This is a genomic window from Streptomyces sp. M-16 (genome assembly GCF_052114405.1).
Classification (GTDB): Bacteria; Actinomycetota; Actinomycetes; order Streptomycetales; family Streptomycetaceae; genus Streptomyces.
The window spans coordinates 57,672-114,584 of the sequence record NZ_JBFRER010000027.1 but is presented as its reverse complement, the minus strand read 5'-3'; the positions used below and the strand labels follow the sequence as shown (position 1 = coordinate 114,584).

At 69.6% G+C, this 56,913-nt stretch carries 51 protein-coding genes (1 of these 51 cut by a window edge); 16 read left to right on the top strand and 35 right to left on the bottom strand.

The features are described 5' to 3' along the window. Positions 1–119 precede the first annotated feature (119 nt). The 3 genes from AB4039_RS15095 (at position 120) to AB4039_RS15085 (ending at position 4,651) form a co-directional block, all read left to right on the top strand. The gene (locus AB4039_RS15095) at positions 120–1,517 is read left to right on the top strand and encodes an amino acid permease (RefSeq protein ID WP_442270939.1); all 1,398 of its coding nucleotides are present in this window, start codon (positions 120–122) and stop codon (positions 1,515–1,517) included. Between the two features lie 105 nt (positions 1,518–1,622). Next, positions 1,623–1,931 (top strand): hypothetical protein, encoded by a 309-nt coding sequence (locus AB4039_RS15090; protein WP_442270938.1) that lies wholly within the window; start codon positions 1,623–1,625, stop codon positions 1,929–1,931. A gap of 200 nt (positions 1,932–2,131) precedes the next feature. Beyond that, entirely contained in the window at positions 2,132–4,651 is a 2,520-nt protein-coding gene (locus AB4039_RS15085; protein ID WP_266843962.1) for a DUF4118 domain-containing protein, read from the top strand. A gap of 46 nt (positions 4,652–4,697) precedes the next feature. Here the strand turns inward: AB4039_RS15085 and AB4039_RS15080 are convergent, their stop codons facing one another. From AB4039_RS15080 to kdpF (AB4039_RS15045), 8 genes are all read right to left on the bottom strand, one after another. Further along, positions 4,698–5,255, bottom strand: a complete 558-nt coding sequence (locus AB4039_RS15080; RefSeq protein ID WP_266843963.1) for a hypothetical protein — start codon at positions 5,253–5,255, stop codon at positions 4,698–4,700. Positions 5,256–5,366: 111 nt separating this feature from the next. Continuing rightward, a complete protein-coding gene (locus tag AB4039_RS15075; protein WP_266843964.1) occupies positions 5,367–5,591 on the bottom strand; it encodes a hypothetical protein in 225 nt (74 codons plus the stop codon). Between the two features lie 45 nt (positions 5,592–5,636). Beyond that, positions 5,637–6,152: a hypothetical protein gene (locus AB4039_RS15070; protein ID WP_266843966.1), complete on the bottom strand. Its 516-nt coding sequence runs from the start codon at positions 6,150–6,152 to the stop codon at positions 5,637–5,639. Continuing rightward, complete coding sequence (locus tag AB4039_RS15065) at positions 6,149–8,212, bottom strand: hypothetical protein (RefSeq protein ID WP_442270937.1); 2,064 nt, start codon at positions 8,210–8,212, stop codon at positions 6,149–6,151. The genes AB4039_RS15070 and AB4039_RS15065 overlap by 4 nt, the downstream gene beginning before the upstream one ends. Then, complete coding sequence (locus AB4039_RS15060; protein WP_266843968.1) at positions 8,212–8,655, bottom strand: hypothetical protein; 444 nt, start codon at positions 8,653–8,655, stop codon at positions 8,212–8,214. The genes AB4039_RS15065 and AB4039_RS15060 overlap by 1 nt, the downstream gene beginning before the upstream one ends. A 55-nt stretch (positions 8,656–8,710) precedes the next feature. After that, entirely contained in the window at positions 8,711–10,636 is a 1,926-nt protein-coding gene (locus AB4039_RS15055) for an NAD-binding protein (protein ID WP_442270936.1), read from the bottom strand. Positions 10,637–10,640: 4 nt separating this feature from the next. Beyond that, complete coding sequence (locus tag AB4039_RS15050; RefSeq protein ID WP_442270935.1) at positions 10,641–13,190, bottom strand: ATP-binding protein; 2,550 nt, start codon at positions 13,188–13,190, stop codon at positions 10,641–10,643. A 2-nt stretch (positions 13,191–13,192) separates the two neighbouring features. After that, complete coding sequence (gene kdpF / locus AB4039_RS15045) at positions 13,193–13,282, bottom strand: K(+)-transporting ATPase subunit F (protein WP_107093322.1); 90 nt, start codon at positions 13,280–13,282, stop codon at positions 13,193–13,195. A 212-nt stretch (positions 13,283–13,494) separates the two neighbouring features. Between kdpF (AB4039_RS15045) and AB4039_RS15040 the strand changes: the two genes are divergently transcribed. The 3 genes from AB4039_RS15040 (at position 13,495) to AB4039_RS15030 (ending at position 16,479) form a co-directional block, all read left to right on the top strand. Next, positions 13,495–15,057, top strand: a complete 1,563-nt coding sequence (locus AB4039_RS15040; protein WP_442270934.1) for a Na+/H+ antiporter — start codon at positions 13,495–13,497, stop codon at positions 15,055–15,057. 85 nt (positions 15,058–15,142) lie between these two features. After that, the gene (locus tag AB4039_RS15035) at positions 15,143–15,490 is read left to right on the top strand and encodes a GntR family transcriptional regulator (protein WP_124289571.1); all 348 of its coding nucleotides are present in this window, start codon (positions 15,143–15,145) and stop codon (positions 15,488–15,490) included. Further along, positions 15,487–16,479: a DUF1648 domain-containing protein gene (locus AB4039_RS15030; protein ID WP_266843976.1), complete on the top strand. Its 993-nt coding sequence runs from the start codon at positions 15,487–15,489 to the stop codon at positions 16,477–16,479. The genes AB4039_RS15035 and AB4039_RS15030 overlap by 4 nt, the downstream gene beginning before the upstream one ends. Positions 16,480–16,505: 26 nt before the next feature. On the opposite strand, the gene AB4039_RS15025 is transcribed toward AB4039_RS15030, so the two are convergent. From AB4039_RS15025 to AB4039_RS15015, 3 genes are all read right to left on the bottom strand, one after another. Continuing rightward, complete coding sequence (locus AB4039_RS15025) at positions 16,506–17,336, bottom strand: GNAT family N-acetyltransferase (protein WP_442270933.1); 831 nt, start codon at positions 17,334–17,336, stop codon at positions 16,506–16,508. A 475-nt stretch (positions 17,337–17,811) separates the two neighbouring features. Then, positions 17,812–19,032: a hypothetical protein gene (locus AB4039_RS15020; RefSeq protein WP_442270932.1), complete on the bottom strand. Its 1,221-nt coding sequence runs from the start codon at positions 19,030–19,032 to the stop codon at positions 17,812–17,814. Further along, on the bottom strand, positions 19,029–20,105 hold the full coding sequence (locus tag AB4039_RS15015) for a hypothetical protein (protein ID WP_442270931.1): 1,077 nt from the start codon (positions 20,103–20,105) through the stop codon (positions 19,029–19,031). Before AB4039_RS15015 ends, AB4039_RS15020 begins: the two co-directional genes overlap by 4 nt. 472 nt (positions 20,106–20,577) lie before the next feature. Between AB4039_RS15015 and AB4039_RS15010 the strand changes: the two genes are divergently transcribed. After that, positions 20,578–21,264, top strand: coding sequence for a response regulator (locus tag AB4039_RS15010; protein WP_442270930.1), 687 nt, complete (start codon positions 20,578–20,580; stop codon positions 21,262–21,264). 319 nt (positions 21,265–21,583) lie between these two features. Further along, positions 21,584–23,008 (top strand): hypothetical protein, encoded by a 1,425-nt coding sequence (locus AB4039_RS15005; protein WP_442270929.1) that lies wholly within the window; start codon positions 21,584–21,586, stop codon positions 23,006–23,008. Positions 23,009–23,109: 101 nt separating this feature from the next. Here the strand turns inward: AB4039_RS15005 and AB4039_RS15000 are convergent, their stop codons facing one another. The 3 genes from AB4039_RS15000 to AB4039_RS14990 form a co-directional block, all read right to left on the bottom strand. Next, complete coding sequence (locus AB4039_RS15000; protein WP_442270928.1) at positions 23,110–23,898, bottom strand: alpha/beta hydrolase; 789 nt, start codon at positions 23,896–23,898, stop codon at positions 23,110–23,112. A 17-nt stretch (positions 23,899–23,915) separates the two neighbouring features. Beyond that, positions 23,916–24,551 (bottom strand): GNAT family N-acetyltransferase, encoded by a 636-nt coding sequence (locus tag AB4039_RS14995; protein ID WP_442270927.1) that lies wholly within the window; start codon positions 24,549–24,551, stop codon positions 23,916–23,918. Positions 24,552–24,852: 301 nt separating this feature from the next. After that, complete coding sequence (locus AB4039_RS14990; protein WP_266843990.1) at positions 24,853–25,659, bottom strand: SDR family NAD(P)-dependent oxidoreductase; 807 nt, start codon at positions 25,657–25,659, stop codon at positions 24,853–24,855. Between the two features lie 770 nt (positions 25,660–26,429). Between AB4039_RS14990 and AB4039_RS14985 the strand changes: the two genes are divergently transcribed. Together AB4039_RS14985 and AB4039_RS14980 are read left to right on the top strand one after the other, a co-directional pair. Further along, complete coding sequence (locus AB4039_RS14985) at positions 26,430–26,846, top strand: hypothetical protein (protein WP_442270926.1); 417 nt, start codon at positions 26,430–26,432, stop codon at positions 26,844–26,846. Positions 26,847–26,920: 74 nt separating this feature from the next. Then, on the top strand, positions 26,921–27,175 hold the full coding sequence (locus tag AB4039_RS14980; RefSeq protein WP_323139695.1) for a winged helix-turn-helix domain-containing protein: 255 nt from the start codon (positions 26,921–26,923) through the stop codon (positions 27,173–27,175). 66 nt (positions 27,176–27,241) lie between these two features. Here AB4039_RS14980 and AB4039_RS14975 read toward each other — a convergent pair whose 3' ends face one another. From AB4039_RS14975 to kdpF (AB4039_RS14940), 8 genes are all read right to left on the bottom strand, one after another. Beyond that, positions 27,242–29,785 carry a sensor histidine kinase gene (locus AB4039_RS14975; protein ID WP_266843994.1) on the bottom strand — a complete coding sequence of 848 codons (2,544 nt, stop codon included), beginning with the start codon at positions 29,783–29,785 and terminating at the stop codon, positions 27,242–27,244. Positions 29,786–29,824: 39 nt separating this feature from the next. Beyond that, positions 29,825–30,514: a response regulator gene (locus tag AB4039_RS14970; RefSeq protein WP_266843995.1), complete on the bottom strand. Its 690-nt coding sequence runs from the start codon at positions 30,512–30,514 to the stop codon at positions 29,825–29,827. A gap of 122 nt (positions 30,515–30,636) precedes the next feature. Continuing rightward, positions 30,637–31,353 (bottom strand): potassium-transporting ATPase subunit C, encoded by a 717-nt coding sequence (locus tag AB4039_RS14965; RefSeq protein WP_442270925.1) that lies wholly within the window; start codon positions 31,351–31,353, stop codon positions 30,637–30,639. Between the two features lie 6 nt (positions 31,354–31,359). After that, positions 31,360–33,465, bottom strand: coding sequence for a potassium-transporting ATPase subunit KdpB (gene kdpB / locus AB4039_RS14960; RefSeq protein WP_442270924.1), 2,106 nt, complete (start codon positions 33,463–33,465; stop codon positions 31,360–31,362). Beyond that, positions 33,462–35,126 (bottom strand): potassium-transporting ATPase subunit KdpA, encoded by a 1,665-nt coding sequence (kdpA, locus tag AB4039_RS14955; protein ID WP_266843998.1) that lies wholly within the window; start codon positions 35,124–35,126, stop codon positions 33,462–33,464. Before kdpA ends, kdpB (AB4039_RS14960) begins: the two co-directional genes overlap by 4 nt. 6 nt (positions 35,127–35,132) lie before the next feature. After that, positions 35,133–35,222: a K(+)-transporting ATPase subunit F gene (gene kdpF, locus AB4039_RS14950; protein ID WP_037789535.1), complete on the bottom strand. Its 90-nt coding sequence runs from the start codon at positions 35,220–35,222 to the stop codon at positions 35,133–35,135. A 239-nt stretch (positions 35,223–35,461) separates the two neighbouring features. Further along, entirely contained in the window at positions 35,462–36,214 is a 753-nt protein-coding gene (locus AB4039_RS14945; RefSeq protein ID WP_442270923.1) for a DUF4118 domain-containing protein, read from the bottom strand. Between the two features lie 34 nt (positions 36,215–36,248). Next, positions 36,249–36,338 carry a K(+)-transporting ATPase subunit F gene (gene kdpF / locus AB4039_RS14940; RefSeq protein ID WP_214346424.1) on the bottom strand — a complete coding sequence of 30 codons (90 nt, stop codon included), beginning with the start codon at positions 36,336–36,338 and terminating at the stop codon, positions 36,249–36,251. 241 nt (positions 36,339–36,579) lie between these two features. Here kdpF (AB4039_RS14940) and AB4039_RS14935 point away from each other — a divergent pair, with 241 nt between their 5' ends. From AB4039_RS14935 to AB4039_RS14920, 4 genes are all read left to right on the top strand, one after another. Beyond that, positions 36,580–38,466 carry an APC family permease gene (locus AB4039_RS14935; protein ID WP_442270922.1) on the top strand — a complete coding sequence of 629 codons (1,887 nt, stop codon included), beginning with the start codon at positions 36,580–36,582 and terminating at the stop codon, positions 38,464–38,466. A 260-nt stretch (positions 38,467–38,726) separates the two neighbouring features. Continuing rightward, positions 38,727–40,877: a potassium-transporting ATPase subunit KdpB gene (gene kdpB, locus AB4039_RS14930; protein WP_266845874.1), complete on the top strand. Its 2,151-nt coding sequence runs from the start codon at positions 38,727–38,729 to the stop codon at positions 40,875–40,877. A 390-nt stretch (positions 40,878–41,267) separates the two neighbouring features. Beyond that, positions 41,268–43,145, top strand: coding sequence for an amino acid transporter (locus AB4039_RS14925; RefSeq protein WP_442270921.1), 1,878 nt, complete (start codon positions 41,268–41,270; stop codon positions 43,143–43,145). A 1-nt stretch (position 43,146) separates the two neighbouring features. After that, positions 43,147–43,320 carry a hypothetical protein gene (locus AB4039_RS14920; protein WP_214346528.1) on the top strand — a complete coding sequence of 58 codons (174 nt, stop codon included), beginning with the start codon at positions 43,147–43,149 and terminating at the stop codon, positions 43,318–43,320. Positions 43,321–43,492: 172 nt separating this feature from the next. Here the strand turns inward: AB4039_RS14920 and AB4039_RS14915 are convergent, their stop codons facing one another. The 6 genes from AB4039_RS14915 to AB4039_RS14890 form a co-directional block, all read right to left on the bottom strand. Further along, on the bottom strand, positions 43,493–44,284 hold the full coding sequence (locus AB4039_RS14915) for an ABC transporter permease (RefSeq protein WP_266845872.1): 792 nt from the start codon (positions 44,282–44,284) through the stop codon (positions 43,493–43,495). Next, a complete protein-coding gene (locus tag AB4039_RS14910) occupies positions 44,281–45,267 on the bottom strand; it encodes an ATP-binding cassette domain-containing protein (RefSeq protein ID WP_442270920.1) in 987 nt (328 codons plus the stop codon). The genes AB4039_RS14915 and AB4039_RS14910 overlap by 4 nt, the downstream gene beginning before the upstream one ends. 329 nt (positions 45,268–45,596) lie before the next feature. After that, positions 45,597–45,923, bottom strand: coding sequence for a DUF1048 domain-containing protein (locus AB4039_RS14905; protein ID WP_266845870.1), 327 nt, complete (start codon positions 45,921–45,923; stop codon positions 45,597–45,599). Position 45,924: 1 nt separating this feature from the next. Next, positions 45,925–46,281 (bottom strand): DUF1048 domain-containing protein, encoded by a 357-nt coding sequence (locus AB4039_RS14900; protein WP_266845869.1) that lies wholly within the window; start codon positions 46,279–46,281, stop codon positions 45,925–45,927. Beyond that, positions 46,278–46,604 carry a PadR family transcriptional regulator gene (locus tag AB4039_RS14895; RefSeq protein ID WP_266674586.1) on the bottom strand — a complete coding sequence of 109 codons (327 nt, stop codon included), beginning with the start codon at positions 46,602–46,604 and terminating at the stop codon, positions 46,278–46,280. The genes AB4039_RS14900 and AB4039_RS14895 overlap by 4 nt, the downstream gene beginning before the upstream one ends. A gap of 194 nt (positions 46,605–46,798) precedes the next feature. After that, positions 46,799–48,019 carry a MerR family transcriptional regulator gene (locus AB4039_RS14890; RefSeq protein ID WP_442270919.1) on the bottom strand — a complete coding sequence of 407 codons (1,221 nt, stop codon included), beginning with the start codon at positions 48,017–48,019 and terminating at the stop codon, positions 46,799–46,801. Between the two features lie 55 nt (positions 48,020–48,074). Between AB4039_RS14890 and AB4039_RS14885 the strand changes: the two genes are divergently transcribed. Continuing rightward, the gene (locus tag AB4039_RS14885) at positions 48,075–48,359 is read left to right on the top strand and encodes a hypothetical protein (protein ID WP_266845868.1); all 285 of its coding nucleotides are present in this window, start codon (positions 48,075–48,077) and stop codon (positions 48,357–48,359) included. Positions 48,360–48,495: 136 nt separating this feature from the next. Here the strand turns inward: AB4039_RS14885 and lysA are convergent, their stop codons facing one another. Then, positions 48,496–49,830: a diaminopimelate decarboxylase gene (lysA, locus tag AB4039_RS14880; RefSeq protein ID WP_442270918.1), complete on the bottom strand. Its 1,335-nt coding sequence runs from the start codon at positions 49,828–49,830 to the stop codon at positions 48,496–48,498. Between the two features lie 11 nt (positions 49,831–49,841). Further along, positions 49,842–50,204: an SAV_915 family protein gene (locus AB4039_RS14875; protein ID WP_442270917.1), complete on the bottom strand. Its 363-nt coding sequence runs from the start codon at positions 50,202–50,204 to the stop codon at positions 49,842–49,844. A 292-nt stretch (positions 50,205–50,496) separates the two neighbouring features. On the opposite strand from AB4039_RS14875, the gene AB4039_RS14870 reads away from it, so the two are divergent. Further along, positions 50,497–51,009, top strand: a complete 513-nt coding sequence (locus AB4039_RS14870) for a universal stress protein (protein ID WP_442270916.1) — start codon at positions 50,497–50,499, stop codon at positions 51,007–51,009. Between the two features lie 99 nt (positions 51,010–51,108). On the opposite strand, the gene AB4039_RS14865 is transcribed toward AB4039_RS14870, so the two are convergent. The 5 genes from AB4039_RS14865 to AB4039_RS14845 form a co-directional block, all read right to left on the bottom strand. Further along, a complete protein-coding gene (locus AB4039_RS14865) occupies positions 51,109–51,294 on the bottom strand; it encodes a hypothetical protein (protein ID WP_442270915.1) in 186 nt (61 codons plus the stop codon). 192 nt (positions 51,295–51,486) lie between these two features. After that, positions 51,487–52,026, bottom strand: coding sequence for a tyrosine-type recombinase/integrase (locus tag AB4039_RS14860; protein ID WP_442270914.1), 540 nt, complete (start codon positions 52,024–52,026; stop codon positions 51,487–51,489). A gap of 411 nt (positions 52,027–52,437) precedes the next feature. Further along, the gene (locus AB4039_RS14855) at positions 52,438–53,523 is read right to left on the bottom strand and encodes a hypothetical protein (protein ID WP_442270913.1); all 1,086 of its coding nucleotides are present in this window, start codon (positions 53,521–53,523) and stop codon (positions 52,438–52,440) included. Then, positions 53,520–54,674, bottom strand: a complete 1,155-nt coding sequence (locus AB4039_RS14850) for a hypothetical protein (protein ID WP_266845864.1) — start codon at positions 54,672–54,674, stop codon at positions 53,520–53,522. Before AB4039_RS14850 ends, AB4039_RS14855 begins: the two co-directional genes overlap by 4 nt. Further along, positions 54,671–56,913, bottom strand: the 3' portion of a protein-coding gene (locus tag AB4039_RS14845; RefSeq protein WP_442270912.1) for a hypothetical protein. 1,498 nt of this gene lie beyond the right edge of the window; the window shows 2,243 of its 3,741 coding nt (coding positions 1,499–3,741); its start codon lies beyond the right edge, outside the window; its stop codon occupies positions 54,671–54,673. Before AB4039_RS14845 ends, AB4039_RS14850 begins: the two co-directional genes overlap by 4 nt.

Genomic DNA, 56,913 nt, shown 5'->3' with positions numbered 1-56,913 from the left:
TATTCCTTAACGGGCCGCTGACGTATTCTTGACGCCTGGTGTGCCGGGAAGTCTGGTCGGCGGTCAGGAGTCATGGGCTGTTCCATGAGCTCCGGCTCTCGCCTTGGAAGGCATCCCTCATGACCGCCATACAGCAGCCCGCTGCGCCTGCGCCCTTGCCAGGCGGGCCCGGCCGCCGCAGTCCGCGCCGCTCGGTCCTCTTCTTCGCGTTCGCCTTCGCCGTGATCGCAGATCCGGTCTCCTCCGTGGCGTACGCCATCGAGGCGGCGCTGCGCGCCCTGCACGGCGATCTCGCCCTACTGCTGCCGACGATGTCGCTGGTGGTGGGGCTGGTCGTGGTAGTCACCGCCAATTACTGGCAGCTGGTGCGCCGTTTCCCCAAGGGCGGTGGGGCGGCGGCCGCGGCCGGGCGGGCCTTCGGGCCGCGCTGGACGTTCGTACCCATCGGCGCGCTCGTCGTCGACTTCGTCCTCACCATCGGGATCTCCATCGCGGCCGCCGCCAGCGCCATGATCGCCCTCTTCCCCGCCGCCGCGCCCTTCCGTGTCCCGCTCGCCCTGCTCCTGCTGCTGGTGGTCGCGGGCCTGACCTGGTTCGGACACGGCGGGCGGCTGCTGTTCGCCGTCATGACCGTGCTCTTCGTGCTCGTCTGCGTCGCCGTGCTCGTACATGGCTTCGTCTCACCGCACACCATGGGTGAGGCCCCTGCCTCGACGGACCCGGGCCGCTCCGCCGCCCTCGCAGTCGTCCTCGCCTTCCCCGTCGCGATGGCCCTGGCCACCGGCATCGAGGCCCCGTCCACGGCCATCGCGCAGCTCGGCCAGCTCGACGACACCCACCGCCGCCGCTTCGGGCGGGGCACCCTCGCCCTGCTCCTGGTCATCGTCGGGGGCCTCACCCTGGCCCTGACCGCGCTCGCCGTGCGCCTCCGCATCGGCATCCCGGGCAAGGACTCCACCCAGATCGCCGACATCGCCCACGCCGCGGCCGGATCCGGCTGGCTCTACGGAGCCTTCCAGGTGACCAGCTCCCTCCTGCTCTTGGCCGCCGCCAGCTCCTCCTTCCAGGCAGGCCCGGGACTCCTCAAGGCTCTGGCCGGCACACCGGAGCGCCCGGGTGTGCTGCCCGAACTGCTGGGTCGGACCAACCGGCACCACACCCCGTACTGGTCCGTCGTCGTCTACCTGGCCGCGGCGGCGGTGATCATCGTGGCTGCCGCGGGGGAGGAGCAGGAGCTCGTCCTCTTCTACGCGGTCGCGGTCTTCGTCAGCTTCCTCGTCGGCCTGCTGGCCATGACCCGCTTCGCCCGTACCGAGCGCAAGCCCGCCCTCGCCTGGCTGAATGCCATGGCGGCCGTCGCGGTGGCTCTCACCCTCCTGGTGAACCTCCTCCGTGGCTGGCCCATCCTCTCCCTGGTCGCCACCCTCGCCATCGGCGGAGCCTTCTACCTCCGCTGGGTCCGAGCCGGACGTCCATCCGGCATCGAGGACGTGGAAGCCCGTGCCGAAGCTGACTGATCCGAAGCGGTCACCACATCGACCACGATCCGCAGGCCCGGTCAGCCGGGCCCTTGTACGGCCCACCACAATCACCCTGGCACACATCCACTGAAAGGAGCCCGCATGGGGATCCGCTACGGCATCGGCGCACTGACCGCTGTCACAGCGCTACTGCTCGCCGGCTCCGGCATCGCCACACTCAGCAGTGGCTGGCTGCTGCCCTGGCAGCGGCGGCACATCGTCCGTCTCCGGCTTTTCGGCTGGGCACAGCTCCTGATCGCGATCGCGCTGGGCATCCAGCTGATCGGTCTCCTGGCGGTCGATTCCGCCTACCGCACCATGTTCACCATGCCCGGCACCGTGGTGTTGCTGTTCGCCCTGGTGTTGATCACGCGTGCACAGCGTCCGAGAGGCACCGGCCAAGGAGGCTGAGTCCGGGGACGACGGTCCGATTCGCTGTCTCGTGGCCGTCCTCGACATCATGTGTGGGGAAGCCATGCCGCCCGAGAGCAGCCGTCGCATCAGGGCGTCTGACCTGCGATCCCGCGCGGATTGCGAGCGCGGGAGCGCGGTTGGGCGCACCATGGGATGCGGGGGCCGAGGGGGTGTGACGAGCGGGCAGGAGCCCGTCGATGGCGCGTGGGCGATTGCGGATCTACCTCGGGGCCGCCCCGGGGGTGGGAAAGACGTACGCGATGCTGGAGGAAGGGCAGCGGCTGGCCTCGGCCGGTGCCGATGTGGTCGTCGGGTTCGTCGAGCCGCACGGGCGGCGGCCCACCGCTGCCCTCGCCGAGGGGCTGGAGATCATTTCCCGGCGCGCCATGGAGTACCGGGAGGCGAGCTTCACCGAGATGGACCTCGACGGGGTGCTCGCCCGCCAGCCGCAGGTCGCCCTGGTCGACGAACTGGCCCACACCAATGTGCCCGGCTCCCGCCATGCCAAGCGATGGCAGGACGTCGAGGAACTCCTCGACGCGGGGATCGACGTAGTCACCACGCTCAACGTCCAGCACCTGGAGTCCCTGGGCGACGTGGTCCGGCAGATCACCGGTGTCCCGCAGCGTGAGACCCTGCCCGACGAGGTGGCACGCCGCGCGGACCAGATCGAACTGGTGGACCTGCCGCCCGAGCTGCTGCGCCGACGCATGCTGCACGGCGAGATCTATCCCTCGGACCGCATCGAGGCCGCCCTCACCCACTACTTCCGCGTCGGCAACCTCACGGCCCTGCGCGAACTCGCCCTGCTGTGGCTCGCCGACCGCGTCGAGGAAGGACTGCAGCGCTACCGCGCGGAACACGGCATCACCACCCCCTGGGAAACCCGCGAGCGCATCATGGTCGCCCTCACCGGCGGCCCCGAGGGAGAAACTCTGATCCGCCGCAGCACCCGGATCAGCGCCCGAGTCCCCGGCAGCGAGCTGCTGGCATTGCACGTCGTACCGAGCGACGGCCTCACCCACGGCGATCCGGCCACCCTCGCCGCCCAGCGGGCCCTGGTGGAGTCACTGGGCGGCAGCTACCACCAGACCACCGGCGACGACATCCCCGAGGCGCTGCTCCAGTTCGCGGAGGCCGAGAACGTCACGCAGATCGTGATCGGCGCGAGCCGCCACGGAAGGCTCTCCACGTTCCTCCGCGGCGGTGTGGGGCACCGGACGATCCGGCGCTCCGGCCCCATCGACGTACTCGTGATCACCCATGAGCACGCCGCCGGCTCGACTTCCCCGCTGCGACTGCCGCACCCGAGCCGCGCCACCGGCCCACGGCGCTTCTGGACGGCGATGCTGCTCGCGGCGATCACGCTCCCGGGCCTGACCGCCCTCCTGGTTCTCCTGGGCGAGCACGTGGACCTCTCCCTCGCCCTGGTGCTCTACCTGCTCGCCGTTGTCGTGGTCGCCCTGGTCGGTGGCCTCGTTCCCGCACTGGTGGCCGCTCTTGCCGCGGGACTGCTCGCCGACTATTACTTCACCCCGCCGATGCACTCGTTGCGCGTCCAGCACCTCGCCGACGTCATAGCGCTGGTGGTGTACGTCGTCACGGCCGTCATCGTCGGCATGGCCGCGGGTGCGGCCGCACGCAGCACGTACCGGGCCGTCCGCGCGAGTTCCGAGGCCCGGGCACTGAGTCGGCTGGCCACCGCCATGATCCACGGCCAGGACCTGCCGGCCTTGCTCGAACAGGTACGGGAGGACTTCGGCCTGGATGCGGTGAGTCTGTTGGAACGCGATACGGGGCATGCCGCCGAGCCCCGCTGGTACGTCGTCGCCAGCACCGGTGAGGATCCACCCGAGCGCCCGTACGACGCTGATGTGGACAGCCCCGTCGGCGACGACCTCACCCTGGCTGCCCGAGGGCGCCCGCTGAGCAGCGATGACCAGCGCGTACTGGGAGCGTGCGCGGCCCAGTTGGGCATGGCCTACTCGCACGGCCGGCTTGCTGCCCACGATGCCGAAACGGGCTTGCGTGCCGCAGCCGAGCACACCAGGGCCTCGCTCCTCCTCACCGCGAGCCGCGATCTGCGGGGCCCACTGCGCACAGCCGACGAAGCGCTGGATGGCCTAGGCGTCGGCACGGATTCGAAAGAGAGCCGGAACCTCGCCATAGCCCGGTCGTCGGTGCGGCGTGCGGTCCAGCTTCTCTCGGACCTCGACGAGTTGAGCCGCCTGCACGCCGGGGCACTGGATCTGTATCTGCGACCGGTCGATCTCGACGAGCTGCTGACCGCCGTTCTGGACGACCTGGGTCCCGGTGGCCATGCGATCCAATGCAGCCTGCCGGAGCTGCTGCCCGACGTGATCGCCGACGCGGCCGTGCTCACTCGCGTGCTGACCGCTTTGGCGGCCGAGGCCCAGCGCCACAGCCCGCCGGACCGGCCCGCGCGGCTGACAGGCAAGACCCGGGCTGGTCAGGTGGAGATCTACATGACGGACGGCACCAACGACGCAGTGCAGGGAGCGGAACGCGGCACACATGCGAGTCGCACGCCGGACAGTCTGACCCTGCGGATGTGCCGTGACCTCACGGAGACCATGGGGGGCGCCCTTGAAACCGCACCCGTCGGCCCCGGCTTTGCCGTGACGCTCACGCTTCCGGCAGCGGCCTCCCGACGGCCGATCACCCCGTCTGCGCCCTCCCCGACGGAGGATCAGTGACTCGCGTCAGCCACTGCCCGGGTGCACAGAAGTCACCGACCGTCGATCACTGCAGGCCTGAGACTTTGAAGACCGTGAGGGCCGTCTCGCGGTCGATACGCTCTGCCAGCCGGCGCAGGGCGCTCTCGCCGCACAGCAGAGTGCCGCGCTGGATCGATGTGCGGGTGTCCGTGTCGACCCGGCGCCACATCGCGGGATTGCGGACCAGGACGTTCGGATCGATCTCGACCTGGCTTCCCTCCGTGTCGCGGAGGATCATCCGCTGGGCCACCCCGTCGGACCACCTGACCGAGACGAGGGAGTCGGTGCGGACAGCATGTTCCACCAGCAGTCCTCGGGCGCTCAGCAGACCGGGACCTACGGAGACCCTGGATGGCAGCAAGATCACGAAGAGGAGGGCGGCCAGGCCGGTCCAGAGGGCGCCGCGGGTCGCGTCGAGCTCGCCGAAACCCGCGTCCATGGCGAGCAGGGCCGAGTACAGGAGGGACGCGACACCGACGGCCGACCGCCTCTCGCCGGCCCAGTGGATGTCGCGTGCGATAGGCCCTCGAGGCTCCGCGCCGGTGTGAATTCCGGTCGCGGACTGCGCGAAACGTCGTCCCATGGGGGTGACGTTAGGGCCGGTACGGGCCTCGACACCGGACCCTGACGCACCGCTGATGTGATGGCTACGGCATTTTGACGGCGCTCCGGTTCGAGACCAACCCCAAGCCGTTCAGTGGCCTGGCGGGCCGGTGGTGACCTGCGCGGGATTCCACGGTGCGGGGGCAGGCGGTGGCTCGAACGGTCCGGCCCGGTTGGCCATGAGGATGAGCAGCGTCCCGACGACGAGCACGGTGATGACGATGAGGGCGAGCCCGACGGGGTTGCGAGGGTTGTAGTAGTAGCGGTTCGTTCCCCACTTGCTCCGCTTGAAGACCGGTTCGTCGTCGTGATGCACAGCTGCGTCCTAAGTCGAAGGTTTTTGAGTGTCCGTGCTCCCCGGTCAGGAGGTGCAGCCCGCAGCCTTCTTGGCGGCGGGAAAGTAGGCCGTCATGAAGTGGGTGAGGGCCTCGCGGCGCTTCGCCGCGTCGTCGCGATTCGGGTAGAAGCGCTCGGCCTGGACGACGAACCTGCGGTTCGCGCCCTCGTAGACGCAGGGCGCGACCGCTACCACGTTGATGTCGCTGACGAGGGCGGCATCACCGACGTCGATCTTCGTGGCACCGTGCACCTGCCACTCCCTCCGCACGCTCGGGTCCGTCCCTGCCGGGATGACCTCCCCTTGCACACTCAAGACCGTCTCCTCGTCCACTTGCACGAAGCAGTGCGCGGCGCCCGGCCTGGAGAGGGCGGTCGACTGCTCCAGCTTCTCGCCCGGGAGGAGCAGCGGTTCGAGGGCAGAGGGAGGTACCGGGACCCCGCAGACATCGCCCGGCATCGCGTACTTCGAGGGATTCGAGCAGCCTGCCACGGCGAGGAGAGCAGCTGTGACGGTCACCGCGACGATGTGGCGCCTCACGGGGCACCCGCCAGGCCCTTGGCGCGCTTGTTCCCGTTCACTGCCGCCAAATTGATCTCGTTCTCCAGGGTGTAGGGGTCGTTGCCGTGACCGGGGTTGGCCTTGGCCCACTCCTCGGAGAGGGCCCTCAGCTGGTTCTCCCGGAGAAGGAACACGTCCTGGTTCTTCGCCTGGAAGCCCTGGTCGATACGTGCCTGCTCGTCGATCTGCCACTGATAGGCGAGCGCGTCGACACCTCGCTGCGCGATGTCGCCCACGACGGGAATGAAGTTCGCGGCGCCGCCGAAGCCGTGGTAGAGCCACTTGGCTTCCCAGGTGGGGTCATCCTTGTCGGCCTTCAGCGCTTGGTAGCGGGCCTCTTCGAGGAACCCGACTGTATTGCCAGCCCGTTGCAGGGTCTCCTTGGGGTCCCTGGGCTGGTCGCCGTAGATGTCCTTGATCATTTCACGGTTCATGGCTTCGTTGAGCACGCCGTAGGCGTTCTGGTCGCGCGAGAGCTGCTTGCTGACCTCCAGGAGCTGCTGGCGGTCGAGCAGTCGCGGGTCGTCGTGTGTGGCCGACAGGGTGCTGGCGGAGTGGTGGACGACGTCGCTGTGGGCCGAGAGGACCTTGGCCATGTCGTCGCGCATCTCGGAAGGGAAGTCGTCGCCGCGCTCGGAGAGGTACTTCAGTGAGCGGTCCAGGACTTGACGATGTTCGGGTGTGAGCTCTGCGGGAGGCGCCGTCGGGTCGTTGGGGTCGACTCCCGTGGCTGCAGAGACCAGGGCGGCTCCCGTGGCATCCCGCGCGGCGTTGCCGTCCTTGGTGTTGAGGGGTGTGTCGTCGAAGGTCTGCCGGTCGCCGAGGACGTACTGGGCGTTGTCGGTGGGCTGCGTCGCGTTGAAGAACTCCGTCGCGGCGTTCGGGCTGGCGGCCAGGGCGGTCATGAAGCCGGTCATGGGGTCGCGGCCGAAGTCCTCGCCGATGAAGTTCATCTTGGGCACTGGTGGCACGCCGCCGTTCCAGTAGTTGGCCGGGAGCTTCATCTTCTTCTCGGTGGCGACGAGCGCGTTGCCGTAGTCGTTCAGGAAGCGGTTGTCCCAGTCGCCGTTGCGCATGAGGTTGCTCATCACCTGGTAGCCGTAGACCTGGCTGCCGCGGGTCTGGATGCGCTCCTCGCCCAGCTTGACCATGTCGTTCTCCCAGGTGCGCATGGCCGGGCTGTCGGACTGGGTGGCGCCGGCCAGGGTGAGGGAGAGGTTGCGCTGGAAGTCGCCGAGCTGGTCGTGGCGGGAGCGCTGCAGGGTGCCGCCGTCGGAGGGGTCGGCAAGGTCCGCCCAGAAGTCGAGCAGGCCGCGCGGGCCGATGGTGGTGGCGAGCTGCTCCTGGAAGAGCCGGTCGTCCTTGTACTTGGCCAGGTCGGCATTGAGCTTGTCGAACTCCTCGGGGGACATGTCGTCGCCCTTGGTCTTCAGGAGCTTCGCGATCCGGTCGGCGTCCTTCATGGCGTCCGCGGCGCGGTCGCGGTCGTAGTAGGCGGCGTCGGAGAAGCCGTACGGGGTCTGGCTGACCAGCATGGTCAGCGCCTGGGCGGCCGTCGTGTCGCTCTCGGTGGCGCCCCCGAGGATCCGCTGTACCTCGTCGCGGAGGGCGGTCGCATCGGCCTCGGTGTGCTCGGGCACCGTCGTGCCCTTGGCGGCGCGGTCTGGGTGGATGTTCATCGTGACGGTGAAGCCGCCATTGCCCGCCGGCACCACGGTGAGGTCCTTCTCCAGTCCGCGCCGGATGGCCTCGTTCAGCCTGGCCTTGTAGTCGACGAGCTCACCGTGGGTGTCACGCAGGATGTTCCCGATACTGGTGGCCTCGGTGGCGGCGTCGGCGAACTCCTTGGCGGTCTTGCCGATGAACTCCCGGGTCACGGTCGCGTTCACCCCAGCCCAGTCGGCCTTCGCGGCTTTACCGCCGAGGTCGCCACGGGCATCCGACTCCAGCTCCCACAATTTCGTGGCCATGGCCGTCCAGTCCGCGACGGCGGTTGACAGCTTCGAGAAGTCCGCGAAACGCAGTGCGTCCAGGTCCATCAGTGGTGCGCCCTTTCCTCGAATCCTGTATTGAGCTGCGCGAACTTGAACTGGGTGGCGATCCAGTACTCGCCTTCGGCGTGCGCGTTCTGCGTGTAGTCGAGGTGGTTGGAAATGTGGGCGCAGGCGTCCAGCAGCGTTCCCACCTGGTCGTGCCACTTGTCCGCGAGCGTCGAGAGGGCGGTCCCCAGAGCGAAGTCCTTCTTCAAGGAGCCGGCCGCCTCGTGCGTACTGGCCTTGGCATGGTCCCCATCGGTGCCGAGCCTCTGCCGCAGCTTGAATGCGGCGTTTCCTACTGCCGCCAGGTCCTTCTGGGTGACCACCAGATCCCCCTGTGGCCCGGGCCCGCCGCCCCCTCCGGGATCGAGCTGATTGAGCCGCATTGCCGTCTGGTTCGCAGCAGCGGCTGACTTGAGCTCTGCCCATTCGGCATCGAATGACATAGGACCCCCGTGGTGAAAGTGACTTGATCGGTGAGCGAGTTCGGTCCAAGCGAGATCATTGGGCCGGATGAGGCCGGCGGCCTGCGGGACGGGGCTGGACACCGGTCATCAGAACGTCCAGACCGCGCCGTGTGGTGACCAGCACGACACGGTCGTCATGGCGCAGGACCCGACCGTGTGGTGGGCGCCAGTCGAAGGCGGCCCGGTCCACGCGGAATCCGCCGAGAGTGTCGGTCGACGAGGCCGAATGCCTGCTGGTCGTGGGGCCGACGGCGAGTACGCGCCACTCGTGTTCCTTGAAGGCCTCGTGTATGGAGTGCCCTTCGAGTTCCGGGTGGCCGGCGACGTCCACGACGGTGAAGAGCAGGGATCCGCGCTCCACCGGCATGACCCCCAGCACGTGGCGGCCCATCATCGCGGCGGCGAAGGAGGGCGCGGCCAGCGCCGAGACGCTGCGGCTGCGGGTGAGCGCGTTCGGGTAACCGGCGCGCATGGTGCGGGAGACGGTGGCGGCGAAGTCGTCGCCGTACAGGCGCATCACGGCGCGCACACGGGGGTTGCTCTCGCGTGCGGCCATCACGATGTCGAGGTTCTCGCCGTCGTCGTGCGTGAGGACGAGGAGCGACTTTCCGGTGCCGATGCGGGCGAGATCGAGGACCCCGGGAGCGGCGGCGTCCTCGAGCAGCAGGTGCACTCCGAGCTCGCGTGCCAGCGCGACCCCTCGGGCCTGCGGGTCCCGCTCGATGACCACGACCTTGTGGTCGGTCGTACACAGCTGCGCCAGGACGCGCGTGCCGATCTTGCCGAGGCCGACCAGGACGATGTGGTCGTGCAGACCCGTATCCGGTACGTGGTTGGCCGATGCCGTGCGGAAGGCCAGGGTGGCGTTCATGGCGGCGGCCACGACGAGAGGTAGTACGGCCAGGCCGACGAAACCCGCGATGAGCTGGAGGACCTGGCGGGCCGTGGACTCTTCGGTTGCCGGGTCGCCCATGGTGAAGATGTCCAGCAGGGGGAGGTACACCGACTTCCACAACGGTCCGTCCTCCACGACGGCCGTCGCGGTGGCCAGTAGCACCACAGCCGCGGCGAGCACCCCGAAGACGGCGGTCACTTCACGGGATACGAAGATCTTCCAGGGCAGGTGCCCGAGCCGGTCGCTCAGCCAGCCCCGGTAGGCCCGCCGCCTGGCGGGGGAGGCCGGCGCGTGGTGGTGGGTGACCTCTTCGAGCATGAGCCGGCCGTGCGTGAACTGCCGGTGATAGGCGGTAGCGGTGTCGGGCAGCAGCTGGGTGCCGGTGGCGCCCGGCGTTTCAGCGCTGTCCTCGCCCATCGGGTCGTCCATGTGTGTACCGGAGAGAACGGCGAGCGTGGCCAAGTCCGTCGCGTGGGGCGGAGTTCCGGCTGGGCGGACCACTCCGCGGAACACCTTGCCCTCGACCTGGAGGGTGGGCCCGTGCCCGACTGCCGCGGCGGCCACCAATTCGGGGACGGCCGTGTCGGCGTCGGAAAGCACCGTCGTGGACGCGTCGATGAACGCGTCGTCGCCCCCGGCGTGCGCGGCTGCCGCCCGGTCGAGGAGCAGTTCGAGATGACGACCGCGGTCCCGATTGAACATGCGGATGACCAGGCGTACGGACGGATTGATGCTGCGGGCGAGCAGGGCAGCGGTCATGTTGATCTGGTCGTCGCCGTAGGTGAGGGCAAGCGCCGCGGCACGCTCGACGCCGGCCTCCCGGAGGGTCTGCTCGTCGGGCCGCGCGGAGATGAGCAGCTCCACGGGGGAGTGCGGATCCCGGTGCAGGGCGACGACCTCGGCGCCGTGCCCCTCGCGGCGCGACGGCAGGACGACCGTGACGGCCTCGCCGCACACGGCGTCGAGTTCCTGTGCCAGGCGGTGTGCGAGGCCGTCGTCACCACAAATGATCATGTGTGCGGAGCGCTGCCCGACTCGCGCTCGGAGCTGGAGGGTTGCGGACATGCGGTCAGAGCCGCCCTGCTGTCACATCGGTGGCGACAGGCAGGGACAGGACCATGGTCAGTCCTCCGCCGGGGGTGTCCTCGGGTGTGAGCGTGCCGTCCATGGCCTCGGTGAGTCCCCTGGCCAGGGCGAGGCCGAGGCCGAGTCCGGCGGTGTTGTCGCGGTCGCCGAGGCGCTGGAACGGTTCGAAGGCGCGCTCGCGGTCGTCGGCGGCGATCCCGGGGCCGCGGTCAGCGATCCTGATGTCGACCCGCCCGGCCAGGGCGCTGGCTGTCACCAGCACCGGGCGCTCCGCAGGTGCGTGGCGAACCGCGTTGCCGACGAGGTTGGCCAGCACCCGTTCCAGCAGTGGCGGGTCGGCCTGAAGCGCCGGTACCGATTCGAGGTTCTGCACATCGACGGCGGGCCCGCCATCGGGCGTCAGGTCCAGCGAGTCCAGCGCGGCCGGCAGGACTTCCTCCAGTGTGGTGGCCCGCAGGTCGAGCGTGAGGGCTCCGGCTTGGAGGCGGCTGAGATCGAGCAGGTTCTCCACCAGGCGGTTGAGCCGGTTCAGGGACACCTCGGCGGAGGCCAGCAGTTCCGCGCGGTCCTCGGCGGAGAACTCGATCTCCTGGTTGCGCAGTGAGCTGACCGCGGCCAGCGCCCCTGCCAAGGGGGTCCGCAGGTCGTGGCTGACGGCCCGGAGCAGGGCGGTGCGGAGGCGGTCGGCGGCCTTGATGGGTTCGACCTCGGCGGCGGCCTCGGCCAGCCGGGCCCGCTCGACGGCCGCGCCGACGTGCGCGGAGAAGGCGGCCAGCACGCGGCGTTCGGAGGACGGGAGCGTACGGCCGCGCAGGACGAGGAAGGCCTCGGGGCCCGCCGCCACCACGAGGGCGGGGTCGGTCGCGCTGCCTGTGTCGCAGGCTTCGGGAGCCAGCTCGACGGTGTCCATGCCGAATGTTTCACGCGTACGTTCCAGCAGCGCCGGGATCGTCTGGTCGCCGCGGACGATGCTGCCGGCGAGGGACGACATCGTCTCCGCCTCCGCCGTGGCTCGAGCCGCACGGCGAGAGAGCCGCAGGGACCTGTCAGCCGCGGCGGCGACAGTGGCGGCGACGACGGCGAAGACCACCAGCGCCAGCACGCTGTCCGGGTCGCTCATGGTGAACTCGCCTAYGGGCGGCATGAACCAGTAGTTGAGGAGCAGTGCGGCGGTCAGCGCCGCGATCAGCGCGGATGCCACTCCGCCGATGCAAGCTACGCCCACGACGGTCACCAGGAAGAGCAGCACCTCGCTGGTGAGGTTCAGCGTGCCGCGCATGCGGTCGAGGCCGAGGGTGAGCAGCACCGGGAGCACCACGCCGGCCACGGGTCCGGCGATGAGCCGGGAGGTGGGGAGAGTGCGGCGCCGGGACGGGAGCAGCCGGCCGTGGCCCGCCCGCTCGTGCGTGACCATGTGGACGTCGATGTCCTCGGACAGCGCCACGACGGTCTCGCCGATCCCGCGTCCGGTGAGGAAACGTTCCAGCCGACGGCGGCGGCTCGTACCGAGGACGAGCTGGGTGGCGTTCTCCGCCATCGCGAAGTCCACCAGTGCGGTGGGTACTTCGTCGCCGACGACGGAATGGTAGGTGCCGCCCAGGTGCTCGACGAGGGCCCGCTGGCCGACCAGAGCCGCGTGCGAGACCCCGGCGGCGAGCCCGTCGCTGCGCGCGATGTGCACGGCGAGCAGTTCACCCCCGGCGGACCGGCCGGCGATGCGTGCCGCGCGACGGATGAGGGTCTCGCCCTCGGGACCGCCGGTGAGGGCGACCACGACGCGTTCCCGGGTCTCCCAGACATCTCCGATGCCGTGCTCGGTACGGTACTTGTGGAGGGCCTCGTCCACCCTCCCGGCCAGCCACAGCAGGGCCAGCTCCCGCAGCGCGATGAGATTGCCGGGGCGGAAGTAGTTGGCGAGCGAGGCGTCGATCCGCTCCGGGGGATAGATGTTGCCGTGTGCCATGCGGCGGCGAAGGCCCTCGGGCGGTATGTCGACCAGCTCGACCTCATGGGCGCGGCGCACGAACTCGTCGGGCACCGTCTCGCGCTGCGGGACTCCGGTTATCTTCTCGACGACGTCGCTCAGCGACTCAAGGTGCTGAATGTTGAGCGTGGTGACGACATCGATCCCGGCGGAGAGGATGTCCTCGACGTCCTGCCACCGCTTCGGGTGCCGGCCGCCCCCAGGGACATTGGTATGGGCGAGTTCGTCGATCAGCACCACCTGCGGCCGCCTCGCCAGCAGCGCTTCCCGGTCCAGCTCCGTGTACCGGCCGCCACGGTATTCCTGTTCGGCCGGCGTGAGGATCTCCAGGCCGTCGAGCTTCACCTCGGTGTGTCGGCGCCGGTGGCACTCCACGAAACCGGCCACCACATCCGCGCCGCGGGCGGCCCGGCGGTGTGCCTCGTCGAGCATCCGGTACGTCTTGCCGACGCCGGGGGCCGCACCCAGAAAGACCTTGAGCCTCCCCGGCCGTACGGCAGGGGGGTGTCCCGCGCCGGCCACCGGGCCCGCCTCGTGCGTGGTCGTCATGCTCAGAACTTCTCGGGGAAGAACAAGGCCAGGACCAGGTACCCGACCAGGCTGACCGCGACGATGATGCCTACGACAGTTTCCGTGCTCACCCGTACCCGACTCCTCCGCACGTCCTCAACTTCACCAGCGAACAGCAGCGATGACGCGAAGGGAACGGCCCTGACGCACTCCTGACGCGAGTCGACCGGGACTTTGATGGTGTATTGACGGCCGTTGCATCGATAGGGTGAAGGCGGTGTGCCGGGAAGCCTGGTCGGCGTCGCGTGACCGCATGGTCCGCGTCGACTCGGGTGGGGGCGGAATGCGCAGCGTCGGTACGGTCTTGTTCCTCGTGGTGCTGGCCACGGTCGTGGCCACAGGTGCCCGCCGCTGGCGAATCCCCGCACCCTCACTGCTCGTTGTCGCCGGTCTCGTCGTCGCGCTGATACCGGGCACTCCGGAGATCCGGGTCAGTCCGGAGGCCATCGGCCTCATCGTTCTGCCGCCGTTGCTGTACGCCAGCGCCGAGGAACTGTCCTGGCGCGAGCTGCGGCTGGTATGGAAGCCGGTCGGCGTGCTCGCGGTCGGTCTGGTCTTGGCCTCGGCGGCCGCGGTGGGTCTGGTCGCGTCGCTGCTCACCCCGCTGACCTGGCAGATGGCGCTGGTCCTGGGGGCCGTCCTCGCGAGTACGGACCCGGTGGCGGTCACCGCGCTCGGTCGGCGCCTCGCCCTGCCTCCCCGCGTCCAGGTCCTCGTGCAGGCCGAGAGCCTCTTCAACGACGCCACTTCGCTCGTCCTCTTCCGGGTCGCGATCGTCGTTGCCGCGGCCTCCGGCGGGGTGTCGTGGCAGGCGGCGGGCGCAGAGTTCGCGCTGCTCGCCGGCGGCGGCATCCTCATCGGAGGTGCAGTTGCCGGGGTCGTTGCGCTGATGCGCCGCAGGACCGAGGACCCCGTACTGGAGACCGTCATCGCCCTGGTGACCCCGTACGCCGCCTACGTGCTGGCCGAAGCGGTGCACGCGTCCGGCGTGACCTCCGTTGTCGTGGCGGGCGTGGTGCTCGGAGGCCGGGCGGACCGGTTCACCAATGCCCGCATACGGATCCAGCTGCACGCCGTCAACGGCACCGTGGTCTTCCTGCTGGAGAGCGTCGTCTTCAGCCTGATCGGCCTCACCCTGCCCGGCCAGGTCGCCGCGCTGACCGCTGCCGACGGGCTCTGGCCGCTGTACGCGCTTGCGGTCGCCGCGACCTTGATCACCGTTCGCCTGCTGTGGGTCCTGCCCCTCTCGGCCGTCGTCCAGCGGAACGCGGGCGTACGTCCCTCCTGGCGCGTCCCGGCCGTGCTGACCTGGGCGGGCACGCGTGGCGTTGTCCCACTGGCCGCGGCCCTCTCCATCCCGGTCGCGGAGGGCGACGGCAGCCTCCTGGGCCAGCGCCCGCTCGTGCTCGTCCTGACCACGTCGGTGGTGGTGGTCACCCTCGTCGCCCAGGGCTTCACCCTGGCCGACGTGGTCCGTCGCTCCGGAATCGCCCTCGAACCGGATCACACCGAACGCGAGGAGGCCTCCGCCCGGTGCGCCCTTGCCGCAGCCGGCATCCGGCGGCTGGACGAGGTGTCCGACCTCGAAGCGGTACCGGACGTCGTTGCCGACCGGCTCCGGCGCAGCCTCCAGGCCCGACTCGAACACGCCCGCGACCGCCTTGAGGAAGCCGACCTGACTGAATCCGCAGACCAGGTCTACCGGTTGCTGCGCCGTGACCTGATCCGGGTGGAGGCCGTGGAACTCCAGCGTCTCTACGACGAACACCACATCAGCGACACCACCCGCCGACGCCTTCAGCGCTCCCTGGACCTGGAGGAGGCGCGGCTGGACCTGGCGAGATGATGTCGAGCTGCGGCCCCACACGGGTTCTGCCCGGTGGATCCCCTGGAGCGTCCGTGGTGACGATGGTGATAGGTTCATTAACACCATGCTGTTGAAGCTGAACGTCGCGGACAACCGCCCTCTGCACGAGCAGGTCGCGGGTGCGATCAGACGTGCCATCGCCGAGGGCGAGTGCGCCCCGGGTGACCGCCTGCCATCGGCGCGCGATCTCTCCCAGGCATTGGGCGTGAACGTCAACACGGTCCTCCGCGGTCTTCGAGGGCTCCGCGACGAGGGACTGCTGGAGTTCCGCCGAGGTCGCGGTGTGACCGTGGCCGAGGGGGCGGACCAGCGCTCGGTGCTGCTCGACCGCGTGCGCGAACTGGTCGGGGACGCGGCACATCTGGGCTACAGCAAGGCAGATCTCATGGAAATGATCAGGGGGCTGGCATGAAAGACGGTACGGAGCGAAGGGGCGGAGAACGGTGGGGTGTTGCGATCTGGGCGGTGGCGGTCTTAGCCGCGCTCGTCGCACTTCCCTGGGCCGCCGGTGACCGGCTGCCGGAGCGGCTGGCGACTCACTGGGGCGCCGGCTCCGGCGGGCCGGACGGCTCGATGCCGCTGTGGGCAGCCGCGCTGTTTCCCGGGTTGATCTGGCTGGTCCTGGTGCTGCTGACCGTCGTGCTCGCGCGGTGGCGTGAGGGGGCGACCTCAAGTCCGGCGATGCGGGGCTGGCCCGTATCCACACTGCTGTCCAGCGGTGTCCTCCTCGTTGGCGCGCAGGCGTCCATTGTCCGGGCGAACCTGGATCACACGGACTGGCGGCAGGCCGATTCCGTGGGTCTCTGGACGGTGCTGACGTTCGGGGTGGCGACCGTGGCGGGGCTGGCCGGGTGGGCGGTTGCCCGCCGCGGGCCGGCTGCGGCGGCGCACGCGGTTGCGGGCGGTCCGAGCATGGACGTTCCGGTCGGCGAGAGGTTCGTGTGGCTTTCCCGTACGACGAATCCGTGGCTCCGCTGGATCGGTGCCCTGTCCGGGCTGGTCGCGCTCGCTGCCGTACTCGTCGCGGTGAGCGGCCTGATCGAGGTGGAGTGGACGGTCGTCGCACCGTTCGCCACGGTCTCCGTCACGGCTCTCTCGTGTGCCTCCGTACAGGCGCGCGTCACCGAGAAGGGCTTGGACGTGGCCTTCGGTCCGCTCGGCTGGCCGGTGCGGCGCTGGCCGGCCGAGGACATCGAATCGGCGCGTGCCGAAAACCGCACCCCCGCCCAGGTGGGGGGATGGGGGTATCGGCTGAGCGGCATGGGCACGACGGTGATGCTGCGCGGCGGAGAGTGCCTGGTGATCCACCCCCGGCGGGGGAGCGAGTTCGCGGTGAGCGTGGACGATGCCGAACGGGGCGCTGCCCTGCTGAACGCCCTGGGCGGGCAGCGCACCCACTGAGCCGGCGCGCGGGCTGCGTCACCCCGTCATTGCGACGCGAGGGCGGGCGCGGCGGCGCGGCGGCTGGGCGGCTCCGCTGCCCTGTGCCCGACCTCCTCTGCCAAGGCCCGGCCGGTGACGTGGTGGACGTATTCACGGGTCAGCCGGAACCCGGCCGTCCAGGCCAGCAGTCGGCTGGGCCGGTTGTCGCGTGAGCAGCACCAGCTCGCGGTGTGTCCCCGCGCCTGGATGTCGGCCGCCAGGCCGGCGACGCAGGCCAGTGCGAGGCGCTCACGGCGGCGATCGGGCACGGTGACGACCGCGATGTCCTCGTAGGCGCTGCCGAGGAAGTAGGTGCAGGCGACGGAGAGGGCCCGCCCCTTGGCGAACGCGGCCCAGCCGTGGCCGGAGGCGGCGAGCCCGCCGGGTCCGCCCCAACTGGCATGAATCCAGGCGTTCTCGGAGTCCATCGCGGCCAGTGCCGGAACGTCTTGGGGAGTCAGCCGCCGCACCGTTACGCCACGCGGGGTGCGGGGGAGGGACACCGGTGCCTGAGGCTGGTGGACGTACAGCATCCGTTCCCAGGGGACGACGCGTTCGAATGCCGAGCCGAGCGACGGCCAGAACCGGGCGGGCGTCTCTACGTACCGGCCGGCGAACCGGGCCAGTGCGTCCTGGGTGAGCACGCTGGGATCGCCGCGCAGCAGCACGTGGTCCGCGCAGCTGACGGCGAGGACGCGAGGCCGGTCGGGGTGGTCAGCCCACCAGAGGCCGACGCCCGTGGTCAGTACGTGCTCGGCGAGAGCCGCGGGACCGGGTGAGCTGGTGGGGAACCAACGGCTCAGGGCGGGGAACTGCTGCGGGGAGATCTCGATCACGAATGTCTCCAGGTGGAGCGGCAACGGGTTCTCGGGCAGGGGGAGCGGGCGGTACAGGGCAGGAGGCTGCGCAGCTCCGGGCCGTGGCTCGCCTTCAGGCGTTGTGGCCGACGGGCGCAGGCACCTGCAGGTTTGGCGAGGAGGTGCGTGCGAGGTCCCGTGCCTGCCCGGGGCGGGGGCAGGCACGGGACGGAAGCGGCCGCCCGCCCTACGGGTGACTGTTGGCGGCCGCGGATTGCGATCGGTGCGTCAGCGCACCGGCAGGTGAGCAGCGCGCGAGGCCGGGCGCACCGTATGCGGTGGCCGGTCGTCGTGGAGCAGTCCGCTGTTCACGTCGTTCATCCAACTGCTTGGTGAGACAAGGATCAAGGAGGTCGCCCAGTCCTTGACACAGCTCTGATACCGGCATGACCGGCCCCGGCCACGACGGGTGTTACCGATCACGGGCCGCACAACCCGCTCCGCCACCCGCGGCTCACCCGCGGGGCAGTGTCACCTTCTCCTGGCCGCAGCCGATACGGCTGGACTCGGCCTCGACGTAGGCGGGCAGCAGGTCGCGGACGAAAGTGAAGTCCTGCTCCCCGAACCTGTCCTTCTGCTCCAGCATGAAGATCACGTCCCCGGTCTGGCACCGCGCCCGGTACACGGCCCGGCTCACGTTGAACGATCCGTACCCGTTGGTGCCCTTGAAGGACGAGCCGCCCTTGAGGAGATCCTGGGAGAAGACGGCGGTCAGCGCCGGGTCCACGACGGTCGTCATCCGGACTGCGGCCCTGGGGTAGCTCCCGGCGGCCTCGCAGATCCGGGCGGCTCCGCCGTCGCCGCTGACCCGGGTACGTGACAGGCTCTCGCGGTAGGCGGCGGGGAGGGCGAGGCCCTTGATCCCGCAGAAGGCGTCCGGCTGTGTGTCCCGCCACGCGACGACGTCCTTCGGCAGTTCCGGCGACCGGTAGACCCCGGAGCAGCCCAGCTCGCGTATGACGCCGTTGGCCGCATCCACCGCAGCGTGCGCCAGAGCGGCGCGGTCCTCCCTCTCGTACTCCGAAGAGATGTCAAGACCCGCGGGCCCCATGCCGACGTCGACCACGACCGGGCCCTCGAACTGGGCGGGCCTGCCGGTGCAGGACTGGGGAAGAGCCACCCAGGCGCGGGAGGAGGACGCCATGCCCGGCAGGCCTTCCCCGAGTGCCACCATGCCGGCCGCGAGGAACTCCTCGGGCCACTGCCGCCCGTCGCTTCCGTAGAGACCGTCCAGCTTGTGCACCCGTACGCTCAGCTGCCTTCTGGCCCTGTGGTCCTTGTAACTGGTGATGCGGCACTGGCCGTAGGACAGTCCGAGGCCGTGGGGGTCGGACTGCAGCACCTGCTCCTCGACCTCGGTCCTGCGGTCGCCGAAGAGGGAGGACACGGTCGAGTCGCTGAGGGAATCCCAGCAGGGGGCAGGGCCGAGCAGCGGCAGAGTGTCCGTACGCCAGGCGACGGCGCCGGCACCGAGAAGGCCGCCGACCAGGACGCCCGCGGCGGTGCCCCGGACGGTACGGTTCCGCAGCAGCCGACGCACCAACGAGGGGCGCGCGGGAGAGGGAACCAGGTCCTGCTCCTTGTCCGGCTGCCGGTCCGGGGTCGTTTCGTTGTCCACTGCCGGTGTCACGCTCTTTCCGTTGTCCGCCGCGCTGCCGTTGTTGTCTGCGGTCACCGGTTCTCCCCTGCCTGGCACCCGATGCGCTTGCTCACGGATGCGGTGAAGTTCGCGAACACCTGCTGGTCGTCAGGGCGGCTCCGGCCCTTGAGGCCGGGCTCGACGTTCCCGTAGAACACGGTCCTCCGACCGCCACAGGTGGCCCGCACCAGTCCCTGACCGTTGCCCTCGGGAAGCCCGTCGAACAGTGCGACCATGCGGGGCTCGGACGCCATCACGAACTGCGCCGCTGGCTCATCGGGCACCCCCCGGGAGCGCCACACCACCGAACAGGTCTGTAGCCGCTCACCGACCACGCCCACCTGCTGCTGATAGGTGGAGTCCTTGCCGAACTCGAAAGTCACGCCCGGAATCCGGCACAGAGGAGTGGAGGCCCTCTCGTCTTTCTCCGCGGTGACCGCCATCGGCGAGGACAGGCGCAGCGGCTTCGCGGGCTTGCAGCCCGCCTTCGAGGCAGTGGTGCCGGCCGCGTCCAGCAGCATCCGGGCGACGTCCATCCGGTTTCCGATGGTGAAGGGCATGGCCTTCTTCCCCAGGTGGCCGTCGCCCCAGCTCTCGCTCCGGATCGTGACTGCGGACGGTCTGCCGTCCACATCACAGGCCTCGGGCAGCACGAGCATGGCCCGATCGCCGCCGACCAGCCCGTTCAGTCCGTCGGGCAACGGAGAGGCCGAGCCGTCGAAGAAGTGGGCCATCCACGCACGGCGCTCCTCGGCCGAGGCCGGGACGGGGCCGTATTGGAGGGTGACCCGCTCATCGAAGGTGAGCGGCTCGGTGGAGTCGTCATCGGGCATCGACGAGGCGACGGTGACCGTGCACGTGGCGGTCGGCCTGGTGGACGAGGGCGGCGCCGACTCGGTGGCCCGGCGCGCGGAGCCGGACTTGCCGAGCGCCTCATCACCGAGGAAGGACGGACCGCTGTCCTCCTGCCACGCTCCCCAGCAGTAGCTTGCGTGGAACGGCCAGCTGCCCGTCGCGCTCAATCCGTACAACCCCGCGCCCGAGGCAAGAACCGCCCCACCTGCAACAAGGGCCAGGAACCTCCCCCGTTGCCTGCCGCCGATGCCCATGACATTCCCCCTCGTGAACCACGTAGATCACAGCAAACGCACCGATGCTACGTCCGATGCCGGTGGTGTTTACGACTCATTTACGGCACCCCGATGCCCGCCATCAGCAGCGCGTCAGGAAGTGCGGGTTTGCCGTAAGAGGGGCGTCAACCTGGTGCGGTGGCGCACGGCGGTGATCGCAGACTGAGTGGCAGGGGGAAGCGGACGACCGTCCGTGATGCGAGGTTGGAGGGCGCGTGACGATCAGCGACGAGACCACGCACAGTCCGGACCGCGGGGGGGCGGGCTGGAGCCGGGACGCATCACGGACGGCCGTCCCGTGCACTGCCGCGCGAGCCTCGCCGTAAGGATGCCGTCAAAGTCGCACCCACGGCCGTATGGACGTCGTCAACGCCTGCCGAGGCGGCCGAAAATCGATGTTCCCTCCGGTTATCCGTACTCACAGGACGTACAACAGGAAGGCGGCACGACGATGCCCCGGGTGCTGGTGGTGGATGACGAACCGCAGCTTGCGCGGTTGCTGGTGATCAATCTGAAGGCGCGGAAGTACGACGTGGACTGCGCGCAGGACGGGGGTACGGCCCTGGCGGCCGCGGCGGCCTGCCGCCCGGACGTGGTCCTGCTGGACCTCGGACTGCCCGACATGGACGGGATCGAGGTGATCAAGCAACTGCGCGGATGGTCGCAGGTGCCCGTCCTGGTGGTCTCCGCCCGCCACGGCTCCGAGGAGAAGATCCAGGCCCTGGACGCGGGCGCCGACGACTACATCACCAAGCCCTTCAGCATGGACGAACTGCTGGCCCGGCTGGGAGCCGTCATCCGCCGCACACCGACACAGGAGTCGGCCGCCGAGAACGAAACGGTCATCGAGACCGAGGAGTTCACCGTCGACCTGCTCGCGAAGAAGGCCAGGCGCAGAGGGAAGAGCATCCGGCTCACGCCGACGGAATGGCATCTGCTGGAGGTCCTGATCCGCAACCGCGGCCGGCTCGTCAGCCAGCGGCGTCTGCTCCAGGAGGTGTGGGGTTCGTCCTACGGAACGCAGACCAACTACCTGCGGGTGTACATGGCTCACCTCAGGCGGAAGCTGGAAGCGGACCCGTCACACCCGCGCCATCTGATCACCGCCCCCGGCATGGGGTACCGCTTCGAGGCGTGAGTGCTGCGGAGCCGACGGACAGAGGGCGCCGTCAAGACCCCGTCAATTCTGCGTCTCCCCGCGTATGAAGACCATCAACGTGCCTGGTGGGTCGAACTGTTGAGCCAGATGCTGGCGTGCACGCAGGGCCGTACGAACGGCCCGGGTGTGAGCTGGAGCGCGAGTGACGATCACCGCCGGTACCGATCAGACCCAGGGAGCGGGGGCTCCAGAGACTGTCACGCAGAGCCCCGCACCGGAGGCCCGTCGCGTGAGCCTCCCACGTTCGCCGTCCGGAGGGAAGCTGGGAGGAGGGCCGCCGGGACCACGGCCTCCCACCATGATCGCCCGGGCGGCCCGCCTGCTCGCCGACCGCTACTGGGCCACCTTGCCCGGCCGACTGCGCCTCGCTCGCGCGGCGTGCGTGCTGCTTGCCACCGGGTTGCTGATCCTGCTCGCGGTCGCGGCGACGGGCGCGACCACCGCTTGGGACGAAACGGCCCAGCACGACGCGCCCCGTACCGTCTCCGCGACCCGGCTCAACCTCGCGCTCAACGACATGGACGCGCAGACGGCCAACATCCTGCTCTCCAGTGGTGATTCCGGCACTGGCAAGGGGCGCCTGGGAGAGTCGTACGCCAAGGCGAGTGGCTTCTACGGGGAGGCGCAGGAGACCATCAGCCGCTCCCTGCGCACGCTCTCCGCCGCCTCGGAAGGCGACCCGGCCACCGAGGCGACCGTCGTGCGGCTCACCGATGACTTCGCGCACTACCAGGAGCTGATCGGACGGGCACTGGAGAACGACAGCCGGCCCGGCGGCAAGGACGCCGCCCGCGAGGACTACCGGACCGCGACCGACCTCCTCGCGGGGCGGCTGCTCCCGGAGGCACGCAAGCTCGTTGACGCCAACAATGCGGTGTACGAACGGCAGTACGCCGCAGCGCGAGGCGACCTCGACATGCAGCGCACCGCCGAAGCAGTCCTCGGCGTACTGCTGATCGCCGCGCTCGTACTGCTCCAGATCCACCTCTCGCGCCGGTTCCACCGGGTCTTCAACCCGGGACTGATCGCCGCCACCCTCTGCGCCGTGGTCGCGGTCGTGTGCGGCGCCCAGCTGCTCACGATCACCCACGACCGGATGAAGGTCGGCCGCCGCGACTCCTTCGACTCCGTCATCGCGCTGGCGCGGTCCAAAGCGATCGGCTACGACGCCAACGCCGACGAGAGCCGCTACCTCCTTGACCCCGACCGCCGCCCCGCGTACGAGCTCTCCTTCCTCGACAAGTCGCATCAGCTGTACGGGATTCAGGGCGCCGGACTCGACACGTACGACCGGAAGCTCGCCGACACCTGGGCCACGTACCTGAACAACCATGAGGACAAACGGTTCACCGGTGAGTACCGGCGCGAACTGGACAACATCACCTTCGCGGGGGAGCGGGAGGCCGCCGAGAAGACCGTCGAGGCGTACGCCGTCTACCAGCGCGACGACCGGACCTTCAGACGGCTGGTGGCCGAGGGGAAGCAGCAGGAGGCCACGGTCTTCTGCATCGGCTGGGCATCGGACACCTCGAACGCCCACTTCGGGGAGTGGATGAAGGCTCTGGACCAGGTCACCGCCATCAACCAGAGGCACTTCGATCTTGCTGTCCGGGAGGGCCGAGGGGCACTGACCACGCAGGGCCCGATGGCTGGCGCGTCGCTGCTGCTCACGGCCGGGTTGACGGGGCTGGGGCTGCGGCGCCGGCTGGCCGAGTTCCGGTGAGAGGGGCCGGTGAGCAGTACGGACGCGGGCAGGGGCGGGGAGACCGTCGTGCTCGATGTCCGCTCATACAAGGGCCGCCAGCCGCCGGGGGTGTTCCTCGACTACGAGGTGGCCGGCGTCCGGGGATGACGTGCAGGTCGGTGCCGAGCATCGTGCGGACCGCCGGGGCGAGCCGTCGCGGTGGCAGGAAGGTGTCGTGGGCTCCGGTGGTGACCAGTCGCGGAACGGCCCGCGCAGGGAGGTCTGCCAAGCCAGGAGCTCCAGCGGGAGTGGCGTGCGACCAGCSTCATCCACTCCACCAGTTCCTCGCGGGGCTGGTGGCCGGGTGCGAGCATGGCCCGCAGGAGCCGGGTGCTGCGCGCCGGAGTCGGTCGTATGAACCAGGCGGCGGATACGGCGAGCAGCCCAGGGGTGAGGCGCAGCCTGCATAGTCCGCCGGGGGAGACGAGCACGAGCCGGTCGATGCGCGGTGACGGGCAGGACAGGGCGATGGCGGCGCCGAAGGAATGCCCGATCACCACCACGGGCCCGGTCGCGGCGGCAGCGTCCAGCACCTCGCTCAGCCATGTGCCGTACCACGACAGGTTGCCGCCGGAGATCCCGCGCTCCCCGGAGCTGAGACCGGGCTGTCCGGGGACGTCCGGCAGGACGAGCCGATGGTCGGCCGCGACAAGGGCGGTGGCCAGGGGCAGAGATGTGGCGGCGTTGAAGTTCGTACCCGGCACGAAGACCACCGTGGTCGGGCCGGAACCGGCGCTAATCAGGTGGGTCTGTGCTCCGTTGACGGTCATGGTCGCCCGATCGTGCGGCACCGGCCATGCGTCGAGCCGGTCGGTGCACCAGCGGCGGATGTGCTCCCGGCCCGCCGTGCTGCGGTAGATGGAGTCCACCCGGTGAGTATCGCTTCTCATCCTGCCGCCTCTCTTCCGGTTGCCGCAGGTGTGCCGACGGCGTAGTGGGCGTACTCCCGCTCCGGACGGAAGCCGGCGGTCCAGGCGGGCAGGCGGCCGGGGCGGTTGCTCGCAGAGCAGGTCCAGCTGGGGATGTGCCCTCGGGCCGCTATGTCCGAGCACAGGGCGTTGATGCAGTCGAGAGCCAGGTACTGGAGGCGCGGGTCGGGCACGGTGACGCAGGCGACGTCCTCGTAGGCGGTGCCGAGGAAGTAGGTGCAGGCCACGGCCACGATGCGGTCACCCTGGAAGGCGGCCCAGGCGTAGCCCGAGCGGGCAAGGGCGTCCGGACCGCCCCAGGTGCGGTGTGTCCAGCTCATCGCGGGCGGAAGGGTGGTGAGCGCGTGAGCGTCCTGGGCGTTGAGCCTCCGTACGGTCACACCCCTGGGCGGCCGGGTGGCGGGCACGGGGCAGCGCTTGACATACACCATGCGCTGCCACGGCACGACCCGGTCGAACGAAGCCCCGATCAGCGGAAGGAAGCGGCCCGGAGCCTCGATGGAGCGGTCCGCGAAGACCCTGAGATCCCTCGGCATCAGGGCCTGCGGGTCTCCGCGCAAGAGGACGTGGTCCCCGCATTCGGCGGCGATCACGCGCGGCTGGATGACGCGGTCCACCCACCAGCGGCCGGCCTCGGTGGCCAGGACGCGCTCGGTCAGGGCGGCCGAGCCCGGGCCCCGGTGGGGAACCAGCGAACGAGGGCCGGGAGTCGGTGGGGCGGCAGGTTGATCACGAGGCTTCCTTGTCGGGACATGGAGGCGGGGCGGCCCTGTTCGGAGGGCCGCCCCGCGGAATGGGCTGTTGGCTAGCAGGAGGGCTTGCTGCCGTGGTTGGAGCCCTTCTTGCGGCGGGCCCTCTTCTTGCGTGCGCGCTTGGACATGGACGGGTGTCCCTTCAGGCGGTGTGGCCGACGAGGAGGTCCGCGAGCTTGTTGAGGCGCTTGATCGTGCGGTCCTCGGTGGCGGCGGCGGCCGGGGCGACGCGTTCGTCGCGGTCGTAGTAGGCGCCGTTGACGATCTCGGTGGTGGGGTCGCAGAGGCGTACGACGTGCTGGGCGCCCTCGGCGGCGGATTCGCCTTCGTTGCCGTAGAGGGGGAGCAGGCCGGTCTCGCAGACACCGGGGTGGACGGACACGGCGGTGACACGCGGGTCGGAGGCGAAGACGGTCAGCGCCAGCTGCGACTGCGCGTATGCAGCCAGCCGTGAGTAGCGGCGCTCCCGGTTCGGGTCGCTCCACTGGATGGCGGCCGTGCGGTGGAGCGAGGAGGAGACGTTGACGACGCGCCCGCCCGGGTCGCTGGTGAGGGAGGGTTCCAGGAGGTTGGTGAGGAGGTAGTGCGCGAGGAAGTTGACCTGGAAGGCGATCTCGTTGCCGTCGACGGTGAGGGTGTGACGCTCGGGGGCGGCGATGGCCGCGTTGTTGACGAGAACGTCGAGGCGCGGGTGTTCCCGTACGACGGCGTGGGCCAGGTTCTCGACTTCCTCCAGACGGGCGAAGTCGGCGGCGACCGGGCGCAGCAGGGCGCTGTCGATGCCCTCGGTGGTCACCAGACGGTCGGCTGCGGCCTGGGCCTCCTCGGCGGTACGGCCATGGAGAAGGACGACCGCGCCGCGCTGGGCGAGCTGGCGAGCGGTCTCGTAGCCGATGCCGGCGGTGGCGCCGGTGACGAGGACGGTACGTCCGGACAGGGATGAAGACATGTCGGATTCCTGGAAGAAGGCATGGCTGACGCGCCCGGCGCCCCCGGCGTTGGGCAGGGGGCGAGGGCTCAGGTCATGCGGTGAAGGGGAGGATGCGTACGAAGCCCCGGCCGGAGTCCTTCAGGACGCCGGTGGCAGGTACACGGAGGACGCGCGGCCGATGTCAGAAGGCCGGGCGGACAGCGGGCGCCGTCGGCTGCACCGACGTGACACCGGCACGGCTTCGCCATGACGGTGGCCGATCGTCGTAGCGCGGACCGCTGTTCATGACCCCATCCCAGCGCATCAGGGATGCCGGGGCAAGATCCTGAACGGGACTTTGACGGCCTTCTGATGGCCGTCGGGTGACCGTGCGAATCAGGTCTTCGCGCAGGTCATCAGGGCCGCGTCAAAGATCGACGGCTGTGCGGAAGGAACGCGTCAAGGAGCGTTGCCATGGACGCTGGCCGGTAACAGACTGGCGGAGCGACGGAGCCGGTGACGGTCCGGTGGCACGCGGCTGGAGGTCGGTGACCTGAACACCGCCGAAGGTGCGCATGGTCCGGCCGTGGGGGTACGGGCCGATGCGACCGCGTGCTGGTCAACCGTCGCACAACACATGAGCCGTCCAGCTCCCGGTGTGGGGATACCGGAGTTGGGCGGCTCGCGTGTTTTGGGCGTCGGCGCGCACACCGGCAATTGATCCCTCCTGGCAAGTACTTGCTAGTGTGGCAAGTAGATGCCGAGTGGGCAGGTTCAAGGCTGCTCGGCGACGACGGGAGGGGTGTGCCATGTCTGAACAGGCCGATGCGGTCGCGTCGTTGAAGGGGATTGCGCGGATCGAGGCGACCGCGCGGGGGCGAAGCGGCTGGTACGTCGGCTATCTCTGGCTGTTCGCCGCGTGGCAGCTCGCTCTCGTCCCGGCGGTGCTGATGTGGCACGGGCGGACGGGGACACTCGTCAGCACGCTGGCGAATGCCGTTGTGGTCATGGGATTGTCCGTGTTCGCCACGAGGCAGCCCGTGGTCCCGCGCGGTTACGGCGGCCGGCACCTCAGGGTGATCGGCGCCTGGGCGGTCGCCTACGTCCTGACGCTCGTGCTCGGCCTCACCGTCTTCCTGGACAGTGTCGCGTTCGCGGCCGTGACCGCCGTCGTATGCGCGCTGCCCGCCGCTGTGGCGGCCTGGCGTGAGACGCGCGCCGTATGACGCCGGAAGTCCCGGTGGGTGCCGGTCAGGCCCCTCATCCGCGACACGGACTCGCGCCGCTTCTGGCGTCGGCCGTGCGTCTGTCGATCGTCGCGGCTCTCGCTCCCGTGGAGAAGGCCGAGTTCGCCTATGTGCGGGATCTCGTGGAGATCACGGACTCTGCACTGTCGAAGCAGGTCTCGCGCCTGGAGGAAGCGGGCTGGGTGACGGTGGAGAAGGGGCAGGTCGGACGGCGGCCCCGGACCTGGCTGTGTCTGACCGAGGAGGGGCTGGCCACCTATCGGCGCCACCTCGCCGCGCTCACGGCAATCGCGGGACCACTGCACTGAGGTCGGGGGCCGATCGCCGGCCACAGCATGTGGCCGGCAATCGTCGGACCCGGTCCGCGGGCTGATTCAGGTGACCGCAGAGGTCCGGAGTTCCGCGGTGACCGGCCGTGCGCCACCCGCTATGGGGAGGGTGAGGACCATGGTGAGGCCGCCGCCGGGCGTGTCCTCGGCGGTGAGCGTGCCGCCGATGGCCTCGGTGAAGCCTCGGGCGACGGCGAGTCCGAGGCCGACTCCCGCGCCGCGCGGGGCGTCGCCGTGGCGCTGGAACGGTTCGAAGATGCGGTCCTTGGCCTCGTCCGGGACGCCGGGGCCGCGGTCGACGACGCGCAGTTCCACGCGCTCGTGCAGGGCGCTGGCTGTGACGTTGACGGGTTGACCGTCGGGGCTGTATTTGACGGCGTTCTCGACGATGTTGGCGACGGCGCGCTCGAGCAGGCCGCGGTCGACGGCGATCATCGGCAGCGTTTCGGGGATGTCCAGCTCGACGCTGTCCTCGGGCACGCCGCCCAGGGCCATGGGGACGACCTCGTCGAGGTCGGTCTCGCGGATGAGCGGGACGACGGTGCCGGTGTTGAGGCGGGACATGTCGAGGAGGTTCCCGATCAGGGCGGCGAGGCGGTCCGCGCCGTCCTCGATGCCCTCCAGGAGTTCGGCCTTGTCCTCCTCGGACCAGTCGACATCATCGGAGCGCAGCGAGCTCACGGAGGCCTTTATGCCGGCGAGCGGGGTCCGCAGGTCGTGGCTGACGGCGGCGAGCAGGGCGGTGCGGATGCGGTTGGCTTCGGCGAGTTCGCGGGACTTCTCGGCCTCGTTGACCAGGCGCTGGCGGTCGAGTACGACGGCTGCCTGGGCGGCGAAGGCGCCGAGTACGCGCCGGTCCTCGGCGGGGAGCACTCGGCCGGTGAGGGCGAGGGCCATGTTGTCGCCGATGGGCAGGTCGACGTCGGCGTCCTCGGGCCGACTGACAGGGCTGGTGCCGACGGATGCGGCCGTGGTCCAGGGGTCGACGTCGCTGGTGCGTTCCAGGAGGACGACCGACTGCATGGCGAAGGTCTCGCGGAGCCGTTCGAGGAGGGCGTCGAGGGAGTTCTCGCCGCGCAGGACGCTGCCTGCGAGGAAGGAGAGGATCTCGGATTCGGCGCGCAGCCGGGCGGCCTGGTGGGTGCGCCGGGCTGCGAGGTCGACCACCGAGGCCACCGACACGGCCACCCCCACGAAGATCGCGATGGCGACGATGTTCAAGGGGTCGGAGATGGTGAACTCGTGCAGCGGCGGGGTGAAGTAATAGTTCAGGAGCAGGGACCCGAAGGCCGCCGAGGCCAGGGCGGGCAGCAGTCCACCGAGCAGGGCTGCCGCCACCGTGAAGGTGAGGAAGAGCAGCATGTCGTTGGCGAGGCCGAGCTCGGGGACGACCTGGCTCAGCAGGACGGTCAGCAGGGCGGGGCCGACGATACCAGTCAGCCAGCCCCAGATGATGCGGGAGCGGCCGAGCCGCGCGCCGCGGGCGACGGGCAGGCCGCGGCCCTTGGCGGCCTCGTCGTGGGTGACGATGTGCACATCGAGGTCGGGCCCGGACTCGCGGGCGACGGTGGCGCTGACGCCGGGGCTGAACACGGACTGCCAGGAGCGGCGGCGGCTGACGCCCAGCACGATCTGCGTGGCGTTGACCCCACGCGCGAACTCCAGGAGCGCGTCGGGGACGTTGTCGCCTATGACGTGGTGGAAGGTGCCGCCCAGGTCCTCGACCAGGGTGCGCTGGACGGCCAGTTCCTTGGGGGAGGCTGAGGTGAGCCCGTCGCTGGCGGCGATGTAGACGGCCAGTACCTCGCCGCCCGCGCCCTTCTCGGCGAGCCGGGCGGCGCGCCGGATGAGCGTACGGCCCTCGGGGCCGCCGGTCAGGCCGACGACGATGCGTTCGCGGGCCTGCCAGGTGGAGCGGATGTTGTGCTCGCCCCGGTACTCCTGGAGGTACTCGTCGACCCGGTCCGCCACCCACAGCAGGGCCAGTTCGCGCAGCGCGGTGAGGTTCCCGGGCCGGAAGTAGTTCGAAAGGGCCGCGTCGACCTTGTCGGGCTTGTAGACGTTGCCGTGTGCCATGCGGCGCCGCAGCGCCTGCGGGGACATGTCCACGAGTTCGATCTGGTCGGCCCGGCGGGCGACCTCGTCGGGGACGGTCTCCCGCTGGCGCACACCCGTGATGGTCTCGACGACGTCGCCAAGGGACTCCAGGTGCTGGATATTGACGGTGGAGACAACGTCGATGCCCGCCTGGAGCAGCTCTTCGACGTCCTGCCAACGCTTGGCGTTGCGCGAGCCGGGCACGTTGGTGTGCGCGAGCTCGTCCACGAGCGCGACCGCGGGGCGGCGCGCGAGGATCGCGTCGACGTCCATCTCGGTGAAGGTGGCGTCCCGGTACTCGAGCTCGCGCCGCTCGATGAGTTCGAGGCCGTGCAGCATGACCTCAGTGCGCGGACGGTTGTGGTGCTCGACGAAGCCGACGACGCAGTCGGTGCCCCGCTCGATCCGGCGGTGCGCCTCGGAGAGCATCGCGTACGTCTTGCCGACGCCCGGCGCCGCGCCGAGGTAGATGCGGAGCTTGCCGCGTCCCATGTTCCGACTCTTTTTCTCTGCAGTGGATCGGACGGGTGACTAGGGTTCGAAGCGGTATCCCATGCCTGGTTCGGTGATCAGGTACCGGGGGTGGGAGGGGTCCGCTTCCAGTTTGCGCCGTAGCTGGGCCATGTATACACGCAGGTAGTTGGTGTTCTCCCCGTAGGTCGGTCCCCAGACTTCCAGAAGGAGCTGACTCTGAGTGATCAAGCGGCCGGGGTGGGTGATGAGGATTTCCAGCAGGTGCCATTCGGTCGGGGTGAGCCGTACGCTGCGCTCGCCCCGCTGCACCTTCTTCGCGACCAGGTCGACGGTGAACTCTTCGGTCGTGACCACGGAGACTTCGTCGGCCTGCGAAGCCGCCGGGCCTTCATGTCTCCGGGCGGCTGCCCGTAGCCGGGCCAGGAGCTCGTCCATGCTGAACGGTTTCGTCACGTAGTCGTCCGCGCCGGCGTCCAACGCCCGGATCTTGTCCTCCGAGGTGTGACGGGCGGAGAGGACCAGGATGGGGACCTTGCTCCAGACGCGGACACCCTTGATGACTTCGATGCCGTCCATGTCGGGGAGTCCGAGGTCGAGCACTATGACGTCCGGCTTGTGGGCGGCCGCGAGCCGCAGGGCCGAGCCGCCGTCGGAAGCCTCCTCGACCTCGAATTTGCGCGCCTGGAGGTTGATCTTGAGCGCGCGGACGAGCTGAGGGTCGTCCTCCACCACCAGCACCCGGGTCATCGGTGTGCAGCCTTCCTTCGTAACGGGCATGGCACGAGGCCGGCGGGGCGCTGGGGCCCCTCCCAGCGGTAGCTGGGGGAGCTCCGCGCCCCGCCGGCGCTCAGACCGTGCGATGCGGAACATCAGCTCTTGGTCAGTGCCTTGAGGGCGGTGTTGAGCTCAAGGACGTTGACGCGGGGTTCGCCCATGAAGCCGAGGGTCCGGCCGGTTGTGTGGTCGGCGACGAGCTTCTCGACCTGCTTGACGTCGAGCTTGTTCTGCTCGGCGACGCGGTGGACCTGGAGCTTGGCGTACTCGGGGGAGATGTCCGGGTCGAGACCGGATCCGGAGGAGGTGACGGCGTCGGCCGGCACGTCCTCGGGCTTGACCGTGTAGCCGGCGGTGGAGTTGTCCGCGATGACGGCTTCCTTGGCGGCGACGACCTGGGCGCAGAGCGTGCCTTCCTCCGCCGCCTTGGTGCACTGGCCGCCCACGGCTCCGTTGTCGGCGGAGCGGTTGGTGGCGCCGGACAGGATCAGCGAGTACTGCGTGTTGACGCTGTTGCTGCCCAGGCCGTTGGAGGGGCGCGGCTGGAACCACTTCAGGTCCGGCCTGGCCGCCTCTTCGGCGTCGTTGGGGTCCTTCTTCGGCAGGTTGTAGCTCTGGCCGATGAGGGAGGAGCCGACGACCTGGCCGCTCTTGTCCTTGATCTCGGACCCGTTGGCCTTGTCGTTGAAGAGGGCCTGGGCGATCCCGGTGACGGCGAGCGGGTAGATGACCCCGCAGATCACGGTCAGGACGAGCAGGGCGCGCAGGCCCGCACCGATCAGGCGGACGGTGCTGGATACGGAATTGTTCATGGCAGATCAGCCGATTCCGGGGATGAGGGAGATGAGCAGGTCGATGATCTTGATGCCGATGAACGGGGCGATCAGACCGCCCACGCCGTACAGCCCGATATTGCGGCGCAGCATCTTGTCGGCGCTGGTCGGCTTGTACTGGACGCCCTTCAGGGCGAGCGGGACCAGCGCGATGATGATCAGTGCGTTGAAGATGACGGCGGAGAGGATCGCCGACTCGGGTGAGGCCAGGCCCATGATGTTGAGCTTGTCGAGGCCCGGGTAGACCACGGCGAACATGGCCGGGATGATCGCGAAGTACTTCGCGACGTCGTTGGCGATCGAGAAGGTGGTGAGCGCCCCGCGGGTGATGAGGAGCTGCTTGCCGATCTCGACGATCTCGATGAGCTTGGTGGGGTTGGAGTCCAGGTCCACCATGTTCCCGGCCTCCTTGGCGGCCGAGGTGCCCGTGTTCATGGCCACGCCGACATCCGCCTGGGCGAGGGCCGGGGCGTCGTTCGTACCGTCACCGGTCATCGCGACGAGCTTGCCGCCCGCCTGCTCCCGCTTGATGAGGGCCATCTTGTCCTCGGGAGTCGCCTCCGCGAGGAAGTCGTCGACGCCCGCCTCCTCCGCGATGGCCTTGGCCGTCAGCGGGTTGTCACCGGTGATCATGATCGTCTTGATGCCCATGCGGCGCAGCTCGTCGAAGCGTTCGCGCATGCCCTCCTTGACGACATCCTTGAGGTGGATGACACCCAGGACACGGGCCCCCTTGTCGTCCTTGACGGCGACGAGGAGCGGGGTTCCGCCAGCTTCCGAGATCTGGTTGGCGAGGAGGTCGGCGTCGTCGGAGACCTCGCCGCCCTGTTCCTTGACCCAGGTGATGACCGAGCCGGCCGCCCCCTTGCGGGTCTGCTTGCCGTCGACGTCCACGCCCGACATACGGGTCTGTGCGGTGAAGGCGATCCACTCGGCGTGGGCGAGTTCGCCCTGGTGGCGCTCGCGCAGCCCGTACTTCTCCTTGGCGAGGACGACGATGGAGCGGCCTTCGGGGGTCTCGTCCGCGAGGGAGGAGAGCTGGGCGGCGTCGGCCAGCTCGGCCTCCGTCGTGCCCTTGACGGGGACGAACTCTGACGCCTGGCGGTTGCCGAGGGTGATGGTGCCCGTCTTGTCGAGCAGCAGCGTGGAGACGTCGCCCGCGGCCTCGACGGCGCGGCCGGACATGGCGAGCACGTTGCGCTGGACCAGCCGGTCCATGCCGGCGATGCCGATCGCCGAGAGCAGAGCACCGATCGTGGTCGGGATCAGGCAGACCAGTAGGGCCGTGAGCACGATCATCGACTGCTCGGCGCCCGCGTAGATCGCGAAGGGCTGCAGGGTGACGACCGCGAGCAGGAAGACGATCGTGAGGGACGCGAGCAGGATGTTCAGCGCGATCTCGTTGGGCGTCTTCTGCCGGGCCGCGCCCTCGACGAGGGCGATCATGCGGTCGATGAACGTCTCGCCGGGCTTCGTCGTGATCTTGATGACGATCCGGTCGGACAGCACCTTCGTACCACCGGTGACCGCGCTGCGGTCGCCGCCCGACTCCCGGATCACCGGGGCCGATTCGCCCGTGATCGCGGACTCGTCGACGGACGCGACGCCCTCGACGACGTCACCGTCGCCCGGGATGATGTCGCCGGCCTCGCAGACCACCAGGTCACCGATGCGAAGCTCCGCGCCGGGCACCTGTTCCTCGCCCTTGCCGTCCTTGGTCAGGCGGCGGGCGACGGAGTCGGTCTTGGCCTTGCGCAGGGTGTCGGCCTGCGCCTTGCCGCGGCCTTCGGCCACGGCCTCGGCGAGGTTCGCGAAGATCGTGGTCAGCCACAGCCAGGCGGTGATGGCCCAGCCGAACCAGTCCGTCGGGTCCTTGATCGCGAGGACGGTGGTGACGACCGAGCCGATCAGGACGACGAACATGACCGGGGACTTGATCATGACGCGGGGGTCGAGCTTGCGGATCGCGTCGGGGAAGGACTTCAGCAGCTGCTTGGGGTCGAAGAGGCCGCCGCCCACGCGTCCGCCGCCCGGCTTGTGGCCGGTGGGCACGTCCTGGTGCGGAGCCCTGGTGGGTGTGGCGGTGCTCATGATGCGAGCCCTTCGGCGAGCGGACCCAGCGCCAGGGCCGGGAAGTAGGTCAGACCGGTGACGATGAGGATCGTGCCGACGAGCAGCCCCGTGTAGAGCGGCTTGTCGGTGCGCAGCGTGCCCGCGGTCTCGGGAACGGGCTTCTGCTCGGCGAGCGAGCCGGCCAGCGCGAGGACGAACACCATGGGCAGGAAGCGGCCCAGGAGCATGGCGATGCCGATGGTGCTGTTGAACCACTGGGTGTCGGCGTTCAGACCTGCGAAGGCGGAGCCGTTGTTGTTGGCACCCGAGGTGTAGGCGTAGAGGACCTCGGAGAACCCGTGCGCACCCGAGTTCAGCATGGAATGCGGCGGGGTCGGCATGGCCATCGCGGCGGCGGTGAAGCACAGCACCAGGGCCGGGGTGATGAGGATGTAACAGGCCGCGAACTTGATCTCGCGGGTGCCGATCTTCTTGCCCAGGTACTCGGGGGTGCGGCCGACCATCAGGCCGGCGATGAACACCGCGATGATCGCCATGACCAGCATGCCGTAGAGGCCGGAACCGACACCACCAGGCGCGATCTCGCCGAGCTGCATGCCCAGCAACTGGATCCCGCCGCCCAGCCCGGTGTAGGAGGAGTGGAAGGAGTTGACCGCACCGGTCGAGGTGAGCGTGGTCGCGACCGAGAAGATCGCGGAGGCGCCGACGCCGAAGCGGGTCTCCTTGCCCTCCATCGCCCCGCCAGAGACGTCGAAGGCCGGGCCGTGGTGAGCGAATTCCGTCCACATCATCAGCGCGGTGAAGCCGAGCCAGATGGTGGCCATCGTGGCGAGGATCGCGTAGCCCTGGCGCAGGCTTCCGACCATGCGGCCGAACGTGCGGGTCAGCGCGAACGGGATGACGAGGATCAGGAAGATCTCGAAGAGGTTCGAGAACGGGGTGGGGTTCTCGAAGGGGTGGGCGGAGTTGGCGTTGAAGTAGCCGCCGCCGTTCGTGCCCAGTTCCTTGATGACCTCCTGGGAGGCCACCGCCCCGCCGTTCCACTGCTGCGAGCCGCCCAGGAACTGGCCGACCTCGTGGATCCCGGAGAAGTTCTGGAGCGCGCCGCAGGCGACCAGGATGATCGCGCCGATCACGGAGATGGGCAGCAGGATGCGGACCACTCCGCGGACCATGTCGGCCCAGAAGTTGCCGAGCTCACCGGTGCGGGAGCGCGCGAAGCCCCGTACGAGGGCGACGGCGACGGCCATGCCGACCGCGGCGGAGACGAAGTTCTGCACCGCGAGGCCGCCGGTCTGTACGACGTGGCCCATGGCCTGCTCGCCGTAGTACGACTGCCAGTTCGTGTTCGCCACGAACGACGCGGCGGTGTTGAAGGCCTGGTCCGGGTCGATCGCGGAGAACCCGAGCGAGCCGGGCAGGATGCCCTGGGCGCGCTGGAGGGCGTAGAGGAAGAGCACGGAGACAGCGGAGAAGGCGAGGACGGCGCGCAGGTAGGCGGGCCAGCGCATCTCGGCGGTCGGGTTGGCGCCGATCGCCTTGTAGATCCACTTCTCCGGCTTGTAGTGCTTCTCGGAGGAGTAGACGCGGGCCATGTAGTCGCCCAGCGGGCGGTAGGCCAGCGCGAGCGCGGCGATCAGTGCGAGGAGCTGGAGCACACCAGCGAGAACGGGACTCATCGGTGGCTAGAACCTCTCCGGGTACACAAGGGCGAGGACGAGGTATCCGAGCAGGGAGACTGCCACCACGAGGCCGACGATGTTTTCGGCGTTCACAGCTTGGTCACCCCCCGGGCGATGAGAGCCACCAGCGCGAACACCGCGACCGTGGTGACGACGAAGGCCAGATCGGCCACCGTGAGCTCCTGGATGAAGAGGGAGGAAATGAATCGGCCAGATGGCCGATGACGAGATAACCGTGTCTTCAGCCCGGCGTTAAGACACCTTGACGGGGTCCATACGGGCGCAGGGGAACTCTTAACGCCACGCTTACGCGTGAAGCCGTGAATCGCCAGTCAGCCCTGGTGGGACAGGCCGGCCGTGTCCAGGGCGGCGCCGGCCTGCGCGGCCAGCGCGACGGCCACCAGGCGGGCCTCTTCGGGGGGCAGGGGGCGGCCCGGGAGTGGATCGAGGAGGAAGCGGCCGTAGTAGTGGCCGCCGCCGACCACGCGCAGTTCGGTCTCCCCGTCCGGCCAGTCGGCGTACTCGGTGATGCGGCTTCCACTGCGCAGCCACAGGCTGCCGTCGTGCTGCAGGAGCGGCCGGTGCCCGAGCAGCCTGCCGTACTCGAAGCGGCAGCTGCGCAGCCCCAGCAGGCCGACGAGCTCCCGGCGCACGTACTCGACCACGGCTTCCGGTGAGCTGCCGTCCTCGGCCAGCCGAGCTGTTCCCTGGAGGCTGGACAGGTGCGCGGCGTCGGTGACCACGACCGTCCGGAGCCTCCGTACGCGTACGGCCAGCTGCGAAACGATCAGCCCGACGACGAGCAGGAGGACGGCTGTCTGGATCTCGTCACCGTCGGCGATGGCGAACTGCTGGTAGGGCCTGGTGAGGAAGAAGTCGAACCAGGCGGCCGCTGAGAGTGCGGCCAGCGCCCCGGCGGCCCGGGTGCCGAGTGCGGCGACGGCGACTACGGCGACGACCATGATCAGAGCCTCGTTCGTCGCTGAAAGGTCGGTTCGGAACGGCACGAGCGCGAGCGCAACGAAGAAGGGGATCACGAGGGCCGCGAGCAGGACGGCACGGTCGCGGAGTCGGTACCCGGACATGTGATGCCTCCCGTCCGGACATGACGGTCTTGGTTCAGAACCTCTCGGGCCTGATGAGGGCGGTCACGAGATAGGCAAGCAAAGCGACGGCGACGATGAGCCCGACCACGTTTTCCGCGTCCATCAGCGTGTACTCCCTTGGTTCCGTGGGACATGTGTCGCCCATATCAAGCGTGCCCCCAGTCGATGAAGGAGCCGCGCACCCTGGCGAGGTCTTGACGCACCTCATACGACTTTGCGGCGTCGGCGTCAGGAGTGCGTGAAGAGTGGGGCGGCGGTCGTATGGATTCCGCCAAGAGCACTGGTCATTCGGCCATGCCATCCCGACGCTGTCCTCACTTTGTCCAATCGGAGGAACAGCGAAGATGGCCATACACAGGGGAAAGACGACCGTGGCAGGACAGGCGCCGGGCACGGAGGAACCTCCTGATACCGGCGTACGGACGCCTCCCGAGGCACCGGACCGGCACCGGCTGACCGCCCTCCAAGGCCTGGCCGCGCTCTCGCTCGACGCGATGGCCTCCGTTGCATACGGGCCGGAGTCGATCGTGCTGGTCCTGGCGGCAGCTGGTGCCTACGGCCTCGGGTTCACCCTCCCCGTCACCCTCGCGATCGCCGCACTGCTCGCCGTGCTGGTGGCCTCGTACCGGCAGGTCATCGCCGTGTTCCCGGACGGCGGCGGGTCGTACGCCGTCGCCAGGAGACACCTCGGCCGACGCACCAGCCTGGTGGCCGCGGCCTCGCTGATCCTCGACTACGTGCTGAACGTGGCCGTCTCCGTCACCGCCGGCGTGGCCGCCCTGACCTCGGCCTTCCCGGAGCTGTACGGGGAGCGGGTGTGGATCTGCCTCGGGGTGCTGGTTCTGGTCACGGCGGTGAATCTGCGCGGCGTCGTGGACTCAGCCAAGGCGTTCCTCGTCCCGACCGCCGTGTTCGTGGGCTCGATCCTGGCCATGGTCGTGGTCGGTCTGTTCCGTGACGGCCCGGTGAGCACCGCCTCGGCCGCCGGGCACGCCTCTGCTCTGGGGGAAGGGGCCACCGCGGTCGGCGCGCTGTTGCTGCTGAAGGCATTCGCGGCCGGTTGCTCCGCCCTGACCGGCGTTGAAGCTGTCGCCAATGCCGTCCCGTCCTTCCGCGCCCCGGCGGCCCGCCGGGCCCAGCGCACCGAAGTGGCCCTCGGCTCCCTGCTCGGCGTGATGCTGATCGGCCTGTCGGTCCTGATCGGCCGCTTCCACCTCCAGCCCGTGGAGGGCGTCACCGTCCTGGCTCAGCTCGCGGACGCGTCGTTCGGCCACAACGCTGCCTTCTACGTAGTCCAGTTCGCCACGATGCTGCTGCTGGCGCTCGCCGCGAACACCTCCTTCGGCGGGCTGCCCGTCCTGATGAGTCTGCTGGCACGCGACAACTACCTGCCGCACGTCTTCGCCCTCAAGGCGGACCGCCAGGTGCACCGCCACGGCGTGGTGTGGCTGGCGCTCGTGTCGGCCGCGCTGCTGGTGTTCTCCGGCGGCGACACCAACACACTCGTCCCGCTGTTCGCCATCGGGGTCTTCGTCGGCTTCACCATTTGTCAGGTCGGCATGGTCCGGCACTGGTACGGGGAGCGGCCCCAGGGCTGGCAGGCGAAGGCCGTCCTCAACGGCTTCGGCGCACTGCTCACCGGAGTCTCGGCGATCGTCGTGACCGCCACCAAATTCGCCGAGGGCGCCTGGCTGATCGTGCTCGCCCTGCCGCTGATCGTCCTCGCGTTCGAGAAGATCCACCGCGCCTACGCACAGATCGGCGAACGCCTGGAGCTCGGCCGCATCCCTCAGCCGCCCCAGCGTTCCCGCTCCCTGGTCGTCGTGCCCGTCTCAGGACTGTCCCGCCTGACCTGCCAGGCCCTCACCGCCGCCCGCTCGCTCGGCGACGAGGTCCTCGCCGTGACCGTCACCCACGCCGGTCCGGAGGACCGGCAGGCAGCCGAAGCACTGCGCCGGGACTGGGAGCTGTGGAAGCCCGGCGTCGAACTGATCGAAGTCTCCTCGGACACCCGTTCGCTCGGTCGCCCAGTGTCGGCGTACGTGCGCGAGCTGACACGGGCACACCCGGACACCCAGGTCACCGTCCTCATCCCGGAGACGGAACCCGCCCACCTGTGGCAGCGGATGCTGCAGAACCAGCGCGGCTCCGTCGTCGCACACGCAGTCCGCCGCGACACGGACGTCGTCATCTGCCGACTGCGCTTCCGCATCACCGCCGACGCGCGTTGACGTGCCGTTGACGGAGGCTTGACGCGTCTCGTGCGCCGCCGTCAATAAGGTGCCAATTCCCCCGCGCACATGGGGTTTTCCTCTGGAACGGGCAGTAGTTTCCTGCCTGTTGCGCCGCCGGGGAGCTCGACTACTCACATGACGGCCGAGGGGGTCCATGCGAGACAGTCCCCGGCGGCGACACCCCTCATCCGCACCCGCTCCTTGCCCGACCTCGTCGGCAGGGGGGTGCCCCGCCGAACTCACCAGAAGGTCGCTTCATGCTTCCCGCCGCCGCGCAGCACGTTCCCCCGGATCTCGGCACCCCTCCGCGGACCCCGGTCAACCGGCCGTCCAGGAAACGCTCCGGCCAGGTGAACGTGCTGGAGCCCGAACTCCTCGCCACCTCGGCCAGGGAGGCCGTCGCCAAGCTCCATCCGCGTGAGCTGGTGAAGAAGCCGGTGCTGTTCGTCGTCGCGGTCGGATCGGTCCTGACCACGCTGTCGGCGCTCATCCACCCGTCGGTCTTCACCTGGGTGATCAGCGTCTGGCTCTGGCTGACCGTCCTTTTCGCCAACCTCGCCGAGGCCGTCGCCGAAGGCCGCGGCCGCGCCCAGGCCGAGTCGCTGCGCAAGGCGCGTACGGACACGGTCGCGCTGCGGCTGAAGCACTGGACGTACGGGACGAACCTGCGCCATGCGGAGACCGAGGTGGTGACCCCGGCCGAGCTCCAGCCCTTCGACTTCGTGCTCGTCGAAGCGGGCGAGCTGGTACCGGCCGACGGGGACGTGGTCGACGGCGCGGCGATGGTGGACGAGTCGGCCGTGACCGGTGAATCGGCTCCGGTGCTCCGGGAGTCGGGCGGCGACAGGTCCGGTGTCACGGGCGGTACGACCGTGCTGTCGGACTCGATCGTCGTACGGGTCACCTCCCGTTCCGGGAACAGCTTCATCGACCGGATGATCGCGCTGGTCGAGGGTGCGTCCCGGCAGAAGACCCCGAACGAGATCGCGCTGAACATCCTGCTGGCCGCCCTGACCGTCATCTTCATCCTGATCGTGGTCAGCATCCAGCCGATGGCCGCGTACGCGGGAGCCGCCCAGTCCACGACCGTGCTGGTCGCCCTCCTCGTCACCCTCATCCCCACCACGATCGGCGCCCTGCTCTCCGCGATCGGCATCGCCGGTATGGACCGCCTCGTGCAGCGCAACGTCATCGCGATGAGCGGTCGCGCCGTCGAGGCGGCGGGAGACGTGAACACCCTGCTCCTCGACAAGACCGGCACCATCACCCACGGCAACCGCGAGGCGGCCGCCTTCATCCCGCTCCCCGGGATCGACCACATCAAGCTCGCGGACGCCGCCCAGCTGTCGTCCCTCGCCGACGAGACCCCGGAAGGCCGGTCCGTCGTGGCCCTGGCCCAGCAGTACGGGCTCCAGCCGGCCGCCGCCGACGACCTCAGCAACCCCCGCTTCACCGAGTTCAGCGCCCGCACCCGCATGAGCGGCATCAACCTCAACTGGGACAACGGCGCGGGCTGCGCCATCCGAAAGGGCGCGGCCGCACAGGTCATGGACTGGGTGGCGATGCGCGGCGGAGCCGTACAGGCGGAGGCCGCCGCCTGGTCCGCTCGGGTCTCGCAGTCCGGCGGGACCCCACTGCTGGTAGCAGTCCACGACTGGGACGGGCCCCGGGTCCTCGGGATCATCCACCTCAAGGACGTGGTCAAGGAGGGCATTCGGGAGCGGTTCGCGGAGCTGCGGAGCATGGGGATCCGTACGGTCATGGTGACCGGCGACAACGAGCTGACGGCCCGAGCCATCGCCGCCGAGGCCGGCGTCGACGAGTACCTCGCGGAGGCGACTCCCGAGGACAAGCTGGCCCTCATCAAGCGGGAGCAGGCGGGCGGCAAGCTCGTCGCGATGACCGGCGACGGCACGAACGACGCCCCGGCCCTCGCCCAGGCGGATGTCGGCGTGGCCATGAACACGGGCACCTCGGCCGCCAAGGAGGCCGGGAACATGGTGGACCTGGACTCCAACCCCACCAAGCTCATCGACATCGTCGAGATCGGCAAACAGCTCCTCATCACCCGAGGCGCGCTCACCACCTTCTCCATCACCAACGACGTCGCCAAGTACTTCGCGATCATCCCGGCCATGTTCGCCTCGGCCTACCCGGGCCTCGGCGCGCTCAACATCATGGGCCTGAGCAGCCCCACCTCCGCGATCACCTCGGCGATCATCTTCAACGCCCTGATCATCGTGGCCCTGATCCCGCTGGCCCTGCGCGGCGTCCGCTACAAGCCCGCCTCCGCACACGACCTGCTGCGGCGCAACCTCGGTGTCTACGGCCTCGGCGGCCTGATCCTGCCGTTCGTGGGCATCAAGCTCATCGACCTGCTGGTATCCACCATCCCCGGCCTCGGCTGACGTTCGGCAACGGCTCATCAGAGGAACGTCGGAGCGCCTGAGCCCCCAGACACTGCCGTCCACCTGCTTACCGCAGGCTCCTTCCTCTCCTCAGACCACGGCCGCCAAGGCCAGCCAGCGTTGATCCACACTCCGCTGGTTCCCCTGCGGGGGCGGCCTCCGCCGGGCCGCCCCCGCTCCTAGTTCATGACCACTCCGCTGCCCGCTCGCCGCAGGCAGGTTGCTGTCACTGGCGCGCGAAGACGTTCACTACTCCACAGGTGGCTCTGTACGCGTTAAGGACGCGTCAGGATTGGCTCAACCACGTGCATAGGTGATCAGTCTGCGTACGCTTGCTCGGCCGTCGATGTCGATGGCTGATTCTTTGCCGTACGACAGGAGCACCCCACGATGGCCACCCCTGCCCGCTCCTCGCGCCTGCGCGCGTGGATGCTGGAAGGCCTGACCGCCGAGAACAGTTCGCCCGCCGCCAAGGAGGCCGCGGCCCAGCCCCACGGACGGCCGTGGTGGCGGGTCATGTGCCTGACGGGTCTCGACTACTTCTCCACCCTCGGCTACCAGCCAGGCATCGCGGCGCTCGCGGCCGGTCTGCTGTCGCCGCTCGCGACCATCGTGCTCGTGCTGCTGACCCTCTTCGGTGCGCTGCCGGTGTACCGGCGGGTGGCCGAGGAGAGCCCGCACGGCGAGGGCTCGATCGCCATGCTGGAGCGGCTGCTGACGTTCTGGAAGGGCAAGCTGTTCGTCCTGACCCTGCTCGGGTTCGCGGCGACCGACTTCCTCATCACCATCACCCTGTCGGCCGCGGACGCCACCGCGCACCTGGTGGAGAACCCGCACCTCACCAGCACCCTCAACGGCCACCAGGTGCTCATCACCCTGATCATGATCGCGCTCCTCGGCGCCGTGTTCCTCAAGGGCTTCAGCGAGGCCATCGGCGTGGCCGTGGTCCTGGTGGCCACCTACCTCGCGCTGAACGTCGTCGTCGTGGCCGTCGGCCTGTGGGAGGTGCTCAGCGCACCACAGGTCATCACCGACTGGACGGAGGCTCTGACCGCCGAGCACGGCAATCCGTTCATGATGATCGCCATCGCGCTCGTCGTGTTCCCGAAGCTGGCGCTCGGCCTGTCCGGCTTCGAGACCGGTGTGGCGGTCATGCCGCACGTCGAGGGCGACTCCGGCGACACCGAGGAGAAGCCCGCCGGCCGGATCCGCGGCGCCAAGAAGCTGCTGACCACCGCAGCCATCATCATGAGCGTCTTCCTCATCACCAGCAGTTTCATCACCACGCTGCTGATCCCGCCCGCCCAGTTCCAGCCGGGCGGCCAGGCCAACGGCCGCGCCCTCGCCTACCTCGCCCACGAGTACCTCGGCTCCGCCTTCGGCACCGTCTACGACGTCTCCACGATCCTGATCCTGTGGTTCGCGGGTGCCTCGGCGATGGCCGGCCTGCTCAACCTGATGCCGCGCTACCTGCCCCGCTACGGCATGGCCCCCTCCTGGGCCCGCGCCCTGCGCCCGATGGTCATCGTCTTCACCCTCATCGCGTTCCTGGTGACCTGGATCTTCGACGCCGACGTGGACGCCCAGGGCGGCGCGTACGCCACCGGTGTCCTCGTCCTGATCACCTCGGCCGCCGTCGCCGTGACCATCGCAGCCCGGAAGGCCGGTCAGCGCGGCTGGACGATCGGCTTCGGCGTGATCTCCGCGGTCTTCGTCTACACCACCGCCGTCAACGTCGCAGAGCGCCCCGACGGCGTGAAGATCGGCGCCTGCTTCATCGCCGGCATCATGGCCCTCTCCCTCCTCTCCCGCCTCGCCCGCGTCTTCGAGCTGCGCGTCACCCACATGGAATTCGACGACATGGCCCAGCGGTTCATCCGCGACACCTCGAACCGCACGATCCGCTTCATCGCCAACGAGCCGGACAGTCGGGACCTCGACGAGTACCGGCAGAAGAAGCAGCAGATCCGCGCGGACAACGACATCCCGGCCGAGGACGACGTCATGTTCGTCGAGGTCACCGTCCTGGACGCGTCCGAGTTCGAATCCAGCATGCGGGTGCGCGGCGAGGTGCTCCACGACCGCTACCGCGTCCTGACCCTGGAGAGCTCCAGCATCCCCAACGCGCTGGCGGCGCTACTCCTGCACGTCCGCGACGAGACCGGCCAGCGCCCCCACATCTACTTCGAGTGGACCGAGGGCAACCCGTTCGCCAACTTCTTCCGTTTCTTCCTGTCCACGGGGGGGGGCCCGCCGCGATTCTCATGACGTGACCATCGACTGGCTCCCCGATCGCGGCATCCGCCGGGCGATCCTCGCCCTCGGCGCGGCCGGCCTGACCGTCATCGCCACCGGCGCCCTCCTAGAGGCTCTCTGGCTGCTCGGCCTCGGCGTCTGGGCGGTGATCGCCGCGATGATGATCGAGCTCGTCTACCGCCCCTAACTGCCGATGCCCCGGTTGCGGTAGTCCTCCGGCGTCCGCGCCGTACGAGGACCCGGGCCGTACGAGGACCCGGGCCGTGCCGTCCTGGATCGCGACGACCGTGGGGCGGCCCACGCCGCTGTAGCCAGAGGCCATGCAACTGGATGGACGCCGGCCGGCGCGGTCGTCCCGGTTACTTCGGGTCGCGGTTGAACTGTGCCGTCGACCAGCGGAAGCCGAGCGCGGTCAGGCCGACGCACCAGGCGATCGCGATCCAGCCGTTATCGCCGATCTCGGTGCCGAGGAGGAGGCCGCGCAGGGTCTCGATGGCGGGGGTGAAGGGCTGGTACTCGGCGATCGGCTGGAACCAGCCGGGCATGGTGTCGGCCGGGATGAAGGCGCTGGAGATGAGGGGCAGGAGGATCAGTGGCATGGCCATGTTGCTGGCCGCCTCGGGGTTCGGGCTGGCCAGGCCCATGCCGACCGCGATCCAGGTCAGCGCCAGGGCGAAGAGCACGATGAGCCCGAATGCTGCCAGCCACTCCAGGACGGTTGCGTCTGTGGAGCGGAAGCCGATGGCCGCGCCGACGGCGCCGACGAGGACCACGCTCATGACGGATTGCAGCACGCTGCCGACGACGTGCCCGATGAGTACCGAAGGGCGGTAGACCGCCATCGTGCGGAAGCGGGCGATGAGGCCCTCTGTCATATCCATGGAGACGTAGACCGCGGCCCCGATCACGGTGCTGCCGATGGTCATCAGCAGCAAGCCCGGGACGATGTAGGCGATGTAGTCGGAGCGGTCGGCGCCGCCGCCACCGATGCCCGCGCTCATCACGTCGCCGAAGATGTAGACGAAGAGCAGCAGCATCATGATCGGCGTGAGCAGCAGGTTCAGGGTCCCCGACGGATAGCGCCACGCGTGCAGCAGGTTGCGGCGCAGCATCGTGTTGGAGTCGCGTACAGCGAGAGAGAGTGCGCTCATCGGGCTGTCTCCTTGGGCTGGTTGGGGACGTTGGCCGGGATGGTCAGGGCGAAGAACACGTCGTCGAGGTCCGGAGTATGAACGGTCAGTTCGTCCGCCTCGATGCCGGCGGAGTCGAGCCGGTCGAGAATGGAGCGGAGTTGGCGCTGACTGCCGTCGCTGGGAATGGACAGCGACAGTGCCTCGTCGTCCCGGGTGACCTCGCGCAGGGCGTCAGCGGCGGACTGGAACGCGACCGGGTCGGTGAAGCGGAGCCGGACGTGCCCGCCCGGGACGAGCCGCTTGAGCTCCTCGGCGGTGCCCTCGGCGACGATCTTTCCGTCGTTCAACACAGCAATGCGGTCGGCCAGTTCGTCGGCCTCCTCCAGGTACTGGGTGGTGAGGAAGACGGTCACGCCGTCGGAGACGAGGCCGCGGATGATGCCCCACATGTTGTGGCGGGAGCGGGGGTCGAGCCCTGTCGTCGGCTCATCGAGGAAGATGATCCGCGGGTTGCCGACCAGCGTCATCGCGAGGTCGAGGCGGCGCTTCATGCCGCCGGAGTAGGTGGAGGCAGGCTTCTTCGCGGCCTCGACCAGGTCGAAGCGCTCAAGGAGTTCGCGGCCGACCCGCCGCCCCTCGCTCTTGGGCAGATGGTGCAGGTCCGCCATGAGGAGCATGTTCTCCTCGCCGGTGATCAGTCCGTCGACGGCGGAGAACTGCCCGGTGACACCGATCGCGGCACGGACCGCCTGTGGGTCGGCGGCCAGGTCGTGACCGCCGACGTGCAGGTCACCGGCGTCGGCGGTGATGAGCGTGGACAGGATCTTCACGGCGGTGGTCTTGCCGGCGCCGTTCGGGCCGAGCAGCGCGAACACGGACCCGGCCGGGATGTGCAGATCGATGCCGTCGAGGACGAGCTTCTCGCCGTAGGACTTGCGTAGTCCGACGGCGGAGACAGCGGTCGGCGACGGGCGACCGTCCACCCGGCTGGATGTGGGCATGACAAATGAAGGCATGGCGACTTCCCTTTCGAAGGCAGGAGACGCAGGGGGATGCTGTTTCGGAATTCGGCTCAAGCGAACGTCTGTGACGGCGCGTCAGTCATGCGCATCGTCATGGGGAGGGTGTCGATCGCCCTGCCGCGGAGACTTGACCGTCGACGGTGTTGCCTGCGTCGGCAGGGCTGAGTCGGGCCTCGCCGGGGCTGCTCGGCCCACCTCGGCGGGCAGGATCTGCGGCGGCCTCTGGTAGTCGGTCGGACCGCATTTGTTCGCGCCGTGCCGAAGCGATGAGCCGTGCGTGCTATGCCCGCTGAGGTGAGCGGTGGAGGCTACTTCCCGGCCGTGCCGGGTTCCCTGTTGAGGGATTCCTGGTAGGCGTCCGCATAGGTCGGAGAGTCCTTGATCAGGTCATCACAGAACGCCGCGACGTCGCTGCCGATGAGTTGCAAGACGCCCTTGCCCGCTGCGACGCCCTCCTCGAAGAAGTCGACGATCCCGGGGAGCAGGGGCCCATCAGGCAGGTCGATCGGTCCGACCTTGAACAGGTACTTCTGCATCTCCTTGTAGACGATCTGGTAGTCCGGCGGAAGGGCCTTGACCCGAGCCGTGTGCGCCCGCCACTGCTTCTTGCCCTCGATGATGTCCTGGATGCCCATGTCAGCCTCCCAGCCTGCTCAATTTCCTGGCGACGTTCCTGTTCAACTGCTCGCGCCAGCGGTCGCGATAGGTTCGGGCCCCTTCGCCGCCGGCCAGTGCCGTGCAGAAGCCCCGGATGTCGTCGCCGAGCACCTCCTGGACGCTCTGCCCGTCCGCCGCCGTTTCTTCGAGCAGTCCCAGGGCGGCGTCGAGGATCGGCATCAGGTTGCGGCCGGTGAAGTCCCCGTGGGGGAGCAGGCCGACCTTGATCTGTTCCCACGCCGCCCGGTAGTCACCCGGCAGGGCGGCGGCCCGGGCTTCGAACGCCTTCCATTCCCTGGTGAGATCGCTGCCTGTGATGGTCTCCCAGAAGTTCATCGCCCGCCCTCCTTGAGCTTGTCGATGCGTGATGAGACGTACTGCCATTTCGCCCAGAACTTCGCGAGCTCCTCGCGGCCCGCGTCGTTGAGCGCGAAGAACTTGCGCGGGGGACCGACCCCGGATGGTCGCTTCGTCACCTGGACGAGTCCGTTCCTCTCCAGTCGCAGCAAGATGGTGTACACCGTCCCCTCGATGACGTCGGTGAAGCCCAGCTCGTTCAGCTGACGGGTGATGGCGTACCCGTAGGTCTCCTCGCGGTCGATGATCTCGAGCACGCACCCTTCGAGCGTGCCCTTCAGCATCTCCGTCAGGTCGTCCATCTCAAGTCTTCCTCCTCGGCGTCACCGGTACTGCGTAGTACCGAGTACAGCTATACGGTATCACCGAGTAGTGGAGGGTGCCAGCAATCGGCGAACAGGGACCGGGCCCTGCGATCCGCGCCGCTGCGGATCGCGTCCGCACGCGACGAACCCCGGCGCTTCGCCTACACGTGGGGGTGCCGCGACCCCGAGCACTACGCCGTTCCCCACGTGCTCGACCTCCGGAGGGAGTCCGGCGGGGCGGGCACCTGGCCCTCCGGCCACGGCGAGACCGGGTGCTTGGGTGCGCAGCTGGCCCGTGTCGAGATGCGGGTCGCGTTCTCCGCGCTTCTCGAGTGCGTTCCCACGCTGCGCATGGCCGTACCGGCCGCGGAGGTTGTCCTGCGTCCCGAGACGCGGGACATCTGCGGGGTGAGGTATCTCCCGGCCGCTTGGGACGCGTGACCGCGAGCCAGTGACAGGTGACGCCGTCTACGGTCGTCCGCCACCGCTGGGGTGCCCGCCTGCGTCGATCGTGTCTGCGGCGCCGTACTGGGACGGTGAACAGACCCCTCGCCGTGCCATGCGGGTCGACCTGGAAAGATGGCGCCCTCGCCCACCCCACCCCACTCCACGCCGCAGCCAAGGGAATTGTGACGGTCCGAGAAGAGGCGCGCCTCGCAGATCGCTCCCGGGTGTTCATGTCGTGCGTTCAGTTGGGCGCGAATGAGCGAGTCGAGCCGTTCCCACGCCGGGGACGAAGCGTTGACCGTGCCCTGGATGAGGGCGGGGATCTCGGAGTCCGTATCCAGCCCGGGCCGTTCGTCGGACCCGTAGCGCTCCCGATTCGCCTCGGCGATACGGCGGGCGAGGTCGTCGAGGCGCGGGTCGTCGGCGTCGAGGTCGTGCGCGTGGTCGTAGCCGAGGAAGAGCTGCCGTAGCGCCGGGTCGGCCAAGATCTGGGCCTGGTCGTGAAACAGGGTGATCGCACGGTCCGGGTGGGTGGCGAACACGAGGATCCACAAGTCGCGTTGCAGGTCCACCCATCGAGGCGTGAATCCCCAACGGGCCAGGTCCTCCAGATGGGCGACGACTTCGCCGGGGAGCGGTACCAGCCGCCCGGCGGCGAGCCGGTGCAGCCGCCCCTGTGTTTCCCGCAGGCTGCGGATGCGGGCGCCGAGTTCGTCGTCGATCTCTCCCAGCGCCTGCCGGAATTCCTCGTCGCTCGCCGCTCTCAGATCCCGGATACGAGCCAGAGGGACGCCGGCTTCTGCCAGTGTCCGGATCTTGATCAGTTCGACGGCGTCGTTCGCACCGTACCGCCGGTAGCCGGACGCGTCGCGGTCGGGTTCGGGGAGCAACCCCTTGTCGTGGTAGACGCGGACGGTCTTGATCGACACTCCGATGCAGCCGGCCAGCTGTCCGATGGTGATCACGCGGCCCATCGTCCCACTTGACCTTGCCCCTGGGGCAGGGTTGCAGCATGGCGTCATGGAGAACACGAACCCCGATCGGGAGACCCTCCGCGAGCTGGCCGACGAGGGCAACGAGACCGCGCTGGACCGGCTGGCCGACCTCGCGGACGCGGCCGGCGACCTCGCGGAGCTGAGCGACCTGTTGGACGAGGGATCCCGGCACGCTGGGTTCCTACTCACCCGACGCGCGGTGGCAGCCGGTGACCTGCGTGAGCTGCAACGGATCTCCGATGCCGGATACGAAGATGCCGGAACGGAGCTGGACCGGCTGCTGCAGGCACCGGGCGGTCATCAGGGCTGACGATCCGCCCGGCCGCCGCACCTACGCGATCTCAGCTCGGATGGCTACGCGTCGCGATCGTCCATGACCACTTCTTCCCGCATCTCACCATGAAGACATGAAGAAGCGCAGGCGGCGAACGTGCCTTGGCGTGGCCCTAGACGCCGATGTCCCGGCTCCGGTAGTCCTGCAGGGTTTCCCGCCGGACAAGGAGCCGGGCAGTGCCCTCGTGGACGGCGACGACGGCGGGGCGGCCGACCAGGTTGTAGCCGGATGCCATGGACAGCTGGTAGGCACCGGAAACCGGAACGGCGAGCAGGTCGCCGGGGCGGATGTCGCCGGGCAGGTGCACGTCGGCGGCGAGGACGTCGCCGGCCTCGCAGTGGCGGCCGACGACCGTGGTCGTACGGGTTTCGGCAGCCGAGGTTCTGCCGATCAGGCGGGGCGCGTAGCGCACCCCGTACAGGGCGGGCCGCGGGTTGTCGCTCATGCCGCCGTCGACGGCGACGAACACCTTCTCGCCGGTGTGCTTGACGGCGAGCACCCGGTACAGGGCGACTCCGGCCGGCCCGACGACGGCCCGCCCGGGCTCGATGAGAAGCCGGGGGACGGTCAGCCGTGCAGCGGCGCAGCCCTCAATGAGCTCCGCGCGCAGCCGTCGGGCCAGCGCGGTCAGGTCCAAGGCGGGTTCTCCGGGCCGGTAGGCAATGCCGTGGCCGCCGCCCATGTCCAGCTCGGGCAGGACGACGCCGTGCGCGTCGCGGATGCGGGCCATCAGCCCCACCATCCGGCGCAGGGCCACCAGGTAGGGCTTCACGTCGGTGATCTGCGAGCCGATGTGGCAGTGCAGGCCGGTCAGTTCGAGCTGTGGCTGGCCGAGGATTCGTGTGACGGCGTGCTGCGCGCCCCCGTCGGTGAGGGAGAGGCCGAACTTCTGGTCGTCCGTACCGGTGCGGATCTTGTCGTGGCCGCCTGCCGAGACTCCCGGCACCACGCGCACCATGACCTTCTGGCGCCCGTCGGGGCCGACGGCGGCCGCGATCCTGGCGATCTCGGACGGACTGTCGATGACGATCCGCCCCACGCCGAGGCGTAGCGCCGCCTCCAGGTCACGGGGCGACTTGGCGTTGCCGTGCAGCACGATGCGCTCGGGTGGGAAACCGGAGGTGACGGCGAGCTCCAGCTCACCGGCGGAACAGACGTCCAGGCCCAGTCCCTCCTCCCGCACCCAGCGCACCATGGCGCGGGACAGGAACGCCTTGGCGGCGTACAGCACGGCGGCGTCCGGGAACGCTTCCCGGTAGGTCCGGCAGCGCCCGCGCACCTCGCCCTCGTCCAGTACGTAGGCCGGTGTGTCGAACCGGTCGGCGATCTCGGTGAGGGGTACCCCGCCAACGGCCAGGCCGCCGTGCGGGAGCGGCGTCATGGACGCGGGCCATATGGAGAGTTCACGCGCGTCGGTCGGTATGGCGGAGAGGGCGGTGATAGTCATGTGTGATCCCTTCAGGCCGTCCGGGCCGTGGTTCCGGGTGCCTGCGTGACCGGTGCCGCGAGCAGGGCGGTGCTCGCGGCCGCGGTGACCGGGGGAGCGGTGAGGGTCGGGTCGACGGTCAGAAGGTTCACCCCGAGCGGTTCGGACATGGCCCGGAGAGCGGCTTCGGAGAGCCGGATCCAGGGCTGGGCCGTACCGAGCGCGGCGGCGAGCCGGTCCGGGCTGGTGAAGCCGACGGCGGTACGGGTTCCCAACGGGGTGCGGAACAGCCGCACCACCTGGTGTGCTCCTCCCGGCCGGGCGGGCACGTACAGAGGCCCGGCCGGGGCCTGTTCTTCAGGATCGGGGTCGTCGTCGTACAGGAACAAACACATGGGGCCCTCCCTGAGGAACCACGAGTGGCGATTGGCGCCCCGGCTGCGGGGAGGCGGGCCGGGGCGCGTCATCGAAGCTATCCCCGCACCCCTGCACCTGTGGCCACCTCGTAACGGGACCCATACGGCGACCGGCCATGTTCTTACGGATCACTGACGGCCGGAGCCACGGGCATCAGAAACCCGTCATGGTTACGGATCTCCGCGTTAGAAGGCCATCAGCAACATCACGTCATCCTCCATTCCGGCTCTTCTATGAGAACTGGTGGACGAAGCAGAGAGGGAAGAGGCCGTGCGAAGAGTCGTGGTCGGTGTGACGGGAACGCCGGGGAGTCTGTCCGCGCTGCACCGGGCGGCCGCAGAGGCCCGCGTGCGCGATGCGGAGCTGCGGGTCGTCCTGGCCTGGCAGTCACCGGGCGGTGAGCTCGGAAGCCGCAACGGCCTCGGGCCCTCCGCCCTGGCGGAATGCCGCGCCGCGGTTGTCGAAAGACTCCGCGAGGTCCTCGATACGGCGTTCGGTGCCGTAAAGCCCGGTGTCACTGTCGCCGGCCTCACGGTACGGGGGACCCCGGGCGCGGCCCTCGTGGACGCTGCCCGCGACGTGGACGACCTCCTCGTCGTCGGCACGGGATCACGCGCCGCGTTGCGCCGCCTCGTCCGCCCTTCGGTGGCCCGCTACTGCCTCGCGCACGCCGCCTGCCCTGTTCTCGTTGTGCCTCCGTCTCCACTCCAGAGCGAGCTCGATGCCGCACGCCGACGCAACTTCTGGAGAATGCCGCTGGATACACGGGAGCTGACTCCGTGAGCCGGGTGACGCCATCACCGTGAGGCGGCGAGCCCGTGTCGACGGGGGAACGGGGTCTTTCGGTATGCGATCGACGTGCTCAGCCGACCGCGTGCACTGTCAGCAGCAGTCGCAGCCGGGCGGGCACGCGTAGTTGGTCTCGGTCTCGCCAGGTTTGATCGCGTCGCCGACAGACATGGGGCCGCAGCAGGACTCGCCGCGCCAGGCGTCACGGCCTTCCTTGACGGCTACGGAGGCGATCACCAGGGCGGCGATCGGGTCGGCCCAGGCACACCCGAGGAGCATGGCCAGCAGCCCGTGACAAACGCCGCGCGCTGCAACCCGGCTCTGCGCCTTGCCGGCGGATGCTGGGCAGCGGTGGCTGCCTCGGAGGTGTCTGCCGCGAGTGCTCCTCCGCGGGGCCCTGGGGACCATACGGTGTGCGCGATGGCGCACGATAGCCCTCCCCACGCACAACTTGCGCCCGGATTAAGTTTGTTATGTGCAGACAATCCCGGTGGCCCGCTGGGGGTCAAGGGGTCGCAGGTTCAAATCCTGTCGTCCCGACTGTGCTTTATGCAGGTCGGAGGCCGTTCTCTCATCCATGAGAGGACGGCCTTTTCCATGCCCGGAGTACTGGTGGTCGCAGTGTGGTCGCACGCCCGGTTCTGGGTGGGCGCGCCAGGGTGCTGAACACGGGCGGGGCGGGGAGCGGAGCCGGTTGAGGGCTTCGCGGAGTCGGTGGATGTGGTCGCGTGGTGGTCGCAGCCACGTCGGCCGGTCCGTCCGGTGGCCGGTCTTCTCGGCTTCGGTGAGGGTGTGGTCGATGGTGTCGACGGCTTCGCGGGCGGCTTGTTGGGTGAGGTGGCCGTAGATGTTGGCGGTGGTCGAGAGGGTGGAGTGCCGCAGCGTCTTGGAGACCACGGTGAGCGGGACTCCGGCCGTGATGGTGATCGTGGCGGCCAGGTGTCGCAGATCGTGCACCGCGACCCGGGGGACTCCGGCCTCGGCGGAGAGGCTACGGAGCCGGTCGAGCACGCCCTATTTTGGCCGACGCCTGTATGGAGATCGCGCTCCGTGGTCGAGCTGTGTATCGGACCGTCCGTGGTGACGTCGTGCTTGACGAGTGCGGCATCGACCACCGACCGCTACTCCGGCTTCCTGCCGCAGCTGCCCGACGGGCTCGGACGTGGTGGTCGCTTCTGTCCCCGGCAGTGGCCTGCGGCGCTCTCGCTCCGGTGGAGACGCGGCGGGTCGAACCGATATCCGGGCGGATCCCATCTCCCGCTCCACCGGAGCCGTCCGAGCCCCGGCGAGTGCGGTTGTCATGACAACGACCGTAAAACGGAGGGGCATCGCGGGGCGTACCGCACGCGATGGAGATCTCCGGCAAACCTCAGCGGTACGAGAGGTGCGGCGCGCGAGTCCGGGCGCCGCACCTCGGCTCCGTCACTCCCGCGGCACCAGCGGGCCGTTGCCGTACGGCATCCACGTGAGGCCGAAGTCGTCGTCCGCGGATCCCTCCGCGGAGACGACCACCGTGCAGCCTTCGGACACCGGTAGATGGAACGGGGTCTCCGAGGGCAGCCTGTCCCGGTCCCGGTTGTCCGACACGAACCGCTGCCCGTACACGGGTGTGTCGTCCGCGAGGACCGTGACCCGGAGGGAAGCAGGTTCTCCGCCGTTGCGCGCCCGGACGTGGCCGAGCAGTACCCCGTCGGTGGTCGCCGTGTAGCGTGCCGGGGCACCGGGGGAGGGAGCGGCGAGCGGCCGGCTCGTCCCGAACCTGCGGATCCGGCCGTCCGCCCGTAGGTCGGTGAGCCGGAGGTGCGGGCGGGCCACCGTCACCATGGTGGTCAGGACCTGTTCCGCGGTGGTGCCCGGCAGGGTCGCCGCCAGCCGGAAGACGGTGGTGTGGTGCAGCGACGGTGAGGTCCAGGTGCCGTCCTCGGTGACCTCGACGGGCCTGCGGCCCCAGTCCATCGTGTAGGTGGCGGGGGAGCCCTCCCAGGTGAGGGTGACGCGGTCCCCGTTGTTCACATGGGGCCGTTTCGCGCGCAGGTCCCGGAAGACGAACCCCTCGGGGAATTTGGGCACGGGAAGGTCCGCCTCGGGGGTGGCCCACGCCGTGCCGTCGGCGGAGGTCTCCTCGGTGATCCGCAGTCGTGCCGTGCCGGTCGCCGTGTTGACCCGGACCTGACCGAGCGTGAACGTCAGCGGGGTCACGCCGGCGAGCCAGCCCCGGCCGTCCCGGGGGGTGAGGGTGAACACCGCCTCTCCCGGTGGTGTCGTCACGGCCACGTCCCAGCCGCCGCCCTGGTCCGCCGCGTCGCCGCCCGTCACTGCCGGGACGAGCGAGCCCGGCGCCGTGGTGAGCTCGCCGGCGCCCGCGCCCGTGGGCACGGCCACCACGATCCGCTTGCAGTATGCCGGCCGTGCGCCGCCGCGTGCGGTCAGCCGCAGCGTGGCGGTGCCGCCCACGGGGAACGGGTCGGGGTCCGTCTCCAGGGCGTAGGAGAGCAGGGGGGCGCTCATCGGTCGATCACCCGGAACCCGCCCGTGCCCTGCGGCAGCCACACCAGATCCAGGGTGTCGCCGGTCTGCCCGCCGAAGTACAGCAGTACTTCCGCGCCTTCGGGCACCGGGAGGCTGACGGGCGTTTCCTTCGGCGGCACGCCGCTTTCGTTCACGGATGTGAACCGCATCGTGTACTCGTTCGTCTCGGCCCGGTAGACGGTGGCGGCCAGGGTGGAGCCGGCCGCGCCGCTGGCGGCCTGGAGATAGCCGATCAGTGTCCCGTCGGTGCCGGCCCGGTAGTACTGCGAGGACCCCGCCGCGGGCAGGGTCACCCGCTCGCGGGCGCCCTGGATCCGGGTGACGCCGTTCACCTCCAGGTCGCCGACCACGAGGTGCGGCCGCTCGACCGTGACGGCGGTCGTCAACGCGTGAATCAGCGGCGCCGAGCCGTCGGCGGCATCGGTGGCGACCAGCATGAAGCCGGTGGTGTTCGTCAGGGACGGGGAATCCCAGCTGCCCCCGTGGTTGGTGACGTCCTCGTAGCCCTCCTCGCCCCAGTAGATCTCGTAGGTCGGGCCCCGGCTGCCGTCCCACTTCAGGGTGACGCTCTTGCCGTTGTCGACGGACGCGTGCGACGCGCGGAAGTTGTCCACGAAGAACCCGGGGGTGTGCTTCTTCACGACGAAGGGCGGAGCCGGGCGTTCCTCGTAGGAGCCCGCCCCGTTGGGCCGGGTCCGCTCGGTGATGCCGATCACGGCGATGCCGCGGGCCTCGTTCACTGCGATGTACGAGACGACCAGCGTCACGCTGAAGGTGCCGTTGAACAGCACGGGCTTGCGACGGGGCGTGAAGGGAATGACGATCTGTCCGTCCTCCACGGCCTGCGGGTCGCCTTCCCAGCCGCCCCCGTGCGCGGGGGTGTCCCCGCCCTCGGCGCTGGTCCACAGGTCCTTCGGATCGGTCAGCGTGAGATCCTCGGCCTTGCTGCCGTAGGGCAGTGTGATCCGGACCCACTCGCACTGCGCGTGCGCGTCGGCCCGCCCGCTGACGGTCACCTCCAGCCGGAGCGGCTGTACGTCGTCCCCGTCGCTCACGTTGACGGTGGCCGGCACGGTCTTGTAGCGGTAGTCGAGGAGAGTGCCCTGCTGAGAGCGGGCGTACTGGGTCACGCGGGGTCCTCCTCGAGGGCGGGGCGCAGCATCAGATAGCCGGCGCGGGCCTGCGGCGCCGGGTCGTCCGGGTGGGGTGCCGGGTCGGCGGCGAGCAGCGGGCGCTCCGTCCAGCGGACGGCGCCGCCTTCCGCCTCCGGTTCGGCCCAGGTCCACTCGCCGTGCCAGGAGGCCGGCCGGATCATCACGAGTCCCTCGTGCTCCCCGCCGCCGGAGCGGCGCTCCTCCTCGGGAGCGGCAGGGGTACGGACCGGGGCGAGCAGCGGGCCGAGCCGGAAGGCGGCCCGGATGCGGCGCAGCGCGGTCTCGACGTGTTCGGCGGGGAGGGTGAGGTCGACCACGGGCAGGATGCCGGTGGTGGCGTGCACGGGGTTGTGCGGGTCGGCCAGGACGGTGATGTGGTGGGAGACCTCCTTGCCGGGCTCTCGCGCCGGCAGCGCCAGCGACGCCCCGTTGCCGATCGCGGCCAGATAAGGGTCGTCCGGCGGTTCCGCGGTGACGTACAGGGTGCTGTAGTCGGCGCGCTCCGGCGTCCCGGCGTCGGGGGCGTAGTAGCCGATCAGTCCGTCGGTCAGCAGGTACGGGTCCCCGAGCCGGACCGGCCAGGTGTAGTCGGGATACTCCTCCCGCTCCGGGTCCAGTGCGTGGTGCCAGCCGGGGTTGGTGAGCGGTTCTCCCTTGAGTTCCAGGTCGATCCGGGCCCGGTAGACGGCGACCGGGCGGCCGACGAGCCGGGCGGGGACGGCCGTGTCTCCGGTGCCGGCGTCCGTCGTCTCGCCGAGCCGCTCGTTGATGGTGGCCATCAGCGCCCGGAACGGACCGATGGGTCCGAGCAGCCCGGCGACCATCCCGGCCAGGTGCGGGTGGTGGGCCTCCAGGTCCGACGCGTGCTCGTACGGGGAGGACGGCAGGCGCGTCCACTCGGTGCGCTGCTCGGTCCGCGAGGTGCGGATCACCCGCAGTTCGCCCAGGGGCTCGCCGCCGGGCCCGTACACCAGCAGGGTCTTGTCGAGGTGGTTGACGAGCAGCCAGCCGGACAGCGGCGACGGTCCGGCCGGCGCGGGAGCCGTACGCTCGTTCGTTGCGGATGCGAGGCGCAGCCGGGTCCGGGCCTCCTGCAGCAGGCGCGGCGGCAGCTGGACGAACCGTGCGGGCGCGTTGATATTCGCCCTGAGCGGCTCGCTCGGCGTGGCCTCCGCGCTGAGTACCGGCTTGAACTTCAGATGCTCCTCGCCGTCGACCGCGGTGAGGACGGCGCACCGGCCGAAGCGGTCGATGACGCGCAGGTCGCGGAAGTAGAACTGGCCGGCCCGCAGGGGCTGGAACCGGAAGCGGGCGTTGTCGTTCAGGGTTCCCGGCGCGGCGACGTGCCCGGCCTCGCCGATCAGCGGAAGGACGTCGTCCGGGGTGAACTGGCGCGCCCCGGTGTCCCGCATCAGCAGATGGTCGTTGAAGCCGTCGAGCGTCTGGGAGAGCACGTCGAGATCGCCGAGGCCGGCCCGCAGCCGGGACAGTGCCGCCGCGCCGGCCTGCCCGTAGGTACGGGCCAGCCGCTTCGCCTGGGCGGCCAGGACGTGGGGCACGCTGGGCGTGAGGAACGCCCGGTTGGCGAAGGAGATCCACTCGGGACCGTCCTGGCCGTTGCCGGGGTCGGCGCCCTCGCCCGTCCAGGTGTACCGCTCGCCGTCGAAGGTCCAGTTGACCCGCTCGCCGGTCATATAGGGCGCGGGGCAGTAGCGCAGGTCCCACTGGAGGTACATGGGCAGCCAGGGCTGGACCCACACCGCCGTGTACTCGGCGGGTGTGCCGGTCAGTCGCTGCTCCGGATCGGCGAGCGCGGTGTCCAGGACGGTGCGCCCCGGCTCGTCCGGGTCGGCGGTGCGGGCGGCGCGGTCCAGCAGGGCGAACTCGGCGAGCAGTGCCCGGCCGGGGGCGGGCAGCACCGGCAGTTCGAGCGGGGAGGTCTCCTCGACCAGGTCCAGCGGGGGCAGTGCGGCGGGCGGCGTCCAATGCTCGTCGCCCGCCCGGATCGTCTTGAGGAGCCCGTCCACCGTGCGGCAGGGCAGCGGGTCGTCCGGGTCGCGCGTCAGGGGTGCGCCGACGCCGGCGCCCTCGACGACGACCACCGGGTCGCTGGTGCGGTGGTAGGACTCCTCGAAGGTGCGGCGCAGTTCCAGTTCCGGGGGCAGGCGCTTGGTCCGGCTGAAGCCCTCGATGGCGGCCTCGACCTCCTCGGAGG

Bases quoted from the DNA above. Each gene is read 5' to 3' on its own strand.
- AB4039_RS14975 (WP_266843994.1), bottom strand. From the start codon at position 29,785: ATGGGACGCGGCAAGCTCCGCATCTACCTCGGCGCGGCGCCGGGCGTC.
- AB4039_RS15030 (WP_266843976.1), top strand. From the start codon at position 15,487: ATGAAAGACGGTACGGAGCGAAGGGGCGGAGAACGGTGGGGTGTTGCG.
- AB4039_RS15090 (WP_442270938.1), top strand. From the start codon at position 1,623: ATGGGGATCCGCTACGGCATCGGCGCACTGACCGCTGTCACAGCGCTA.
- AB4039_RS14865 (WP_442270915.1), bottom strand. From the start codon at position 51,294: ATGCTCCTCGGGTGTGCCTGGGCCGACCCGATCGCCGCCCTGGTGATC.
- AB4039_RS14895 (WP_266674586.1), bottom strand. From the start codon at position 46,604: ATGGACGACCTGACGGAGATGCTGAAGGGCACGCTCGAAGGGTGCGTG.
- AB4039_RS14905 (WP_266845870.1), bottom strand. From the start codon at position 45,923: ATGGGCATCCAGGACATCATCGAGGGCAAGAAGCAGTGGCGGGCGCAC.
- AB4039_RS14875 (WP_442270917.1), bottom strand. From the start codon at position 50,204: ATGTGTTTGTTCCTGTACGACGACGACCCCGATCCTGAAGAACAGGCC.
- AB4039_RS15095 (WP_442270939.1), top strand. From the start codon at position 120: ATGACCGCCATACAGCAGCCCGCTGCGCCTGCGCCCTTGCCAGGCGGG.
- AB4039_RS15080 (WP_266843963.1), bottom strand. From the start codon at position 5,255: ATGGGACGACGTTTCGCGCAGTCCGCGACCGGAATTCACACCGGCGCG.
- AB4039_RS15060 (WP_266843968.1), bottom strand. From the start codon at position 8,655: ATGTCATTCGATGCCGAATGGGCAGAGCTCAAGTCAGCCGCTGCTGCG.
- AB4039_RS15040 (WP_442270934.1), top strand. From the start codon at position 13,495: ATGCGCAGCGTCGGTACGGTCTTGTTCCTCGTGGTGCTGGCCACGGTC.
- AB4039_RS15065 (WP_442270937.1), bottom strand. From the start codon at position 8,212: ATGGACCTGGACGCACTGCGTTTCGCGGACTTCTCGAAGCTGTCAACC.
- AB4039_RS14915 (WP_266845872.1), bottom strand. From the start codon at position 44,284: ATGAGCGCACTCTCTCTCGCTGTACGCGACTCCAACACGATGCTGCGC.
- AB4039_RS14925 (WP_442270921.1), top strand. From the start codon at position 41,268: ATGGCCACCCCTGCCCGCTCCTCGCGCCTGCGCGCGTGGATGCTGGAA.
- AB4039_RS15015 (WP_442270931.1), bottom strand. From the start codon at position 20,105: ATGGGCATCGGCGGCAGGCAACGGGGGAGGTTCCTGGCCCTTGTTGCA.
- AB4039_RS14965 (WP_442270925.1), bottom strand. From the start codon at position 31,353: ATGAACAATTCCGTATCCAGCACCGTCCGCCTGATCGGTGCGGGCCTG.
- AB4039_RS15005 (WP_442270929.1), top strand. From the start codon at position 21,584: ATGATCGCCCGGGCGGCCCGCCTGCTCGCCGACCGCTACTGGGCCACC.
- AB4039_RS15085 (WP_266843962.1), top strand. From the start codon at position 2,132: ATGGCGCGTGGGCGATTGCGGATCTACCTCGGGGCCGCCCCGGGGGTG.
- AB4039_RS14855 (WP_442270913.1), bottom strand. From the start codon at position 53,523: ATGAGCGCCCCCCTGCTCTCCTACGCCCTGGAGACGGACCCCGACCCG.
- AB4039_RS14900 (WP_266845869.1), bottom strand. From the start codon at position 46,281: ATGAACTTCTGGGAGACCATCACAGGCAGCGATCTCACCAGGGAATGG.
- lysA (WP_442270918.1), bottom strand. From the start codon at position 49,830: ATGACTATCACCGCCCTCTCCGCCATACCGACCGACGCGCGTGAACTC.
- AB4039_RS15010 (WP_442270930.1), top strand. From the start codon at position 20,578: ATGCCCCGGGTGCTGGTGGTGGATGACGAACCGCAGCTTGCGCGGTTG.
- AB4039_RS14935 (WP_442270922.1), top strand. From the start codon at position 36,580: ATGGCCATACACAGGGGAAAGACGACCGTGGCAGGACAGGCGCCGGGC.
- AB4039_RS14990 (WP_266843990.1), bottom strand. From the start codon at position 25,659: ATGTCTTCATCCCTGTCCGGACGTACCGTCCTCGTCACCGGCGCCACC.
- AB4039_RS15035 (WP_124289571.1), top strand. From the start codon at position 15,143: ATGCTGTTGAAGCTGAACGTCGCGGACAACCGCCCTCTGCACGAGCAG.
- AB4039_RS15055 (WP_442270936.1), bottom strand. From the start codon at position 10,636: ATGTCCGCAACCCTCCAGCTCCGAGCGCGAGTCGGGCAGCGCTCCGCA.
- kdpA (WP_266843998.1), bottom strand. From the start codon at position 35,126: ATGAGTCCCGTTCTCGCTGGTGTGCTCCAGCTCCTCGCACTGATCGCC.
- AB4039_RS14945 (WP_442270923.1), bottom strand. From the start codon at position 36,214: ATGTCCGGGTACCGACTCCGCGACCGTGCCGTCCTGCTCGCGGCCCTC.
- kdpB (WP_442270924.1), bottom strand. From the start codon at position 33,465: ATGAGCACCGCCACACCCACCAGGGCTCCGCACCAGGACGTGCCCACC.
- AB4039_RS14885 (WP_266845868.1), top strand. From the start codon at position 48,075: ATGGAGAACACGAACCCCGATCGGGAGACCCTCCGCGAGCTGGCCGAC.
- AB4039_RS14910 (WP_442270920.1), bottom strand. From the start codon at position 45,267: ATGCCCACATCCAGCCGGGTGGACGGTCGCCCGTCGCCGACCGCTGTC.
- kdpB (WP_266845874.1), top strand. From the start codon at position 38,727: ATGCTTCCCGCCGCCGCGCAGCACGTTCCCCCGGATCTCGGCACCCCT.
- AB4039_RS14970 (WP_266843995.1), bottom strand. From the start codon at position 30,514: ATGACCCGGGTGCTGGTGGTGGAGGACGACCCTCAGCTCGTCCGCGCG.
- AB4039_RS14985 (WP_442270926.1), top strand. From the start codon at position 26,430: ATGTCTGAACAGGCCGATGCGGTCGCGTCGTTGAAGGGGATTGCGCGG.
- kdpF (WP_214346424.1), bottom strand. From the start codon at position 36,338: ATGGACGCGGAAAACGTGGTCGGGCTCATCGTCGCCGTCGCTTTGCTT.